At 37.5% G+C, this 41,714-nt stretch carries 39 protein-coding genes; 6 read left to right on the forward strand and 33 right to left on the reverse strand.

Features of this window, described 5'->3' with window-relative positions; all coding sequences use genetic code 11:
• Positions 1-169: 169 nt before the first annotated feature.
• Genes budA through K6V48_RS07890 form a run of 3 tightly spaced genes read right to left on the reverse strand, consistent with a single transcriptional unit; the run spans position 170 to position 3,275 of the window.
• On the reverse strand, positions 170-886 hold the full coding sequence (gene budA, locus K6V48_RS07880) for an acetolactate decarboxylase (RefSeq protein WP_172039588.1): 717 nt from the start codon (positions 884-886) through the stop codon (positions 170-172).
• 3 nt (positions 887-889) lie between these two features.
• The gene (locus tag K6V48_RS07885) at positions 890-2,119 is read right to left on the reverse strand and encodes a tetratricopeptide repeat protein (RefSeq protein ID WP_222368918.1); all 1,230 of its coding nucleotides are present in this window, start codon (positions 2,117-2,119) and stop codon (positions 890-892) included.
• The gene (locus K6V48_RS07890; RefSeq protein ID WP_222368919.1) at positions 2,112-3,275 is read right to left on the reverse strand and encodes an AI-2E family transporter; all 1,164 of its coding nucleotides are present in this window, start codon (positions 3,273-3,275) and stop codon (positions 2,112-2,114) included. The genes K6V48_RS07885 and K6V48_RS07890 overlap by 8 nt, the downstream gene beginning before the upstream one ends.
• 134 nt (positions 3,276-3,409) lie before the next feature.
• Between K6V48_RS07890 and K6V48_RS07895 the strand changes: the two genes are divergently transcribed.
• Together K6V48_RS07895 and K6V48_RS07900 are read left to right on the forward strand one after the other, a co-directional pair.
• Positions 3,410-4,411 carry a lactonase family protein gene (locus K6V48_RS07895; protein WP_222368920.1) on the forward strand — a complete coding sequence of 334 codons (1,002 nt, stop codon included), beginning with the start codon at positions 3,410-3,412 and terminating at the stop codon, positions 4,409-4,411.
• Between the two features lie 66 nt (positions 4,412-4,477).
• Complete coding sequence (locus tag K6V48_RS07900) at positions 4,478-4,663, forward strand: hypothetical protein (protein ID WP_024399779.1); 186 nt, start codon at positions 4,478-4,480, stop codon at positions 4,661-4,663.
• Positions 4,664-4,690: 27 nt separating this feature from the next.
• On the opposite strand, the gene K6V48_RS07905 is transcribed toward K6V48_RS07900, so the two are convergent.
• The 4 genes from K6V48_RS07905 to eno all read right to left on the reverse strand — a co-directional run bounded on the left by K6V48_RS07905 (position 4,691) and on the right by eno (position 7,816).
• Positions 4,691-5,200 (reverse strand): HAD family hydrolase, encoded by a 510-nt coding sequence (locus tag K6V48_RS07905; RefSeq protein ID WP_261311081.1) that lies wholly within the window; start codon positions 5,198-5,200, stop codon positions 4,691-4,693.
• A 304-nt stretch (positions 5,201-5,504) separates the two neighbouring features.
• Positions 5,505-5,765 (reverse strand): type II toxin-antitoxin system RelE family toxin, encoded by a 261-nt coding sequence (locus K6V48_RS07910; RefSeq protein ID WP_024404859.1) that lies wholly within the window; start codon positions 5,763-5,765, stop codon positions 5,505-5,507.
• A gap of 1 nt (position 5,766) precedes the next feature.
• The gene (relB, locus tag K6V48_RS07915) at positions 5,767-5,988 is read right to left on the reverse strand and encodes a type II toxin-antitoxin system RelB family antitoxin (RefSeq protein WP_024404858.1); all 222 of its coding nucleotides are present in this window, start codon (positions 5,986-5,988) and stop codon (positions 5,767-5,769) included.
• Between the two features lie 520 nt (positions 5,989-6,508).
• On the reverse strand, positions 6,509-7,816 hold the full coding sequence (gene eno / locus K6V48_RS07920) for a surface-displayed alpha-enolase (protein WP_024391935.1): 1,308 nt from the start codon (positions 7,814-7,816) through the stop codon (positions 6,509-6,511).
• A 149-nt stretch (positions 7,817-7,965) separates the two neighbouring features.
• Between eno and K6V48_RS07925 the strand changes: the two genes are divergently transcribed.
• Positions 7,966-8,418, forward strand: a complete 453-nt coding sequence (locus tag K6V48_RS07925; protein WP_222368921.1) for a DUF1694 domain-containing protein — start codon at positions 7,966-7,968, stop codon at positions 8,416-8,418.
• Between the two features lie 9 nt (positions 8,419-8,427).
• On the opposite strand, the gene K6V48_RS07930 is transcribed toward K6V48_RS07925, so the two are convergent.
• Together K6V48_RS07930 and K6V48_RS07935 are read right to left on the reverse strand one after the other, a co-directional pair.
• On the reverse strand, positions 8,428-8,655 hold the full coding sequence (locus K6V48_RS07930) for a hypothetical protein (RefSeq protein WP_024404856.1): 228 nt from the start codon (positions 8,653-8,655) through the stop codon (positions 8,428-8,430).
• The gene (locus K6V48_RS07935) at positions 8,643-9,773 is read right to left on the reverse strand and encodes a glycerate kinase family protein (protein ID WP_172016283.1); all 1,131 of its coding nucleotides are present in this window, start codon (positions 9,771-9,773) and stop codon (positions 8,643-8,645) included. The genes K6V48_RS07930 and K6V48_RS07935 overlap by 13 nt, the downstream gene beginning before the upstream one ends.
• A 109-nt stretch (positions 9,774-9,882) precedes the next feature.
• On the opposite strand from K6V48_RS07935, the gene K6V48_RS07940 reads away from it, so the two are divergent.
• Positions 9,883-10,527, forward strand: a complete 645-nt coding sequence (locus tag K6V48_RS07940; protein ID WP_222368922.1) for an HAD family hydrolase — start codon at positions 9,883-9,885, stop codon at positions 10,525-10,527.
• Positions 10,528-11,218: 691 nt separating this feature from the next.
• Here K6V48_RS07940 and K6V48_RS07945 read toward each other — a convergent pair.
• The 22 genes from K6V48_RS07945 to K6V48_RS08045 all read right to left on the reverse strand — a co-directional run bounded on the left by K6V48_RS07945 (position 11,219) and on the right by K6V48_RS08045 (position 37,861).
• Positions 11,219-12,076, reverse strand: coding sequence for a sugar ABC transporter permease (locus K6V48_RS07945; protein ID WP_105126599.1), 858 nt, complete (start codon positions 12,074-12,076; stop codon positions 11,219-11,221).
• A complete protein-coding gene (locus K6V48_RS07950; RefSeq protein WP_222368923.1) occupies positions 12,077-13,378 on the reverse strand; it encodes a carbohydrate ABC transporter permease in 1,302 nt (433 codons plus the stop codon).
• Between the two features lie 66 nt (positions 13,379-13,444).
• Positions 13,445-14,701, reverse strand: a complete 1,257-nt coding sequence (locus tag K6V48_RS07955; protein WP_222368933.1) for an extracellular solute-binding protein — start codon at positions 14,699-14,701, stop codon at positions 13,445-13,447.
• Between the two features lie 16 nt (positions 14,702-14,717).
• Positions 14,718-16,205, reverse strand: a complete 1,488-nt coding sequence (locus tag K6V48_RS07960) for a carbohydrate-binding module family 20 domain-containing protein (protein WP_261311082.1) — start codon at positions 16,203-16,205, stop codon at positions 14,718-14,720.
• A gap of 3 nt (positions 16,206-16,208) precedes the next feature.
• On the reverse strand, positions 16,209-16,976 hold the full coding sequence (locus K6V48_RS11860) for an alpha-amylase family glycosyl hydrolase (RefSeq protein ID WP_261311083.1): 768 nt from the start codon (positions 16,974-16,976) through the stop codon (positions 16,209-16,211).
• An 89-nt stretch (positions 16,977-17,065) separates the two neighbouring features.
• Positions 17,066-18,379, reverse strand: coding sequence for an alpha-amylase family glycosyl hydrolase (locus tag K6V48_RS07965; RefSeq protein ID WP_222368935.1), 1,314 nt, complete (start codon positions 18,377-18,379; stop codon positions 17,066-17,068).
• Positions 18,363-20,135 (reverse strand): glycoside hydrolase family 13 protein, encoded by a 1,773-nt coding sequence (locus K6V48_RS07970; protein WP_222368937.1) that lies wholly within the window; start codon positions 20,133-20,135, stop codon positions 18,363-18,365. Before K6V48_RS07970 ends, K6V48_RS07965 begins: the two co-directional genes overlap by 17 nt.
• Positions 20,136-21,001: 866 nt before the next feature.
• Positions 21,002-21,712 (reverse strand): ABC transporter ATP-binding protein, encoded by a 711-nt coding sequence (locus K6V48_RS07975; RefSeq protein ID WP_024391940.1) that lies wholly within the window; start codon positions 21,710-21,712, stop codon positions 21,002-21,004.
• Positions 21,712-22,476 (reverse strand): ABC transporter ATP-binding protein, encoded by a 765-nt coding sequence (locus K6V48_RS07980; protein ID WP_024391941.1) that lies wholly within the window; start codon positions 22,474-22,476, stop codon positions 21,712-21,714. The genes K6V48_RS07975 and K6V48_RS07980 overlap by 1 nt, the downstream gene beginning before the upstream one ends.
• Positions 22,476-23,423: a branched-chain amino acid ABC transporter permease gene (locus K6V48_RS07985; RefSeq protein WP_024391942.1), complete on the reverse strand. Its 948-nt coding sequence runs from the start codon at positions 23,421-23,423 to the stop codon at positions 22,476-22,478. Before K6V48_RS07985 ends, K6V48_RS07980 begins: the two co-directional genes overlap by 1 nt.
• Positions 23,424-23,425: 2 nt before the next feature.
• Entirely contained in the window at positions 23,426-24,313 is an 888-nt protein-coding gene (locus K6V48_RS07990; protein WP_024391943.1) for a branched-chain amino acid ABC transporter permease, read from the reverse strand.
• Between the two features lie 279 nt (positions 24,314-24,592).
• The gene (locus K6V48_RS07995; RefSeq protein WP_222368939.1) at positions 24,593-25,762 is read right to left on the reverse strand and encodes an ABC transporter substrate-binding protein; all 1,170 of its coding nucleotides are present in this window, start codon (positions 25,760-25,762) and stop codon (positions 24,593-24,595) included.
• A 165-nt stretch (positions 25,763-25,927) separates the two neighbouring features.
• Positions 25,928-26,215, reverse strand: coding sequence for a DUF2129 domain-containing protein (locus K6V48_RS08000; protein WP_172071507.1), 288 nt, complete (start codon positions 26,213-26,215; stop codon positions 25,928-25,930).
• A gap of 116 nt (positions 26,216-26,331) precedes the next feature.
• Positions 26,332-26,943, reverse strand: coding sequence for an ATP-dependent Clp protease proteolytic subunit (locus K6V48_RS08005; protein WP_228380341.1), 612 nt, complete (start codon positions 26,941-26,943; stop codon positions 26,332-26,334).
• A 245-nt stretch (positions 26,944-27,188) separates the two neighbouring features.
• Positions 27,189-27,818: a uracil phosphoribosyltransferase gene (gene upp / locus K6V48_RS08010; RefSeq protein ID WP_024391947.1), complete on the reverse strand. Its 630-nt coding sequence runs from the start codon at positions 27,816-27,818 to the stop codon at positions 27,189-27,191.
• A gap of 183 nt (positions 27,819-28,001) precedes the next feature.
• On the reverse strand, positions 28,002-29,618 hold the full coding sequence (locus tag K6V48_RS08015) for a glycoside hydrolase family 13 protein (protein ID WP_222368941.1): 1,617 nt from the start codon (positions 29,616-29,618) through the stop codon (positions 28,002-28,004).
• Positions 29,619-29,690: 72 nt separating this feature from the next.
• Positions 29,691-31,139, reverse strand: coding sequence for a sucrose phosphorylase (gene gtfA / locus K6V48_RS08020; protein WP_172017778.1), 1,449 nt, complete (start codon positions 31,137-31,139; stop codon positions 29,691-29,693).
• A gap of 68 nt (positions 31,140-31,207) precedes the next feature.
• Positions 31,208-32,038, reverse strand: a complete 831-nt coding sequence (locus K6V48_RS08025; protein ID WP_174853251.1) for a carbohydrate ABC transporter permease — start codon at positions 32,036-32,038, stop codon at positions 31,208-31,210.
• Between the two features lie 10 nt (positions 32,039-32,048).
• On the reverse strand, positions 32,049-32,921 hold the full coding sequence (locus K6V48_RS08030) for a carbohydrate ABC transporter permease (RefSeq protein ID WP_222368942.1): 873 nt from the start codon (positions 32,919-32,921) through the stop codon (positions 32,049-32,051).
• A gap of 147 nt (positions 32,922-33,068) precedes the next feature.
• Positions 33,069-34,307: an extracellular solute-binding protein gene (locus K6V48_RS08035; RefSeq protein WP_222368944.1), complete on the reverse strand. Its 1,239-nt coding sequence runs from the start codon at positions 34,305-34,307 to the stop codon at positions 33,069-33,071.
• Positions 34,308-34,441: 134 nt separating this feature from the next.
• Positions 34,442-35,674 (reverse strand): extracellular solute-binding protein, encoded by a 1,233-nt coding sequence (locus tag K6V48_RS08040; protein WP_222368946.1) that lies wholly within the window; start codon positions 35,672-35,674, stop codon positions 34,442-34,444.
• A 12-nt stretch (positions 35,675-35,686) separates the two neighbouring features.
• On the reverse strand, positions 35,687-37,861 hold the full coding sequence (locus tag K6V48_RS08045) for an alpha-galactosidase (RefSeq protein ID WP_222368958.1): 2,175 nt from the start codon (positions 37,859-37,861) through the stop codon (positions 35,687-35,689).
• Positions 37,862-37,966: 105 nt separating this feature from the next.
• Between K6V48_RS08045 and K6V48_RS08050 the strand changes: the two genes are divergently transcribed.
• Positions 37,967-38,806, forward strand: coding sequence for an AraC family transcriptional regulator (locus tag K6V48_RS08050; RefSeq protein WP_222368949.1), 840 nt, complete (start codon positions 37,967-37,969; stop codon positions 38,804-38,806).
• Positions 38,807-38,837: 31 nt separating this feature from the next.
• On the opposite strand, the gene K6V48_RS08055 is transcribed toward K6V48_RS08050, so the two are convergent.
• On the reverse strand, positions 38,838-39,998 hold the full coding sequence (locus K6V48_RS08055; RefSeq protein WP_222368952.1) for a MalY/PatB family protein: 1,161 nt from the start codon (positions 39,996-39,998) through the stop codon (positions 38,838-38,840).
• A 1-nt stretch (position 39,999) separates the two neighbouring features.
• Entirely contained in the window at positions 40,000-41,091 is a 1,092-nt protein-coding gene (locus K6V48_RS08060) for a cystathionine gamma-synthase (protein WP_222368955.1), read from the reverse strand.
• A gap of 198 nt (positions 41,092-41,289) precedes the next feature.
• Here K6V48_RS08060 and K6V48_RS08065 point away from each other — a divergent pair, with 198 nt between their 5' ends.
• The gene (locus K6V48_RS08065; RefSeq protein ID WP_172017758.1) at positions 41,290-41,532 is read left to right on the forward strand and encodes a hypothetical protein; all 243 of its coding nucleotides are present in this window, start codon (positions 41,290-41,292) and stop codon (positions 41,530-41,532) included.
• Positions 41,533-41,714 lie beyond the last annotated feature (182 nt).

Below are 41,714 nucleotides of genomic sequence, written 5' to 3' on the forward strand. Positions count from 1 at the left end.
TCTCCCCGCTACCTCACGATAGTCAGGCTTGGGAGTCGCTTTGGGGTTCACCGGTAGCGGGTGTCCACAGAGGACTTTCACCTCAGATGTACGACATGCCCGTCGTACATATAAAAAAGAGAGTAGTTCCAATAAGAAACTTCTCTCTTTTTAGGCTCAATTGCTAGATCTATTCTGCCTTATCAATATCTTCTCTAACTTCCTTAGCATTGAACTTAGCGAAAAGATACTGGCGGTCTTGAATTGGAAAACGCTGGTCTAGTTGATCTACTGGTCCCACTTCAACCATTCCTTCTGAAATAATATAATCCATAACATGACCACCGAAGGTCAAATCATCCGAAATAAAATGCAAATGATAGCCAGCCACACTGACACCATGGAAAATCTCTGGCGTCCAAATTCCAACAATGGTACCTGAAATATTCTCAGCGGTATACTCAGGCTGTCGACTTGCCACCTCCGCAAATCGGACATCAGAGGCCGACTTTGGAATCATACGCACATGCATATGCGAAAATGTTCCTTCTATTTTAATGGAACGAAAGAGATTTTCACCATCATAATATGACTCAATCCGCTGATGCAATTCATCGCTAGTCATTTCAAAGCGTTGTTTGAAAATGACTTCTGCTTCATGAAAAATAACCGCTGCATAGGGAACTTTCATATCAGCTGGAACTTCAACCACTTCTGGTTTTTCTCCTGCTCCCTTGGCCTGATAGGCCTTTCCATCTAAAACAATCAGCTCTCCATCAATGGAATCCAGGGTTCCCAACCCCAAATCACCATGTTCCAACAATTCACCAACCGTTAAAGAACCGCCATACAGCCCCGCCATCAAGGCACCTAAGGTATTGTATTGAAATAATCGATTTACTTGCATAATCTACTCTTCATTCAAAAATTCTTGCATGGCCAAATCATCCGGCACCAATTGGATATACCGACTAGCTTGCTCTTTTGCCTCATCCAAACGACCAAGTTGGCGCAACACTTCTATATAATCAGCCAAAAATTCTGGGTTCTCAACTAGATCAAGGGCCAATTCATCATACAATTGAATAGCCGCATCTTCCTGCTCCAATGCCTGGTAGGCTTTTGCAATATTCCATCGAGCCAAGACATTCTCAACCTCTTCATCGAATAAAGCCACAACCTCTTCAAATCGTTCCTGCTCAAGATACAAATTAGACAAGCGCAAAGCGAGCTCATTCCCATCGTCTGCTACCTCTTTTGCTCGGAGCAGATAGTCTTCTGCTCTCGCCTCATCATGTAATTCATAGGCATACTGTGAAGCTTGAAGTAAGAGATTGGCATCAAAATCATTTTTCGCCAGGCCTTTTTCCGTCATAGCCAAGGCTTCATCAATCTTATGCTCGGCATGAAGCGACCGTGCATAGGCATACTCGTAGCCATCAAAATCAGGATTAATCGTATCCAGTTGCTTAAAGTAAAGATTTGCCTTCTGGTATTCTTCACTTTCAAATAGCAGAGCAGCCAATTCAAAAACAGTCTGGTCATCGTATTCCAACTCAACAGCTTTTTCCAAAAATTCAATGGCCGCTTCAAATTTCCCTAAACTGGCATAGGCAATACCGATTCTCTGATAGGTAGAAACTCCAGTTAGTTCATAGATGTCACGATTGTCTAGCTGTGCATAATAAGAAATGGCCTCGTCAAACAATTCCAATTCCATATCCAATTCAGCCAATCCAAAAAGAATAACCGGCTCATCGGACAAGTAACTTGCTTCCAACATTTTTTCACGCGCAACATCAGATAATCCCTCAGCCTGATAGAGGTCAGCCTTGACCAACAAAGCCTCCACATAAACAGGACTATCCTCTGGAATTTCCTCCAAATAGGCAAAGGCTTCTTCAACCAAACCATCTTCAAAGGCAATTTGAGCCATATTCAGGCCTACTTCAGGAAAATCGTCTTTCACTTGAGCATAGATTTGACTAGCCTGTGGGAAAAAACCAATTCCCTCCAAATATTCCGCTAGAGACAATAAAGTCTCAACATCATCTTCAGCCAATGCTCGTTTAAAATACTTATTGGCTTTCTCTAAATCCTGCTGACTGATACAAGCCACCATTTTTTCACTATTATTCATTCTTTACCTCAATAGATTCCTCATTATATAAAGCACTATGTTCTTTGTACCATTCAAAGATTGCTTTCACCAAAACCTTGATAGAAGCATAAATTGGAATCCCTAATAGCACCCCAAGCACACCATACATTTGGCCTGCAGTCAGGAGTACAAACAAAATCGTAATTGGATGAATGCTGAGCGAGCTACCTATTATCAAAGGCGTTACAAAACGACCTTCAATGGTTTGTTCTATCATAAAAACAATCAATACTTTTAGCAACATAAATGGACCAGCAATTAACCCCAAAATTACTGCTGGAATCATTGCCAAAAATGAACCTAGGTAGGGAATCAAATTTAAAAATCCGGCCATCACTCCTAGAGTCACAGAATAGTTTAGACCAATAATTGAAAATAAAATAGAGAACATAACTGCTACAATGATTGCAACAGTTACCTGACCACGAACATAATTTGATAACTGACTGTTCACATCTGACAAAACAGCTCCAATAGGCACCCTCCACTTAGTCGGTAAATATTGGGTAATATGTTTATTCAAGTATTGTCCATCCCGTAAAAGGTAAAAGAGTATAAAAGGCATGATAAGAACAGCAACAACAATCTGAGATGCAGTCGAAATCAAATTACTTGCCCAGTTAACAGCACTGGAAGAAAATTTCTGCGCAAAAGTGATTATCTGGTCATTAACTTTGTCAAGCATTTCCAAAGCGGTTGGTCTAAATTGTTCAAATCGCTGATCTTGTAATAAGCCCGTTACACTCCCCTCAATTTTTTGGATATTTGAAGGAAGATTTTGTGCAAATGAAGTAACTTGTACTTGAATGCTTGGAATAGCTACAGCAAGTCCCCAAACAATCAAAAGAGCAATCAATACAAACAGTATCGAAATGCCAATTGTTCGAGAAATATTATGTTTCTCCATCCAATCAACCATTGGATTTAATAAATAGTACAAGAGACCTGTCAAGATCATCGGTAACAATAAAATTTCCAGAAAACTTCCAATCGGTCTAAACAAAAAGCTAATCTTACTAAACACTAAAATAGTCAAAAAAGTCAATAGGATTACTAGCAAAATGGTAACGGCCTGATTATTCAAAAACCAACGGAAGAACCAGCTAAAACTAAATTTTTGATCTTTGTCGTCCACGATACTTACTCCTTTTCTTTTTATCTATTGTATCATGTAGAAAGGAATTTTGTCAGAATCAACTACAGAATTTATGCGACTTTATCAGAAAAAAGTGGTATAATTTTATCAATCATTTCCTAAAGGAGAAACCCATGACGATCTATTTCGGTACGTATACCAAACGCGAATCAAAAGGTATCTATAAAGCACAATTTGACGCAACATCAGGACAACTTAGCAATTTAGAATTGGTTGCGGAAGAACCAAATCCTACCTATCTAGCTTTTGACCAAGCTGGTCATCTTTACTCAGTAGGGTCTGAAAATGGCCAAGGTGGTATAGTTGCCTTTTCTGCTGACTTTACTCCACTAAATCACGTGGTAGCTGAAGGTGCACCACTTTGCTATGTTTCCGTTGATGAAGAAAAAGACCTGGTCTATGGTTCAAATTACCACAAAGGGCAATTGCTAGTCTATAAGCGTTTGACAGATGGTTCTCTTGAACTTGCAGATGTTGCTCAGCACGAGGGCTCTGGTCCACATGAAAACCAAGCTTCTGCTCACGTTCATTTCTCTGATTTAACACCAGATAAATTTCTAGTAGCCTGTGATTTGGGATGTGACCAAGTGGTTACATATAAAGTGAACAATCAAGGAAAATTAGAAAAAGTAGCAACTTATCAAGCTACACCGGGTAGCGGACCACGCCATATCGTTTTCCATCCAACTGCAAAAATTGCCTATCTCATCTGTGAACTGAACTCTACTATTGAAGTACTCATCTATGATGGCCATGGGCAATTCGAACTGATGCAAACCATCTCAACCCTTCCAGAGGAGCACACTGGTTTCAATGGTACTGCTGCTATTCGTATCACGAAAGATGGTCAATTTGTCTATGGCTCAAACCGTGGGAACGACTCTATCGCAGTATACAAAACCCTTGGCGACACTAGCTTAGAGTTGGTTGAAATCGTTCCAACTAATGGTAAAACTCCTCGTGACTTCACTCTTAGTCCTGATGAAAATCACTTAATTGTCGTTCATCAAGATTCTGACAATGCGACTGTCTTTGCGAGAAATACAGAGAGCGGTCGTTTAACAGAACTTTATCATGATTTTTTTGTTCCTGAAGCTGTTTGCGTTACATTTTAATAAGACATATTAATTGTGAAATTGAGACCATTTTGGTTTAATAGTTCCATAGGAGGTGTATTCAACATGAATCCAGTAGATCTTTTCAATGAAGTAAAAGACTTAATCGCAAACAAAGACTTTGATGGTGCAAAACAATTTATCGAAGAAAACAAGGACCAATTCGGTGAATACTTGGAACAAGCAAAAGGCTTGTTATCAGGTTCTGAAGGTGTTAACGGTCTTTTAGATAAAGTTAAAGGCTTGTTCTAATACATGTAAAAACTAGGCTGAGAATGTTCAGTCTAGTTTTCTTTTTTCTTTGAAAATAGTCGTAAGTTCTTGGATTGAATGCAGTTGCCAGTCACTCTTCCACTCCATATCCTCAACAGCAAATCTTCCAATTCCTGTCAATAAGCGAACAGCCCTCATACCTAGCGATTTAGCTGGTACAATGTCATTATCGTACCTATCCCCAACATAGACAACTCTATTTGCTGTGGTGTTTGATTTTTGCAAGGCAAGTTTGAAAATAGTCGAATCTGGCTTAGATAGTCCAACTTCCTCAGAGAGGATAATAAGTTGAAAGTAAGACTCAATTCCCCATTCCTCCAACAAAGCCCTTACCGTAGCAGATTGATTTGCAATTATCCCTAATTGATAGTGTTTTGATAAAGTTTCAAGAACTAGCTTTGCTCCCGGATAAAGTTTTACCCCTTTATTTGTCCATAAAGGACGTGACTCGGTCGGTGAAAAATATTGCCAGGTCGCACGAATTGGGTCCAGCGACTTATGAGCATACTCCACCATTTTCTTTTTATAAGAATCTTATGAAACCTCTATATCCAGAGACTCTAACTTCTTCACACACTTGTCTATATAATAACCATAGGCAGCCTCTTCATCTAAAAGCGTCGAACCCAAATCAAAAAATATCCACTCTATCATCCCATTCTCCATCACTTTTCAACATGAGAATACTTAAGTTGATTAGTCTTTTTAGAATATCATTTTATCAATTTCAAGGCAAAGAAAACTCCCTAGGAATTTCAGTCTAGTATTCTATTCATTCTTAAAAATAGTTAGGACCTGTCTTGTCATAGATTTTCACAAATCAATAGATATCTTTACGATGTCCAAACTCAAGTGCTAAAATAACCAACTTATCATCTTGAATATCGCAAATCAGTCGGTAATCTCCGATACGATAACGCCACTCGTGAGCATGATTACCTGTCAAACCTTTACCATTGGCGCGTGGATTTTCAGTCCCTTCTAAGTGCTTATCAATCCAAGCAAATAGCAACCTCTGAATTTGCCTATCTAATTTCTTAATTTGCTTTTGAGCCTTTTTAGAATACTCTAAATGATACATGCTATAATCCTAGCTCTTTCTTAAAATCAGCATGACTAATTGTTTCTGGATTTGCTTTGTACTCATCATAAGCTTGATGATAGATTTTTAAATCATACTCATCTTCAATATCACGCTCCAAAGCTTTCTTAAAAAGGCTAGAAAGACTTTGACCTGTTAATTGTGCATAGCTTTTAAAGAACACCTCTTCTTCTTGATTTAATCTGATAGTTACTGTACTCATGGTGTTTACCTCGTTTCTTTGTGTTACATTGTAACACATTTTGGAGTATTTGTCAATCTATCAAAAAGCACCTAGTTTCCTAGACGCTAGTACAATAGTCACGATTTGAACGTGAGCTTCCTATATCAAGTCTACTCCATCTATACTACTCCTTGCGCTTGAGAATATTATACCCCACACTCCGATAGACACCTACCATATTATGATAAACCTCCATTTTAGGTAAAGGAACTACAATAAAATACACATCTGAATAGGTTTCAAACCATTTGTTCAACTTGTCATAAGGCGGTGACTGATACTCAATGAAAATGCAAAAAAAGCTGTCTCAAATTATGAAACAGCCATCAATAGTTTATAAAGGGGGTCACACTTTGTGACTGCCCTCTTACTATACCAAAAATATAGTATTTCAATCATGGGGTAGTACAAAGGGTAGTAAATTCTAAAAAAGCACCTTGGGATAACGCCCTAAAGTGCTTAATATCAAGGCTTTTAAGCCTTTAACCTCATAAAGAGATTATTTTCTAAGGTTGTAGAATGAGTTCAAGCCTTTGTAGACTGCAACTTCACCCAATTGATCTTCGATACGAAGCAATTGGTTGTATTTAGCAATACGGTCTGTACGTGACAATGAACCTGTTTTGATTTGGCCAGCGTTAGTTGCAACTGCGATGTCAGCGATTGTTGAATCTTCAGTTTCACCTGAACGGTGTGATACAACGGCAGTGTAACCAGCTTCTTTAGCCATTTCGATAGCTTCAAATGTTTCAGTAAGAGTACCGATTTGGTTAACTTTGATAAGGATTGAGTTAGCAGCACCTTCTTTGATACCACGTGCAAGGTAGTCAGTGTTTGTTACGAAGAAGTCGTCACCAACCAATTGAACGCGTTTACCAAGACGCTCAGTAAGAGCTTTCCAGCCATCCCAGTCGTTTTCATCCATACCATCTTCGATAGTGATGATTGGGTATTTGTTAACCAATTCTTCAAGGTAGTCGATTTGTTCTGCAGATGTACGAACAGCAGCGCCTTCACCTTCGAATTTAGTGTAATCGTAAACTTTACGTTCTTTGTCGAAGAATTCAGATGATGCACAGTCGAAACCGATCATGATGCCGTTTTCGCCAGCTTCGTATCCAGCAGCTTCGATAGCTTCGATGATTGTTTCAACGCCATCTTCAGTACCTTCAAATTTAGGAGCGAAACCACCTTCGTCACCAACAGCTGTTACCAAACCACGAGCTTTCAAGATTTTTTTCAAAGCGTGGAATACTTCAGCACCCCAACGAAGACCTTCTTTGAATGATGGAGCACCAACTGGTACGATCATGAATTCTTGGAAAGCGATTGGAGCGTCAGAGTGAGAACCACCGTTGATGATGTTCATCATTGGAGTTGGCAATACTTTAGTATTGAATCCGCCAAGGTAAGTGTAAAGTGGCACTTCAAGGTAGTCAGCAGCAGCACGCGCAACAGCGATAGAAACACCAAGAATTGCGTTTGCACCCAATTTACCTTTGTTAGGAGTACCGTCAAGAGCGATCATAGCGCGGTCGATAGCTTGTTGATCACGAACGTCGAAACCGATGATAGCGTCAGCAATCACGTTGTTCACGTTGTCAACAGCTTTTTGAGTACCAAGACCAAGGTAACGAGATTTGTCACCGTCGCGAAGCTCAACTGCTTCGTGCTCACCAGTAGAAGCTCCTGAAGGAACCATACCACGTCCGAAAGCACCTGATTCAGTATAAACTTCAACTTCAAGTGTAGGGTTACCGCGTGAGTCAAGGACTTCGCGAGCGTAAACATCAGTAATAATTGACATTATATTACTCTCCTTTGAGTTTAAAATTGTTACATAGCTATCATACCCTAAAATACGTTATTTTTCAAGAAAAAGTCGGTATTTTTACAGAAAGAAGTAATGTAAACGTCTTCCTTTTTTCTTACATAGTTTTATGTTATACTAATACTATGAATAACGATATAAATACAAGCATTTTAAGAAAGGCTTCCGGGGAAACTCGTCTAAATCCGGATGAACAACGTCTGTACATGGGAACCTACCGGGAGCGGGTTGTTCTCCTACTTACTTTTGACGAATTGGCAAAGGAACAGGTCTCTCAAGACTTTAATCAGATTTGCCAAAAATTAGTTAGTAACTACCAACCGCTCTTTCTTAAACTATCCCCCTCTCTATCGGATAAGCAACAGATTTCGCTGATGAAAATGGCACAAACTCACAGCATTACTTCAGCTATTATTGACGAGAAAGTTGGTCAATCACCATATGCTGTGATTTTTCATACTGACCATGCTATAGATAAAGAAGATGTTACCTTAGAATCGGTATTTCCAAATATATTCTTAATAGAAGAAAAAAAGGAAGATACAAAACCTTCCTTCTGGAAAAAATTATTTGGATAGACTGATTTATCAATGAACTAAAATAAGTACAAGACAAATAATTATACTTAATAAACACAGAATTCCTAGCAATCTGCCTATATCATTTTTTTCATTGAAAAAGAAAATAGTTCCATTTCCTTTCAATACATTCGATTCCGTCCCTCTTTCATTCTTAGAAAGTCTTACAAGGGTTTGCAGCTTTGCAAGACAAATTAGAATAAATAAGATAATTGCTATTGATTTCATCCATTCCATCTTACTGTTCCTCCTAATTGAATGACTCTTGCCACCTGTTCTGCTGTACGGATCAGGTTTTTTTCTGCATTTTGGAGCGTGTGTTCTAAACTGTCAACACTTGCAATGATAGGAAACGCGGCGCAGATATTTTCAAAAGGAAAATCAGGTAGGTCATCTTTGAGACTGCCACATATCGCAATGATAGGAACTCCATCTGGTGTTCGTCGAGCCACTCCTATCGGAGTTTTCCCTGCTAGACTCTGGACATCCATCCGACCCTCACCTACAATGACAAGATCAGCCTTAGCAACTCGGTGATCAAAATTCAATTGTTCCATGACAAAATCTACACCCTTTTGGATATGTGCACCAGCAAATTGGACCAATCCTGCAGCCATACCTCCACCAGCACCTGCTCCACTTACAGCAAGTATTTCGGGATTCACATTACTATAAAACCCAGCCATTTCCTCATCAATCCGTTCAAACTCTTCAGCCGCTAGACCTTTCTGACCCGCAAAAACATAAGTTGCACCCAAAGGCCCACAAAGTGGATTATTCACATCCGTAACCAAGTCAATCCTAACTTGGGATAAGTCCACCAACATTTCGTCTGTTGAATAGCGTACTATCCTTCCCAAATGAGCCCCAATAGCCTCGACCTCATCTCCATCACGGTCATAAAATCTAACACCAAGACCTGATGCCATACCAATGCCACCATCATGACTCGCAGATCCGCCAACACCAATTAAAATTCTCTGAGCTCCATTTTGCACCAGTTCAACGATTAGCTCTCCAATTCCTTCTGTTTTGAGCAAAAGCGGATTTCTTTTTTCGTGTGGAATACTGCCAAGTCCAACTATTGCAGCCATTTCAAATGCTGCAAGGTCATCTTTCATCGCATAGGTAACCTTGACTTTATCTCCAAATGGACCAGTAACATAGGTGTGTTTCACATCCAGCGATAAGGCATCTGTCAAACTCTCAACAGTACCTTCCCCACCGTCACCCAAGGGAAGTAAGTCATAGCTTGCATGAGGATAAACCTTTGAAAATCCAAGTTTAATCGCTTCAGCGACCTGTGCTGCTGAAAGAGATTCTTTAAACGAATCTGGCGCTATGAGAATATGCATAGTGGACCAACCTCCTTTATATTATTAGTATACCATTCCCAAAAGAAGCTTTCAATAAGTCTTATCAGATTTTAAAAGAGTATGATATACTGAAAGAAAGGAGGCAGCTATGTATCAAACTATATTATTTGATTTAGATGGAACATTAACAGATTCTGGTCAAGGCATTTTAAATTCCGTTGCCTTTGCACTCGAAAAAATGGGGATTGAAGAAACAAAGCCAGATCATTTGAGACGGTTCATCGGACCGCCACTCTATGAATCTTTTTTACAGTTCTATCAACTGAACCCCGAAGAAACACAGGCTGCAGTCGATGCTTTTCGCATTTATTTTAAAGAAAAGGGAATGTTTGAAAACCAACTTTATCCAGGAATTGTTCCACTTCTTGAAAAGTTAAAGACTGCCGGCAAAACCCTTGTGATTGCTACTTCGAAACCCGAATTATTCGCAAAACAAATCCTTAAACATTTTGAAATTGATCATTTTTTTGATGTGATTGCGGGAGCAAGTCTGGACAATAGTCGTATCAGTAAGGCAGATGTGATTGCATATGCGCTGAAACAATTAGGCAATTTTCCTCAACCTGCAGTCATGGTCGGTGACAGAGAGCATGATATAGAAGGTGCTCACATGAACCAACTTCCTGCCATCGGAGTTCTCTACGGCTATGGAAGTACCGAAGAGTTTGAAAAAGCAGGTGCGACTTGTATTGTAAAGAATGTAGCTGAACTGAGTGATTTTCTTCTAAGTTAATACACTTACCAAAATTTTTATATTTTTCCATACACAGTTGTCATAAAAATTCAGTAGTAATTTTTTGTCAATAGATATTGTTTAAGGGAATTGGTATCAAATGAATAAATCATAACATTAAATATTCTTACAAAGGAGAATTTCCAACACTCTCAAAAACAACGATGGGAGTGGGAAAGAACTCAACCAGTCTAAAAGAGTTCGTCAACAATTTTTCGTTTCGAGATGTTGGCACAAACTCTGAGAAGCGAGGCTGGACTTTCTGCCCAGCCTCAAGCAATACTTATCCAAAAAGAATTCTACTACATAATGTTAAACAACCACTCAAAAACAATTTTAAAAATGTTTTCGAGTGGTTGTTTCTTTATGATAAAAGAAGAATACTGAAACCTTTATTAAATTTGATGTCCATCTTATCATAGATTCATTCATAAAAGGTACATTTAATGGAATTGTCATGCTTCCACACATTTACAGTAATTAATATTAAAAGTGGATTATTAATTTTTTTATGCAGTGGCCAGCTACATTTGTACTCTTAGTATATTATTTAGCCAGTGAATCGCCTCTCAATTCAATTTCATTCTAGTGATTCGTATTATCCTTATATATCGATCTACCCTTAAACTTAGAAGCCAAAATGAGTTTAATGAACAAAAAAATATTGACATAAAATAAATAAAAACAAAAATTAACCTTTTGTTCCTCCTGCAGTTAAGCCAGATACAAAGTTTTTTTGCAAAAAGAAGAATAATATCGAGATTGGAATCGCCACTAGAATAGCACCTGAAGCAAAAAGTGTAACTTCTTGTTTTTTTGAATCAGAGATAAATGTTTGTAAGCCAATTGCAACTGTATAATACTCTGGCTTCCTTAGTAAAAATTTTGCTAACATAAAGTCACCAAATGGCCCCATAAAAGCCCATAATGCTTGTACGGCAATCATTGGTTTAACAAGTGGTAATACAACCCTATAAAAGATTTTTAAATGTCCAGCTCCATCTAGTTTAGCTGATTCATCTAAATCATACGGAACTGTATCGAAATATCCCTTCATCAGCCATGCATTCATCGGAATTCCCGCACCAACATAAATCATAATTAAAAACCAATATTGATTTAATGCATTAAATAACCATGCAACAACGAAAAAGGCTGTTAATGATGCAGTTGTAGGCACCATTTGGATGATTAAAAAGAATAGTAAACTATTTTTTTTACCAACAAATTGATATCTACTATATGAATAGCCTGTAAGAGTCACAATTGAGACTTGCACAACCATAGTCCAAAAAGCAACTATTAAAGTATTTTTGTACCAATTTAGATAGTCTGTCTCATGAAAAAGTCTATTGAAGTTACTAAATGTCCAGTTTGAATTTAAATTTAATGTGAAAGCAATATTATTTCCGAATTTAAAAGCTGAACTAATTGTAACTAAAATTGGAAATAAAATTATTATGGAAACTAGTATTAAAAATAAATATGTTGCTGTTGTCGATAATGCTTTCCTGCGTTTCATACCTAATCTAAAAGTTGATTTATTCATTTAATTTTCCTCCATATTGAAAGCATTAAACTTCTTAAAAGTGATTAGTGATACAGAAATAACAATGAAAGATATTACCAAAGTTACAGCTGCAGCAATCGAGAATTGAGGAGCATTTTGAGTCGTTAGTTTATAAATCCAAGAAATCAAAATATCCGTAGAGCCTGCCCCTCCACCTACACTGCTCGGTCCTCCATTATTAAATAAATAAATGATTGAAAAATTATTAAAATTAAAAGTATACTGAGAAATAAACGTTGGAGCAGCTACTGTTAATATCATTGGTAATGTTATATTATTAAACTTTTGCAAAGCTGTTGCTCCATCAACCGTAGCCGCCTCATATAAATCCTGCGGGATGGATTGTAATATACCAGAGGTCAGAACATATATATACGGAAACCCTAGCCATCCTTGAATCATGATGATTGCTACTTTTGTCCAAAATGGATCAGTCTTCCAAGGGATTAATCCAAAATCAATGAATGGTAGTATTTTTTCTATAAAAGGTAATACTTGCATATTCATCGCACCAATTGAATCATTAAAAAAATTACTAAAACTCATTATTGAAACAAATCCCGGTACTGCCCAAGGCAACAAGAAAATAACTCCAAAAATCCTTTTAAATTTGATATTTGGTTGATTGTAAACTATCGCAATTAATACCCCAATGATTATTTGTAAGCTAGACGCTACAATAGTCCAAATAAATGTCCATGACAAAACAGAAGTGAACGCACTTTTAAACGTGCTCAATTGGACAATATTTAAAAAATTTTTAAATCCGATCCAGTCTAGTAACTTATTTGGTGGTATGTGTCTGAAATCGTAATTTGTAAATGCAATCAAAAGAGTGACTATTACAGGAAAAACAATTGCAAATATCATAGCTAAATAAGAAGGTACAATCAATAAATATGCGAACCCCTTATCATAAAGATTTTGTAAAGTATCTTTTAAAGAAGTTGGTACTTTGATGCCCAAATTTATTTGACCGGCAGTATGTTTTGCATCAAGCATACTTAAAAAATGAAATGCTATCATTAAAAAAATTACAATTATTTGAATAGCTCCTTCAATCAATAAAAATAATGAATGGTCTTCCATTGGAGTTGAACCTAATGTTACTAACCCAATGAGTGCCGGAATGCCAAATGTTATTATTTCAAATAGTTCAAGACCAAATAATAAAAGCAATGCTATCCCTTTTACATACTGTCTATTATAAAATTGACCAAGACCGGGTATTATTGACAATAACATTGCAAATTTTTCGTTCTGTTTTTTTCTAGTCTCCATAATTACCCCCTTACACTTATAAATAAAACTGGGCACTTTTATATCAAATGCCCAGGATTACGATTATTATTCACCGTATTTTTGCTCAATTGCATCCTTGATTGTTTTTAATGCATCAGCGGATGCTTCTTCAGGAGTTTTAGAACCAGATACTACATCAAAGTACATAGATGCTGATGGTTCCCAAACTTCTGCCATTTGAGGAATATTTGGCATTGGTTTTGAACTAGTAAATTGATTGATTACAGCTTTTGATAAGTCATTTCCTTTTTCAGAAGCATATTCTCGCGCAACAGTATTTGCAGGAATTTCTTGAGTTTCCTCAAAGAATTGTTTTTGATTATCGCTATTTGTTACATAATCAAGAAAATCTTGAGCCACTTCTTTATTTTTTGAATAATTTGAAATTACCCAAGCTTTACCCCCTGCAAACGGACTATATTCATTGCCATTCGGTAGTGTAGGTATTTTTGCAACACCGTAATTAATTCCAGCTTCTTTAAAAGAAGCTGCAACCCATGGACCATCGATTAGTGCACCAACTTTCCCTTGGATAAATTGATCCGATGCAAAACTACCTGCTTTGGTCATGTCCTGCATCCCTTTAGGCCACATTGCATACCATGACTTAGCATATTCAAGGGCCTTAAGGGCATCTCCTGCTGCAATACCAACATCACTTGGATCAGTTCCATTATTTCCAAATGCATAACCACCATAGCCTGCTGTCAAACCATATGCATAATAAAAATTAGTCCAGTTCGCCAAGAAACCAGTTGCGGTTCCTTCTTCTGTTGGAAAATCAAACTCAGGGTTGTCTTGTAACTTCTCTAAATCTGCAAACGTTTTCGGTTCTTCATTTACCTTATCCTTGTTATAGTACAAAACAAGTGTTTCAATAACAGATGGCTCACCGTAAGCTACACCGTCAAGTTCCACTAAACTTTTTACAGTCTCATCAAATTCATCTTCATTCCCCAAACTAACTTCTGCAATATGACCTTCCGAACCTAAACCTCCTACTCTATCATATGGTGCCATCATTACATCTGGTGAAGTACCAGTAGGTCCATCAATAGGTAGGTTAGTTAGAACATCACTCTGGTCAACTTCTTTTACTTCTAAAGTAACATTATGTTCTTTTTCAAAATCTCCTTTAATTCCATTAATATAGTCTACATAAAGTTTATCGACAGCAACAGTTAATACACTATTCTCTGTTGATTCCTCTACTTTTTTTTCTTCTGATTTACAAGCGACAAGTGATAAAACAGTTGCTGCCATTAATGTAACAGTAGCAGTTTTTTTAATATTTCTTCTCATTTTTTTACTCCTATTCTTATTGATTCCAAATATAATAGTCCGTATCAACTACACCAGTACTGTCCACTGATGATGTGACTTTTCTATTTTGTATGCTATCTTCCCATACAACATTTCCATTTGCATCTTTTTTAATAAATTTAAATTCTATTTCTTTTCCAACAGGAACACTGACTGGCAAATACCAATCTGGATAGTTTGGTGTCATAAAAGCCTCAGAAGCTTTATTAACATCCCAGTTTCCTAATTCAGGAATGTTACCGACTACATAAATATTTTCTCCAAGTTTAGTTTCAGCTTTTACATGGAAAATTATTTGATTTTGATCACCAGATAACACATTATATTCAAATGGATTACTTATCCCATTCTGACCTATAACTGTAATAGAATTATAACCAGGCTCTACACCTTCTGGAACCATTACTGTTATTTGATTATTTGTTTTATTAATAATTGGTGTTTCAATATCATCAAATTGAACAGATGTAGCAGAATCAAAGCCACTACCGTAGATATATACCATATTTCCGACTCTACCCATTGTAGAAGTCACATCACCAATTTGCACAGTATCGTAATTGTCAACTGTTTTACTCCAAACACTAACTTCTCCCCCACTTAATTCAATGTTTCCAATTACCCCACCTTCAACAAAAGTTTTTGAACCACCCAACAATCCGTTTAACTCATCTTGGTATTCTCCATTCGGAAGGTTTGTCGGAATATTTGAAATCGTAAAGGATTTGTCCGGCTGCCTATTTATTGCTACTAAGACAATATTATCAAAAAATTTCCTTTCAAATACAATAACGTCATTATCACTATACATAACGTTAGTTTCCCCGTATGCTAGAGCATCATTATGAATTCTCAAATCTGACGCTTTTTTAATTAATTGATAAGCCTCAGTATCTGTATTAAAACTGCTTTCAGTTTCCAAGAATACACGTCCGGATACATCACTTGCATCGCTAGGTATAATATATTGCTCTGTTCCATAGTATATATTTGGAATTCCTCTACTCATTAACAATGCTGCTAAACCTGCATTATAAGCTTTTTTATTTTGTTGGATATAGCCAAATCTCGTTACATCATGATTATCAATAAAAGTTACGGCTTGGTTTTCATATTCGTAATCTTTCTGAGTATAACTCAACATGTTTGCAAAATCAGACATTGGCTTTGAGAAATCACCGAAAGTTGAAGTCAACGATCTATACATTTCAAAATCCAAATTGTTTACACCAGTTTGCTTAGGAAAATTAATGTAATCACCATATTTTGAATCAGGACGTCCAATAAAGTATTCACCAAAATGTGTAATTGTATTAATCGTAGAAACACTATCTTTTAAGCCTTTAACAAAAGCTGGATTCATATGGAGCGTAGCATCATGTCGTAAGCCATCTATTCCTAAATTTACCCAAAAATTCGTGGCATTTTCTAAATAGGAAACAACTTCTTGATTTTCTTGTGAGAAATCTGCTAAGGAACCCAAATCTTAATTCCGATATGCCCACCTGCTTTCATCCCCAGCTCGATCTCCAAAATTATGAAACCATCCATTTATGTCATTGTTAGGATCAGCTATTAAATTCTCAATTATTCCATCGTTGTTGAAATCATATGGTTCACCATTGCCATCAAATGCATATTCTCCATTTAACATTTTATCTGGCTCATAAAGTTTTCCATCTTCAGATTGAAAATTTGCAGTTGGGTTTTGAGATCTACTTGTATGATTCGTTACAAAGTCAATTATCAATTTAATATCATTTTTGTGTAATTCGTCCCTTAATTCCTTAAACTCATTTAAAGTACCAAAATGTTTGTTCGTTGCAAAATAATTTCTAACATGATATCCATGAAAACTAGTCCAACGATTAAGTGACCCATCAGCTTGATAATCAATTATCTCATCATCACGATTAGAATATGGAGCGGAGATCCATACAGCAGTAATCCCCATACCTTTCAAATACGGAATTTTATCAATTATTCCTTGCCAATCACCTCCTTGATATAATTTTAAATCGCTACCACTGCCATCAAATAATGACTGGTCAAACCCTGTAGGTATATTATTATCTTTATTACCATCAACAAATCTGTCCGTAATTATTTGGTATATCGTATCTTTCGAAGTTACAGGACCAATTGAAGTTAACTCAGATGCACTGACTATTCCAGTATATCCTGGTAAAAAAGTGGATGACAGTAATAATGATGCTGCAGTCAGTTTAACAAGTTTACAAAACTTAGTATTCATACATTCTCCTATTTAATAAACACAATACTCACAACTATACAATTTACTACTCTATCTAAAATAACCTACATAATTGCAATTAAGTCATATTATTTTCCACCTTTCTTCAAAAATTTGTTTGTTGTTAAAATTATTGGGTCTCTTCGACAATTAATCTTATTATCGTGTACTGCAATGACACTACCATCAATTTTGTTAATATAATTACCATCTTGGAGCTCTACATCAATAACACCCGTTTTTCCTTTTAATGATGCAAACAACATCGTAACAAAATCATTGTGATAATATTTTATTATTAGAATATCAAGTGTATCAATTGGAACCAACTCACATACTGATTCTTCTGGAATTTCATCACGTAAATGTTTTAACTGCCTAAGAAAAAACCACAGATTAGTACCCGACTCGGTAAAATCGATAACATCTTTTTCGAACAAATTTGGTAAATGTTCAGAACCTACTTCTTGTCCATTATAAATCAGGGTGCACCCTTTTAAAAATAACGAAACTGCTGTCCAGCCTAGTAAACCTTTTTTACTGGTTACTAAACTTGCTATGCGAGGCTGGTCATGGTTTTCCAAAAATCTCATTTTAATGTAATCACTTGGATAGATTGCTTCTTGCATCTGAATAGCCTCAACATACCTACTTAGTGCTATATCGTTATTTAAATAGCTATTAAATATATGCCTGATATCATAATCATATGTGATATCAAATACCTCATATAATTCTCCATCACTATGTGCTATCAAGTTTTTACTTCTCATGTATCGAATAAAATTATGATCGATACTTTCGGCCAACCAAATACAATCGGGTTTTATTTCATTTATTGCTTTACTAGCTTGCTTCCAAAAGTCCAATGGTATTAAGGATGCAACATCACATCTAAAGCCATCAACTCCATTCGCAATCCAGTATTTCAAAATATCGATTTGATAACTCCATAATTCCCGATTCGAATAATCCAAATCTATGATATCTGTCCAATCACCAACTTTATTACCAAATTCACCATTTGGTTTTTTATAAAACCATTCTGGATGCTGTTTGACCAAATCTGAGTCAAGAGCGGTATGATTGAAGACAATATCAATTATTATTTTCATACCATTTTCATGCACAGCATCACAAAGTTTTTTAAAATCTTCAATAGTTCCATATTCATTTGCTATTTCTTTATGGTTTCGAATTGAATATGGCGAGCCAAAACTACCTTTTTTCTTTTTAATCCCGATTGGATAAAATGGCATAAGCCAAATAATATCAACTCCCATTTCTCTAAGATTATCAAGCTTATCCTCAACTGCTTTAAAAGTTCCTTCCTCAGAAAAATTTCTAACAAAAACTGAATATATGATTGAATTATTTATTGATTTACTATTTTTCAATAGCATTAGAGTTTCCTCCTATTACTTGAACTAATAGACCATCTCTACTAAGTAGTAACTCTCTTCCAAATTTTATTAAACGATCTGATAAAACTATGCTTCCATTTGGTTGTATGGAGATATCATAATTTGATGAGTTAAAATATGCAATTAATTTCGTATCGTTATCGTAATAAGTAACTCTTATCACATCCTGATCTACAATTTCTATTTTTTGATGACCAAAAGTTATCAAATTTGAATATTTTTTTCTAAGTGTAATAATTTTTTTTACGAACTTGTAAAACTCGTTTTCATTTGAATACTTTTCCCATGGCATAACTCTACGACAGTCCGGATCCGGTCCTCCAATCATCGCCAATTCTGTTCCGTAATAGATGCATGGAGTCCCAACCTGCAAAAAAAGGAAGAGAAGAGCTGCTTTAACTCGTGATAATTCTCCTTGTGCAGTTGTTAAAATTCTCTCTGTGTCATGAGAATCTAGTAAGTTAAACATTACTTCAGTAACTTGACGTTTATAATAAAATGACTGAGTAGCAAGATCAGAAACAAAATTTTCTACACTTTTTTTTCGTTTTAAAAAATATTCTTTAATGCTTTCAGATAGTGGGTAATTCATCACAGCATGAAACTCGTCTCCATTTAACCATGGTTGTGATGAATGCCATATCTCACCCAATATATATAAATTTGGTTTAATTGCTAAAACAGCCTTTCTAAAATCTTTCCAAAATTCATGATCAATTTCATTAGCGACATCTAATCTCCATGCATCTATATCAAAATTTTTTACCCAATATGTCGCAATATCAAGAAGATACTTCTTCACTTCGTGGTTAGATGTATTTAATTTCGGCATTCCTCCTTGGAAGGCAAAAGCATGATAAGTCAACTTTCTATTATTAATTAGATTATTAGTAGTTACTGGAAATTTTTGGATATGAAACCAATCTTTATACTTAGAATTTTCTCCATTCTCTATAACATCTTGCCATTGTTTCGAGGAATATCCAATATGATTAAATACAGCATCTAACATAATCTTGATTCCTCTATTATGTGCTTCTTCGATTAATTTTTTAAAAAGTGATTTATCGCCGAAATGCTTATCAATTTCAAAATAATCTAATGTATCATATTTATGGTTACTTGGAGATTCAAAAATTGGACAGAAATAAATTCCGGTAATTCCTAAATCAACCAAATAATCTAATTTATCTAGTACACCTTGTAAATCCCCACCAAAAAAATCAAAATTTCCTGGCTTAATTGAATAGTCCCAAGGTTTAACATCCTGAGGTGAAATATCTTCATTACCATTACAAAATCGTTCTGGAAAAATTTGATACCAAATTGTATTGCTCACCCATTCAGGAACCTTACAACGGTCAATTTCATGAAAATAAGGCAATCTAAACCCATTCATAAAAAAATTCAGATTATCTAAACTATAGGGAACCGGCCCCCTATCACCATATAAAATTCTCTCTGGACCGTTTTTAACTTCAAAAATATACTGAATTCTGGCATGATCTACCTGTACAAATATTTCCCAATAATCGAATAAAGAGTCACTTAGCACTTTGAACATTTTTTCCGAATATTGATAAGAATCTTCAAAGAAAATTACAGAATCTCCATAATGTAAAATTATCGAAGATACATCATCTCTTTTAGTTTTAATTCTAATATGCATAACATCACGTTTGTACAGATATGCATATTCAGAGTCAGGTCTATGAGTGATTGAAGATAAGTCCATGTACTAACCTCCTCGGAAATCGATAATGTTAATATGTTAAACCGGAATGGATACGCTTACATTATAACACTTTTTATTTTTTTTGCAATCGTTTTCGTGTAAAAATTTATAATTTTTTACAAAAATAATAACGAATTTATAGGTAAATTTAGCAAATAATGGAAATATATTGCCATTTCAACAAAAATTATTATTTAATTTATAAATATTTCTAGATTTAATAATTCAATTCAATCCAATACTAGAGAATATGATGAAATCGATTGCATTTTCAAATTTTACTTCATTTCAATTAAGAATATTGTTAATGGGCTGCTAAGTGAAGTCAAAAAGAAAAAATTTTGAGAAAGAGACCACACAAAAAAATAAATAAACGGCTTACTGCGTAAACCGTTTTGGAAGGAAGAATAACTTATTAATTGTTAATTTATAAAAATAAAATATTTATCTAAATACAAAATTTATATTTTTATTATATTCTCTTTTTAATTACTTTGCAAGAGTTTTGACATAAAAATAAGCATTTATCAAATAGTGAAGAATCATCCATAAAGTAATCCGTAAATATATTGGATTTTGATATCTCAAATTCATATTAATTTTTTTTGGGGGAAAAAATCATCCCTAAACAGAGTTCTCATTTCCAACCTAAAAAGGTCCCCCGGACCTTGATATAAAGAAAAACGCCTGCCGGCGTTTCTTATTTCCAACTTAAAACATGGGGTAACCCACTTACAAAGAAAACCGCTTACCAGCGGTTCTCATTTCCAACCTAAAATGAGGCGTCAGCCTCGGGGGAGGGACAAACCAGCAACGTACATTGCTGGTTTTCCTATCTCCAACCTAAAAAGGTCCCCCGGACCTTTTTAGCCACCCAGATATGCTTTTTTGACTTCTTCTGAGGCGAGGAGTTCTTTTCCTGTTCCTGTGAGGACGACTTTGCCTGTTTCGAGGACGTAGCCGCGGTCTGCGATGGCGAGGGCTTTGTTGGCATTTTGTTCAATCAAGAGGACGGTTGTGCCTTGTTTTTGAATATCTTGGATAATATCAAAAATTTCTTGAATAAAGATTGGTGCTAGTCCCATTGAAGGTTCATCAAGGAGCAAGAGTTTTGGTTGGCTCATGAGAGCACGTCCCATGGCCAACATCTGTTGCTCACCACCTGAAAGAGTTGCCGCATCTTGGTTCTTACGTTCTTCCAAGCGTGGGAAACGAGCAAATATTTTTTTCAAGTTTGCTTGGTTCTCTTCACGATTATTGCGTAGGAAGGCACCCATCTCCAAGTTTTCCATAACGGTCAAACCTGCAAAAACATGACGGCCTTCTGGAACTTGTGATAAACCATCTGCTACAATTTTACGGGCTGGAACTTTTTGAATCTCATTTCCAAGGAAAGAAATCGTTCCTGAAGATGGACGAACAAGTCCAGAAATCGTACGAAGGATAGAGGTTTTACCTGCACCATTGGCACCAATCAAGGTAACGACCTCTCCTTCGTTTACTTCAAATGATACATTTTTTACCGCCTCAATGACGCCATAATGTACCGATAAATTTTCAACTTTTAACATTGACATTAGGCTTCACCTCCGAGGTATGCTTCAATAACACGTTTGTTGCTACGGATTTCTGCAGGAGTTCCATGCGCAATTAAACGGCCATATTCCAATACATAAATGCGCTCTGTAACTTCCATAACCAGACTCATATCATGTTCAATCAACATAATCGTGATGTTAAATTCTTCCTTGATTTTACGGATGAGTTGGGTCAATTCTGCTGTTTCTTGTGGGTTCATACCAGCTGCAGGTTCATCCAAGAAAAGAATTTTTGGTTCAGTCGCAAGAGCACGAACGATTTCCAAACGACGTTGTTGACCATATGGAAGGTTTTTAGCTAGAGTATCTGCATCGCCGTCCAAATCAAAAATTTTCAAAAGTTCAATCGCTTTTGTTTTCAGGGATTCTTCATTCTTATAGAAAGCTGGAAGACGGAAAAAACTTGCAAAAACTTCAGCTTTCCCATGGTTGCCAAGACCAATCAAAACATTTTCTAAAACGGTCATGTTTTTGAAGAGTCGGATATTTTGGAATGTCCGACCAAGACCAAGTGAGGCGATTTTTGATGGCGCTTTACCATTTAAAAGTGTACCAGCAAGGGTGATTGTACCTTCGCTCGGTTCATAAACTCCAGTTAAAAGGTTAAAAAGCGTTGTTTTACCAGCACCATTAGGTCCGATAAGCCCAACCAATTCTCCTTCATGGAGCTCCATGGTTACATCACCAACAGCAGTTAGTCCACCGAAGTTCTTGGTTAAATCTTTTACTTCAAGTAATACCATTACTTAACCTCCTTCTTCTTGAGCAGAGCTGCTACGCTAAATTCTTTGGTTCCTAAAAGACCACCAGGACGGAAAATCATCAAGAGAATCAGCGCCAATGAGTAAATGATCATAGAAATATCTGAATAACTTTTCAAGAAGACATTCAAGATTCCCAGTACAATAGCTGCTACAAAGGTACCAGTGATTGAACCCAAACCACCTAAAACAATGACAATCAAAATATTTACTGAAGTCATAAAGGCAAAGTCTTTAGGAACAATTGTACCAACATAACCTGCATGGAGACCACCTGCAATGGCTGCAGTCATGGCACCGAATACAAAGGCTGAAACTTTAACAAATGTCGGATTAACACCAACAGACTCAGCCGCAATTTCGTCTTCACGAACTGATATCGTTGCTCTTCCCATTGGGCTACGTAAGAAGTTTACTGTTACCAAGGTTGTGATAATAACAAAAATATAAACTAATGGCCAGCTTGTAAAGAGTGGAATAGACATGATACCAGCTGCACCGTTGGTAAGACTTCCACCGTTGATAATCAAAATACGGATGATTTCAGCAACACCAAGAGTCGCAATTGCAAGATAGTCACCCTTTAAGCGCAAGGTTGGGATACCGACCAACAAAGCAACTGCACCTGAAATCAACATTCCAACAATCAATGCGACAGCAAATCCACCGTAGGATGGCATCATTTTACCAATAATCCCGACAGAATAAGCCCCAATAGCCATAAAGCCAGCATGACCGAGAGAAAATTGACCAGAGAAACCAACAATCAAGTTCAAACCGACTGCTAATATTATTTGAATACCGATTTGTTGAACAATTTGGATATAGTAGAAGTTTAAAAACCCTGCTGCAACAAGACCTTGAATCAGACCAAAACCAGCTAATAAGATAGCCAACCAAATCGCATTAACTTTTAAATTTTGCTTCATGGTTATACCTTCTCTTTCACATTCTTACCAAGAATACCACTCGGACGTACCAAGAGGATGATAATGAGCACAGCGTACACGATTGCATCACGGAATGTATCTAAACTAATCACATAGGTGAAGGTTTCAATAATACCGATGACAAATCCACCAAGAGCCGCACCTGGAATGATACCAATACCACCCAATACTGCAGCAACAAAGGCTTTCAAACCTGGTGTCATCCCCATCAAAGGCTCGATTTGGTTGTAATAAAGACCTAAAAGAACACCGGCTGCACCAGCAAGGGCTGATCCAAGAGCAAAAGTAAAGCTGATCGTCCGGTTTACGTTAATCCCCATCAACTGCGCTGCATCACTATCAACTGAAACCGCACGCATGGCTTTCCCCATTTTTGTACGCTTCACGATTAATTGCAGAGCGATCATCAAGAACAATGAGACTCCAAGAATAATCAACTGAATATTGGTTACAGAAACTGGACCCAAGTGGAAAGTTACTGCCTCAATTGCTTGTGGGAATGCTTTTACATCAGCCGAAAAGAACTTAATCATAGTGTATTCCAAGAAGAAAGAAACTCCAATAGCTGTAATCAAGGCTGCAATACGTGTTGAATTTCGCAAAGGACGATAGGCCAAAAACTCTATTACAACACCGAGAATAGCTGTTCCTACCATTGCCAGAATAAGTGCAATAAAGAAACGAGTTCCTCCATCCCCAATAAACGTTAAATTATTTAATAGAAAATACCCCATAAACGCACCCATCATGTATAGGTCACCGTGGGCAAAGTTAATGAGTTTGATGATTCCGTACACCATGGTATACCCAAGGGCTAATAGTGCGTAAACAGAACCAAGAATCAAACCATTGACAAGTTGTTGAAGCATAGGTTCACCAATCTTTCTAAATATTTTTCAAGCTCAGTAAGCATTATTACATTATACAAAATTTTCTGAAAATAAGCAAGTTCGATTGCCATTCATCAGCCACATAAAGGGTAAAATCAATCTGAGCTAATCAAACAGTTATGTCCACTCAAAAGTCTGCATTGATTCCTTAAAATTCGTATGATCAATTTGTACAAATAGAAAATAAACACTTTTTAAGTGATGTAGCAAAGATAACATAATTTGAAAAAAGAGGGAAATCCCTCTTCTATCTTTTTATTAGTCAACTGAAATTGTATCCACTGAAGATTGCTCACCATTTGTCAATCCAACAACATAAACTGATTTCACAACGTTATGGTTTTCATCAATAGACATGGTACCAGTAACACCTTCGAAGTCTTTCAAAGCTGCAAGGTTATCTTTCACAGCTGCTGAATCTTTTGCACCTTTCGCTGCTTCTGCTGCCATATAAACTGAGTCATATGCAAGAGCTGAGAACATTGATGGCTCTTCGTTGTATTCTTTCACATATGCATCGTAGAATGCTTGTGCTTTTTCACTTGCTGATGTTACAAATGCTGAAAGGTAGTAAACGTTTGAAGCTGCTGAAGCAGTTGCCAATTCAGTAAATTGTGGAGAGTCGAAACCGTCTGAACCAAGGATTGGCTGTTCGATACCAAGACCACGCGCTTGTTTCACAATTGTACCAGTTTCATTGTAATAACCAGGCATGATGATAGCATCGAATTCTTTATCTTTCAATTTTGTCAATGCCGCTTGGAAGTCCTTATCACCAGAAGCAAATGTAATTTCTGAAACAATTTCTCCTGTGAAAGCTTTCTTGAAGGCCTCAGCTACACCTTTACCGTAATCAGATGAGTTATCAAAGTAAAGAACAACTTTCTTAGCTGACAAATTTTCAGTAGCGTACTTAGCCATGATTTCACCTTGGTATCCATCTGTAAAGGTTGTACGGAAGAAGTATTCTTGTACCTCACCTTTATCATTTTCAACCAAGTTTGTTTGTGTACCTGAAGGAGAAATCATTGGAACACCTGCTGAAGTTAAAGCTGGAATAGATGCTGCTGAAGCTCCTGATGTAGCAGGGCCGATCACGACGTTTGCACCCTCACTTGCCAAGCTTGTTGCAACCGTTGCAGCTTCAGCGGTTTCAGATTTATTGTCTTTTGTGATAACTTCAATCTTTTTGCTATCAATACCACCAGCAGCATTGATTTCTTTTACTGCAAGATTGGCACCATTTTCTTCTGTCTGACCATAAGACGAAACAGCACCAGACAACTCCAAGTTATAACCGATTTTAAAAGTTTCCCCAACAGTTGAACCAGCTGCGGATGTATTGGTTGTTGAAACATTTCCACAGGCAGCAAGGAGAGCTGCTGAAGCAAATGTAGCGATTGCTACTGCAAATTTTCTTGTTTTCATGAAAATACCTTAAAACTTTCTTAAATTTAACATGTATCCAATATACAGAATTATCTGAAAATTGTCAATACAAATGACCAAAATTTTTTAAAAAATTAAAATTTTAATAATTACCCAAATAATTCACAAAAAAAAGCCATCATTACTGATGACTCCATATTACCATTATGACGATATGCGGGCTGAATCTGGCTTTTCAATCGATTCACGCCATAGACTCCCTACAAAGTTTTGATCCAACTCTTTTATATATGAAGGAACTAATTTTTTAACAAACTTCTCTTTCTTTAGTTTTGTAATAGCCACATCTATTTTATCTTGATCCATATAGACAAGAACATACCGTAAGCGTTTGGAGTGATAGACGATATCTCCGTATTGGTTTAATTTACGGGCATCACGGTTATAATGTAAATATACTGTTAAACTAATCCGATCTTTCTTCTCAAACATGTCAACTCCTCTAAAATTGATTCTTCCTATATTATACCGCTTTCATTTAAAAATGAAAAGCTCCAACAATCAAGTCGATCGTCGGAGCATGTAAGAATAATCTTATAGAAACAACATTACTTAGTCTTTGTATTATCCATAATTTGGTCGATAAAGCCGTATGCCAAGGTTTCTTCAGCAGACATCCAATAGTCACGTTCTGCATCCTTATGGATTTGTTTGACTGTCTTACCTGAATTGTCCGCCAAGATTTTTTCTAACTTGTTACGAGTTTTTAAGAGGTGTTCTGCTGCAATTGCCATGTCAGTTTGCTGCGTACCACCACCAGTGCCTCCCATTGGTTGATGAATCATGTATTCTGCATTAGGAAGCATGAAACGTTTGCCTTTTGTACCACTTGAAGCAATGATTGTTCCCATACTTGCTGCAGTACCCATTACAATTGTCTGTACGTCTGCTTTAATGAAGTTCATTGTATCCACGATGGCAAGACCTGCAGAAACAGAACCCCCTGGTGTATTTACATAGAGATAAATATCTTTTGTTGGATCTTGTGCATCTAGGAAGAGCAATTGGGCAATAATCGAATTGGCCATATTGTCCTCAACCTGACCTGTCAACATAATGATACGGTCTTTCAGCAAACGTGAATAAATATCATACGAGCGCTCACCGCGACTAGTTTGTTCAATAACTACTGGAATCATAAATTTACTCCTTTTCGAGATTTTCTTTTCCCATTATATAAGAATAGTCAAAATTGGTCAAATAAAAAACACGATTTAAAACCAGAAAAGGGAGTGGGAAAGAACTCGACCAAATTAAAAAGAGTTCGTCTTCCCACCCCCGCACAGTTGATTAGGTCAGATTTGGAGTGCAAAACACGAACAAATCTGCCAATCAACCACTGCGCTGAGATGTTGACACGAACTTTGAGTAGTGGTCCTGGGCATTTTGCCCAGCCATACGGAGATTATTTAGTACCGAACAAACGGTCCCCAGCATCACCAAGACCTGGAACGATATAGCCTTTATCATTGAGTTTTTCATCCAAGGCTGCTGTAAAGATATCGATATCTGGATGTGCATCTTGAAGTGCTTTCACACCTTCTGGAGCGGATACCAAGGCAACAAATTTAATATTTGAAGCTCCACGTTTTTTCAATGAATCAACAGCAAGAATTGCTGAACCACCAGTTGCTAACATTGGGTCTACTACCAAGATATGGCGTTGATCAATATCTTCTGGCAATTTCACAAGGTATTCAACTGGTTGTAAGGTTTCTTCATCGCGGTACATACCAATATGACCAACTTTAGCTGCCGGAACCAAGCTAAGCAAACCATCGACCATACCAATACCAGCACGAAGAATTGGCACAATAGCTAATTTCTTACCTGCAATTTGTTTTTGAACTGTTTTTGTAATCGGTGTTTCAATTTCCACATCTTCAAGTGGCAAGTCACGCAACACTTCGTAGCCCATTAACATGGCAATTTCATTGACCAACTCACGGAAATCTTTTGTAGAAGTTGTAGTTCTACGAAGGATAGATAATTTATGCTGAATGAGTGGGTGTGAAATGACTTGGAATTTACCCATGATGATAAAACCTCTCTTTTTTGTTTTCTCTATTTTACCAAAAATTCATGAAAAAAGCTCGTGAATATTGAAAATTGTTGTCGATTGAATTAGCTTTCAGACAAGGAACTGAGGCGTAGGCTGTACTAGAGTACGGCAAGCCGAAAGTGACGATGTATCAAAGTTAATTCAAATGACTATATCTTATTTTTTGAGAACGATTGCCTCATACGGTCTCAATAATTGTCCAGCCAAAAATGCAGCCTCTTCGTAATTATGCATAAACAGGGAATATCCCTCGCTCGATACTTCGAAGGCTTGCTCATCACTTGTGAAATTCACCAGAATGATGAAATCATCCTGTTCATCATGTTTACGGTAGGCCATTACCGAGCTATTTCCAGTCTCCATCACTTCATATTTTCCTTCAGACATACATGGATACTCTTTCCGAAGAGCAATTAATTTTTGATAGGTATAGAAAAGCGATTGTTTGTCTGCAAGTGCTTTTTCAACGTTGATGTCTTTGACAGTATCTCCCAAAGCCAGCCAGGCTTGACCTGTACTGAAGCCCGCTCCTTCTGCTCCTGTCCATTGCATTGGACGACGAGCATTATCTCGGCCTTTGGCATTTATAGAAGTAATCAATTCCTCCTTGGTGAAGCCATTTTCAATCCGTTCCGCATACATGCGACGTGTTTCAATATCGTCCGCTTGGCTAATATCCGTAATTGGTGTATTAATCATACCAATTTCCTCACCTTGGTAGATATAAGGTGTCCCTGACATAAAATGAAGATAAATAGCCAACATTTTACCACTTAGTTCACGAAATGCAGGTCGATCATCACCGAAGCGAGAAATGGCACGAGGTAAATCGTGGTTATTCCAGAAAAGCGAGTTCCAGCCTTTACCAACCAGTTCAGTCTGCCATTTGGATAGAACCTTATGCAAACGAGCTGGATCAAGTGGTGCCAAATCCCACTTTTCTTTCCCTTCCTGCTGATCAAGTCCGACATGTTCAAATTGGAAAATCATCGAAAATTCTTTTCGGTCAGGATGTGAATATAACTGAGCATTTTCTGGATTGGCACTCCATGTCTCCCCAACAGTCACTAAGTCATAAGCACCAAAGGTTTTCTCATTTAATTCCTGAATCAGAGGATGGAGAGTCGGTCCATCGGCTGTAATTAATTTTTCCGGTTCTTTTCCAATCAAATCAATCACATCTAGCCTGAAACCGCCAACACCTTTTTCAATCCAAAAATTGATCATGTCCCAGATTTCTTGTTTCAGAGCAGGATTTTTCCAATTCAAATCCGGTTGCTTAACAGAGAATTGGTGGAGATAGTATTTATTCAGATGTGGAACGTATTCCCAAGCAGAGCCTGAGAAGGTCGAGCGTAATTCATTCGGTTCATCAGCCCAAACATAATAGTCATAATAGGGATTATCTGGTCCTTTGAGGGCTTCTTGAAACCAGAAATGTTCATCCGAGGTATGATTGAGCACCAAATCCATGATTATTTTGATATTGCGCTTATGGCCTTCTGCAATCAGCTCTTCCATATCTTCCATGGTCCCAAATTCTGGAGCAATTCCTTGGTAGTCACTGATGTCGTAACCATTGTCATCCATGGGGGACTGATAAACAGGACTAAGCCAAATAGCATCAATTCCAAGCTCGTGAAGATAATCTAATCGGCTGATAATCCCTCGAATATCCCCTACTCCATCTCCATTTGAATCTTGAAAACTACGAGGATAAATTTGGTAAATGACGGACTTCTTCCACCAATCTGTTTTTTGTATTTCTGGCATTTGATTGATCCTTTCTGTACAATCTTATTTACGCAAGAAAAAGGGGAATCCCCCTCTTTCTATATAGTCATATTATAACTCAATTGTAGTAATTTTGCCCTCTTCTATTTCAACAATTTCAAAGGATTTTTCTTTTAGATTTGCTGTTAGGCGGGCAGATACCCCTGCATCTTGATTATTCCAGAAAATTTCCATACTTGTTTCATCCAACATCTTAACAGAGAACTCTCCGTCGAAAGCTGGACTTGTATTGCGGAATTTAAGGAGTTTGAACAAGGATTGTACCACAGGACGTTGCACTTCCTGCTCAATTTCTTCCAAATCATAGTAATGGCGATTGATATTGCGACCTTCCTTACTTGATTCTAAAAGTTCAATATCATTTTCACCTGCAAGTAAACCAACATAGTAAATCTGTGGAATACCTGGTGCAAAGCATTGAAGAACACGAGCTAGTAGGTAAGCTTGATCGTTATTGCCAAGAGCAGAATAATAAGTACAGTTAATCTGATAAATATCCAAATTATTATAGGCTTCTGTACTATAAATTTTCTTCACATTGGCACCTTGTGCATACAAGGCTTCACGCGTTTCCTCTGTCTCCTCATCCGTCAGCAAATCCTTAACATCCACAACACCAATTCCATCATGTGTATCAAGAGTTGTAAATTGCTTGCGAGGGCAAATCTCCATCCAGTGAACCAGGCGATTGACATGACCAGAATACAATGCGTGGAGAACCAGCATTGGCAAGGCAAAATCATAAACATAATAATCTTGCTCGGCAATTTTCTGCTGAATGGTATAGTGTTCATGAATTTCAGGCAAGATTTCCACATCTTTTGGTGCCAATAACTGACGTGGAAAATGGAGCATTTCCCAAATATCAGGCTCCACAAAGAAACAGTTGGTTCCAATTTTTTTATTGGCATAAGCAAAGGCGTCCAAACGAATGATCGAAGCACCATGTTCTGCCAATTGTTCCAGATTTTCTTGGATAAAACGGCGTGTTGTCTCTGTAGTCACATCCAAGTCAATCTGTTGCTCATCAAAGGTACACCATACCTTCTCCTCGCTACCATCAGCAAATGTTGCAATTCGATATGGAGCACGAGGTTTACGCTTATAGATCAAATCAACATCTTCTTGCGTTGGCTCACCATTTGGCCAAAAGTTTTTATAACGAATAAACAAATCCGCATAAGCTGATTCATCTTTCTTTTCAAGAAAATCAAGGAAATAAGGGGATTTTGCAGAAATATGATTGATCATAAAATCGAACATCAGATAATAGTCTTTGCTTAGTGCTTCAATATCTGACCAATCTCCAAATGCAGGGTCCACCTTTGTGTAATCCATTGGCGCAAAACCACGGTCACCTGATGATGGGAAGAATGGTAAAATATGTATCCCGCCAACAACATCTTTCAAGGGACCTTCTAAAACGGTTTTTAAATCTTTCAAATTCTTTCCTAAACTATCCGAATAGGTAATCAACATTGCTTGGTTTTTAATTTTCATACAAGAACTCCTTTTGTAAGCCTTTTCTTTTTATTTTCATGAAAAGGTTGAGAATTGCTCAACCTTTTCTATTTCACTGAACCGGACGTCATACCTGAAATAATATGTTTTTGGAATACTAGGTAGACAAGGAGGATAGGAATAATCCCCACAACATAGGATGCAAATGATGGGCCGTAGTCACTAAAGTACATTCCTTGGTAATTATACTGGAACAAGGGTAGGGTCCACATAGCTTGATCTCTGTTTAATACTAGGAGTGGCAAAAGGAAGTCATTCCACACCCACAATGCATTGATGATCAATACCGTCGCATGCATCGGTTTCATCAGAGGGAAAATAATTTTCCAATACATGGTAAACTTATCACAGCCGTCAATAGCTGCTGCTTCATCCATTTCCTCTGGGACGATTGTTTTAATATACCCCACGTACAAGAAGAGAGCTTGTGGCACAGCATAAGTTAGGTAAAGAATAATCAAACCAAGAGTGTTATTGAGACCAATACTAGACATCAGTTTAGTCATAGGCAACATGATAACTTGGAAGGGGACAAAAATCCCGATAATCAAGAAGAAATAAATAATATTGAAAACAGTTTGACGTTTCATCTGACGGGCAACGGCAAAGGCAGCCATTGGAATGACCAATAAAATGAGGGCAATTGATACAATTGTAATAATAGCTGAGTTGCTAAAATATTGAACAATTCCATCATTAAACAGGCGTTCATAGTTGCTCAATGTAAACTCTTGTGGCAAACCAAAGAAATTTCCTGTAATTTCCTTTGTTGGTTTGAACGAACTTATAATCGTCACCAATAGTGGAATAAACATGAACAATATCCCACTAAAGAGAACTAAGTAAACCCACCAATTTTTCTGTTTGTGCTTGTTCATATTCACTCTCCTATACTTCAAATTTCTTAGAAATCTTCATCTGAATCAATGAAATCACAATGATACAGATAAAGAGGACCACCGCTAAAGCATTCGCATACGAAAACTTATTATCAACAAAGGCATAGTTATAGACTAATAAACCAAGTGATTCTGTTTTGCCATCTGGGCCACCACTTGTCAGTGCAAAGATAAGGTCAAATGCTGTCAAACCTGACTTCATTGCCAAGATGAACACCATACTAATAGATGGTAATAAGAATGGAAGCTCAATGTTGAAGAACTGTTGAGAACGACTTGCACCATCAATAGCTGCTGCTTCCTTCACATCTTCTGGAATACTTTGTAAGCCAGACAGGAAGATGATGACTGGCATAGCCAATCCTTGCCACAAAGCAACAAATAAGACAGAAGGAATTACAGTTTTCTCATTTACTAACAAGTTTTCCTTCAACCAATCAATATTTAAGACCTCACCAATTTGGGTAAAACCATAGTTAAAGAGCTGAACAAAAATCAAACCCAAAGTAACAGTTGACAAGACAGCTGGGAAGAAATACCATGTCCTAAAGAAACCGACAGCCTTGATTTTACGGTTAAGAAGGGTTGCCAACCAAATCCCGATAACAATTTCACCGATAACCAGACCAATGGTAAAGATAATCGTGAAGGTCATGGAAGTATAAAAATCAGGATTTTTTAAAATATCCAGATAATTTTGAAAACCAATGAGGTTAAAATCAGAGGTTAATCCATTCCAGTCTGTTAGACTATAGTAAATCCCTGTAAACAGCGGATAGAAGAAAAAGATTAACTGTAATCCAATCGGTACCGCCACAAATAGATAGGGCCAGTATTTTGCAACAAATCCTTTTTGATTCATCATGGTACTCCTTTTAGCGTTTGTTATAGTTGTTGCAACTCAGCTCCATCTGAATTTAGGGGGGTTCGAGATAAAGCTGAATTGGAACAACTATAAGGGTAAGAAGCGAAATCCCCTCTTACATCGTTTATAGTTGTTATGTATTACTTACTTCATTGGGTCAAAGAAAGCATTCAATTCGTCCGCAAGCTTATCTGCCTTCGGATCTTTGATTGTTTCTACAGCAATGGTCCAGAAATCATTTTGCGATGTCCATTCTTTATGCAACCATGCAATTTGCTTATCAGTAAAGGCATATTGGGCAACTCCTTCAATTTCTGGGAACTTCCCTTCTGTTTCAACTCCCTCGACAGAAGTTGGCGAACCGTCTACATCATAATATTTTTGCATGACTTCTTTGCTGGACATATAAGCGAGGAACTTTTTAGCCTCTTCTGGGTGTTCCGTCTTGGCACTGATTGACAAAGCTAAGTCGGCACCACCGATAGTCACATCATTCCCTTCTTTTTCTCCTGGGAAAGCAAAGATACCGTAATCCAAATCAGCATTCTGTTGATTGATGACTGCAGCAGCCCAGCTACCTTGTGGCATCATGAGAGCTTTGCCCTCTGCAAATGCTGCGACAGCATCGGCATACTTAGCTCCAGAAAATCCTGATTGACCATTGTCATGTAATAATTCGAAGGATTTAACAACTGCTTGCGTTGCTGGATTGTCAGCTGTAATACTACCTTTGCCACTCCGAACTAGGATATCTTGAGCTTGGTCATAACCACCTGCCGCGCTCACCCATGCCAACTGATGGAATCCATTTAATGACCAAGAATCAGCCAAAGACAGCGCAAATGGTGTTTCACCCTTGTCTTTAATTGTCGCTACTATTTTTTCGAATTCAGCAGTCGTTTTTGGCACTTCTAGGCCTAATTCTTTAAATTTAGCCTTGTTATAATAGATGCCATAGACATTGGTGTTCAATGGGAGAGAATAAATTTTATTGTCAACAGCATAGAATTCTGCTGCTCCCTCTTTCAAATTGCCAACTCCAGCATCCTCTCCGAGTTCTAGGAAACGACCATCTTTTGCCCAAGCATCAAAATCCGCCGCAACCGGATAGACATTGATAATATCTGGATCTTCATTGTTGGCCATACGAGTTTTTAAGATGGTTTCTGCATCTGGCACACTGGAAAATTTAATACTAATGTTTGGATTGGCCTTTTCAAAATCAGTAATAATTTCTTGCAAGGTCGCTTGCATCTCTGGTTTTTGCGAGAAATATTCTAGTTCGACTTTATCGCTAGACCCCGCCGAGCCATTCCCACATGCTGCTAGTAAACTAGCAAAAGCAATTACAGATGCACTTTTAACGAATGTTGTAAATTTCATTTTCTTTCTCCAAGAATAAATATGTTTTTTGCGCTAATGTAGTGCGCTCTACTATTTTAAACGCACCGCAACTTTCTAAGAAGATTAGGCTATCCAGCGGCTAAAACTCCGTCACTAGATAGCTTTTTTCTTCATTACTTCATTGGATCGAAGAATGCATTCAATTTCTTCACAAGTTCGCCTGAATTTGGATTTTTCACTGCTTCTACTGTGATATTCCAGAACTCTTCTTCTGATTCCCATTCAGATTGCAACCAAACTACATGTTTGTCAGTGAAGGCATATTGTGTCACTCCAGCAGTTTCTTCAAACTTACCTTCTGTATCTACACCTTCAACTGAAGTTGGTGAGCCATCTACATCATAGTATTTTTGCATCACTTCTGGACGAGAGAGGTATTCTAGGAATTTTTTAGACTCTTCTGGGTGCTCTGTATCAGCAGAAATTGAGAGAGCTAGGTCTGCTGCACCGATGGTATAGTCGCCACCTTCTTTATCACCAGGGAAAGTAAACATCCCATATTCAAATTCTGGTTCCTGTTGGTTTACTGCTGTAGCCGCCCATGTACCTTGTGGCAGCATGAGAGCATCACCTGCTGCAAAGGCTGCCACCGCATCTGCATAGAGCGCACCTGTTGCACCTTTTTGACCATTATCTGTCAACAGTTGCAAGCGTTCTAAAACTGCTTTTGTTGTCGCATCATCTTGAATCGCTCCCTTTGCACTGCGGATCAGAATATCTTCTGCACCATCAAATCCACCCGCAACAGTTACCCAAGCTAACTGATGGTAGCCGTTCAATGACCAAGCATCGTTCAATGAAAGAGCAAACGGTGCTGCACTGCCATCAGACTTGATTTTGTCTACCAAAGCCACAAATTCTGCATAGGTAGTTGGAACTTCAAGACCCAATTCTTTGAACTTATCCTTATTATAGTAAATACCATAAGCATTAGCTGTCAAAGGAAGGGTGTAATTTTTTTCGTTAACAAGATAAGGCGTTACAGCACCATCTTTTAGATGACTGAGACCTGCATCATCACCAATTTCTAAGAAACGACCATCCGCTGCATATGCTTTGAAGTCCGCATTTTGTGGATAAATGTTGATGACATCTGGCGCTTCGTTATTGGCCATACGAGTTTTCAGAACAGTTCCTGCATCTGGTACATTTGAAAATTTAACATCAATCGTAGGATTTTCTTTTTCAAAATCATCAATAATTTCCTGCAGAGTCGCTTGCATTTCAGGTTTTTGTGAGAAATATTCAATTTCTACCTTATCGCTACTACTTGCATTCCCACAAGCAACCAAGAAGCTAGCAAAAGCACAAACCGATGCACATTTTAAAAATGTTTTCATTTTCATTATAAAATCCTCCTAGATTTTGTTAAAAATATATTGTACACTAAAATAATCTTTTTGAACATGGGGCATGGTAAGCCCAATGTTCATCAGTTCATCCCCGTAGAATGTTTCTCCTAATTGAGGGCATTCATACAAGGCATCTGGGTCTAGCCCCTTCAACCGAACATGAAGCAAAGGCGCTTCTGGCTTGGCAAGAATTTTTACAAATGTAAAGACCGCTTGATTCTTATCTTGACTAACATAATTGGCAGCCCAGGTATTGCTCGTCTTTTTCAGACGGTAGAGCTGACCGAATTGGATAGTTTCACGAATGGAGTGATAGGTTTCGATTTGCTGACTGATTTCATCCAATTCCTTTTCCGAAAGTTTCGTTAAATCCAGCTCGTAACCAAATGCTCCTCCCATCATAGCCACATTGCCTCGTGTAGCAAGAGGCGTGATACGACCAACCTGATGGTTTGGAACGGCAGAGACGTGTGCACCAATTGAGGAAGGGGGATAAATCAAACTAGTACCTTCTTGAATAGATAAGCGCTCAATCGCATCTGTATCATCACTTGCCCAAGCTTGCGGCATGTAATACATGATTCCCAAATCATTACGACCTCCACCGCCTGCGCAGGATTCAAAAAGAATATCTGGGAACCGCTTGGTAAGGTGGTCTAATACACGGTAGAGACCTAGCATGTAACGATGGTGGAACTCAAAGCGCTGGTCATTTGCTAAACCTTTAGGGATATTGGTGATATTACGGTTCATATCCCATTTTACATAAGAAATATTGGCTGATTCTAATATGGAAGAGACGCTATCAATGATGTAGTCACAGACTTCTTGCTTGGTCAAATCCAACACTAATTGTTCTCGGCTGTAAATTGGTAAGCGTCCTTCTGTGTGAATGGCCCAATCAGGATGTTCACGATAAAGATCGCTATCAATAGAAATCATCTCTGGTTCAAACCATAGTCCGAATTTCATGCCAAGCTCATTTATTCTCTCTGCTAAGCCATTCAAACCATTTGGCAACTTATCCAAATTGACTTTCCAATCGCCCAATGAACTTTCATCGTTGTTTCGTTTACCAAACCAACCATCATCCAGAACAAATAATTCAATACCAGCTCGACTTGCGACCTGAGCTAACTGTAAAATCTTTTCTTCTGTAAATTCAAAATAGGTCGCTTCCCAGTTGTTGATTAAAATGGGCCTTGGTTTGTTTACAAACGATGATTGAATGAGGTGTTTTGTGATAAAGTGATGACTATTTTGTGTCATGCCAGTAAATCCTTTATCAGTATATGATAAGAGAACTTCTGGAGTTTGAAACCGGTCATCCTTATCCAATTGCCATGAGAAATAGTGACTTTCCAATCCTAGTCCCAATCGACTGGTTTCCATGGCTGTCGTTTCGACAAATGCTGTAAAGTTGCCACTATAGACAAGGTGGGCCGCATAAACATCGCCCTTGTCCTCACTTGCATCGGGTGAGGCTAGTGCTAAGAAGGGTGTTCTTGAGTGACTTGAAGCACCTCGAATGCTACCAATCGAATACTGACCTTTTGTCAATGGGGTCTGTGTCCACTCTTTTTCATAAGCATAGCGTCCTGTCAAGCTGTGAACAATGAAATCTTGATGTGGAAAATCAAGAGTTGCAGACAAGACCTTCTCTAGTTTGCATGGATATTTGCCAGTTTGAATTGTAGCTGACCGTGCGAGATAAGAAGCTTCTTCAAAAACAGAATAATGAAGTGTTACGGTAACATCTGTCAACTGATCATAAAGATCAATTTCAAGACTCTCTACCTCTTCTTGATTTCCAAAACTTGCTGGTAATCCCCTCAGTTCTTTTTTCCCCTTGTATAATCGATACTCTTTGTATTTTAGGTCAAGAGTAACTCCAAATTCGTTCCGAACATCTATTGCTGAGGTTCTAAAATCTCCCAGACCATTGCTAGAATATTCGAGTGGGAGGACATCCAATGAGTATGTCCTGTCCCCAGTAATTGGACTCGGAGAAAATGATCGATCTAAATATGTTATTTTGTTTCCATCGCTAAATTTTTCGATTTTTTTCCCAAAATAACGATGAACCAGATCTCCTATTTCCAACACTTGGATGATATAAGAGAATTCTCTTGTTTTCAGGTGAAAAATCTGTTTTTCATTATAAATCTCAATCACATTCATCTCTCCCATCTCTTCTTTATGGTCTTATTGTACAAAATGAAAACGCTTTATTTAATAGCCTTTTGTATTTAAAACATGTTATAATGTTTCCTAAGGAGGATTGAAATGAATATTCTAAATATCTATAATGAATTGGATAGTCATAATTTTGACCTAAATGTAGACCATTACGGTGCCGAACAATGTGACAAGGGCTATTCCTTCGGTCCTACTATCCGTGATAATTTTGTCCTGCATTTTATTACAAAAGGAAAAGGGAAAATTCTTGTTGACGGAAAAACAAGTTATCTATCAGCAGGTGATTTGTTTATTCTTCCAAAGGATGTTTCCATTTTCTATCAAGCTGATGATATAGATCCTTGGACCTATATATGGGTTGGTTTTAGTGGATCACGAGCAAAAGATCTACTTAATCAAAGTCAACTGCTAGAAAACTACTACCTCCACTCCAATCTAGAGTCACCAATTCTAGGCTACATGCATCAGATTAACCATGTTCAGATGCATCCCATCCCCTCTATCACAGAATTGGTCTTAATTGGCTATCTCAATCAACTCTTAGCAGCACTCATCGAGGAATTTCCAAGTGAAACATTAATTAAGCCCGAAACACAAACCAAATATTATGTTCAGCAGGCCATCAAAATGATACATAGCCACTATGCTCATCCGATTAAGGTCTCTGAAATAGCCGATTATTTGGCCTTGAGCCGAAGCTATCTCTATAAGATTTTTAAGCAGGAAACAGGCTATTCTATCAAAGATTATATTTTACAAGTAAAAATGAATCGTTCTTGTCAACTATTAGAAGATGCTTCTCGGAGTATCACTGAAATCGCCTATTCTGTCGGCTACCAAGATCCTCTCACCTTCAGCGCAGCCTTCAAAAACTATTTTCATATGAGCCCGACAGAATTTCGAAAAACACAAAAAAATAAGGATTAGGTGATTTTACTCACACCTAGTCCTTATTTCTTTATCCAAAAACGTTTCTAAGTCTTTGACAGGCATTTTCAATGACATCAAATGGAGCTGCCGCATTTAGACGCGCATGATGTTTGCCCTCTTTACCAAAGGTTAAACCATCGTTCAAAATCAATTTTGCCTGATCTTGCAACAATTCGAACAATTGGTCATGTTCCAGCTGATAGTCAGAAAAATCAAGCCAGATAAGGTAGGTTCCCTGGGGCTTCATGACCTTGATCCGAGTATGGGAAGTCAAATACTCTTCAACATAGTCAATATTTTTTTCTAAAACATTTTTTAACTCTGTCAACCACTCATCTCCATAAGTGAAGGCAGCTTCTGTGGTTAACAAACCAATTGTTGGAACTTCATGCTGATTGTTTGCCAATTGGCGCTTAGCAAAAGTCTTGCGAATGCTTGGATTTTCAATAATAGCAAAGCTATTTTTCGTTCCAGCAATGTTAAATGTTTTAGTTGCAGATGATAAGATAATTGAAAAATCTTTGAAATTTTCATCGACCGTATTAAAGGTATCATGTTTGTGACCATATAAGGCCAAATCTTGATGAATTTCATCTGATACTAGAACGACGCCATGTTTCTGACAGAGACGACCAGTAGCTAAGAGTTCTTCCTTGCTCCAAACCCTACCACCTGGATTGTGTGGATTACAGAAAATATAGAGTTTCACTTGATTCTCTACAATGTCCTTTTCAAGCTGGTCAAAATCAATCCTAAAAACACCATCCACTTCAACAAGTGAATTGGTAACAAGCTGGCGATTGTTTAATTTGACAGTCCGTGCAAAGGGTGGGTAGACTGGCGTATTAATGAGGACTGCATCCCCTTCTTCTGTCAAAGATTGAATAGCCACAGTTAAGGCAGGAACAACACCTTCGATGAGCAGGATGGACTCTCTATTAATCTTGTAGCCATGCTGTCTATCTTCCCAGTCAATAATAGACTGATAAAGACTGTCGCTAGCGTAGGGATAACCAAAAATGTGATGATCTGCATAGTCACGGATTACTTGGCGAATTTCTGGAAGTGGCTCAAAGTCCATATCCGCAATCCATAAAGGTAGGAGTTCCGGATCAGCTTCCACTTTTTTCCATTTTTCAGCGTGGTGCGTTAAGCGATTTGGTTTACTAGTAAAATCATATCTGGTCATCTTATCCCTCCAAGGCCACTTCCAAGTCGGCAATCAAATCGTCCGCATCCTCAATACCGATAGACAAGCGAAGCAGGTCATCTGTCAAACCGTATGAATGTCGGGTCTCAGCTGGAATGTCTGCGTGAGTCTGGGTAGCTGGATAAGTAATCAAACTTTCCACCCCACCCAAGCTTTCCGCAAAGGTAAAGATTTTCAAGGTATTTAGAATGTGTGGGATCTTGCTCTCATCAGCCACCTTCAATGAAATCATCCCACCTTTACCTGTGTAATAAACTTGCTTAACTACAGGACTCTTCTCCAAATAGGCAACAATTTTCTGAGCATTTTGTGTCGCCCGCTCCATTCGAAGCGAAAGAGTTTTCAAGCCACGCATGAGTAAATAAGCATCCAGTGGCGATAGGGTTGGGCCTGTTGTATTTTGATCATAGAATAGCTTATCGTACAGGACTTTATCATTGGTCATCAAAGCACCAGCCAAGACATCATTATGACCTGACAAATATTTTGTCGCCGAATGTAGAACAACATCCGCACCCAATTCAAGAGGATTTTGATAAATAGGGCTATAAAAAGTGTTATCGACAATAACCTTGGCACCTTTGGCATGGGCGATAGCCGAAACCTTAGCGATGTCAAACTCCACCATCAAGGGATTAGTTGGAGTTTCCAAATAAACATAGTCCGTCTGGTCTGTGATTGCTGCAATTAACTCCTCTTCACTATTCGCATAGGTAAACTGAAATCTGCCTAGACTTTCCTGCTCGTTGAACCAGCGGAATGAGCCACCGTACAAATCACGCGCTGCAACTACTTGGCTTCCAACAGGGAAACCATTAAAAAGCAAGACAAGCGCAGCCATTCCTGAACTCGTCGCAAGGGCATAATCTGCTTTTTCAATCGCTGCCAAAGTCGCTTCCAAAATGGCGCGTGTCGGGTTCTTAGTTCTCGTATAGTCAAAACCGGTCGAGTGACCAAACTCAGGGTGCTGATAGGTGGTCGAAAGGTGAATAGGAGAAATCAAGGCTCCTGTTTTCTCATCATTGTTAATACCTGCATGGGCTAAAATCGTATCTATCTTATAATCTGTCATAACGAAATCTCCAATCTAACTTATTAAATAGTCTAGCATGAATAGACCACTTTTGTTAAAAAAATATCCAAAATGACTTATATAAATTTCTTAACAAATGGTATAAATAAAAACTATAACAACCTATTTATTATTGCTTTCTGGTTGAAAATAATTTACAATAATAGTAAATTTAGGCTATCAGAAGGAGGTTTTACAATGTTTAAGTCATTCAATCAACAGTTTTATAGAAACTTTTATTTTTATCATGCACTTGTTTGGTCAATATTGACAGTAAAGCAATTTGACCGCAGTCCAGTCGGTGCGCTATTCCTCCTATTACTACCAATTCAATATTATTATGCTTTTTTCCGCCCCAACTACAATATCGTTAAAAATTGGCAATTAGCTATCTGGATCGTTTTTTCGACCATTATGGGCTGTGTCTTTATTTTTATTTAGGAAACGAATGAATCCGCAATCACTAGCAAAAGCATTTTCCTAATTGTTAGATGAGTTGTCTTCCGTTAGTGTAAAATAATTCTCGGAAAAACGTTTACAGGTTTTCAAAACAAAAAAAGTCCTATATCCTAGGAAATGCGTAAATAACCTAGAAGGATATAGAACCTATGACTATTGTAACA

Origin of the sequence: Streptococcus suis (assembly GCF_019794555.1) — a bacterium.
In the GTDB taxonomy this organism is placed as follows: domain Bacteria; phylum Bacillota; class Bacilli; order Lactobacillales; family Streptococcaceae; genus Streptococcus; species Streptococcus suis_AB.

Coding starts and splice junctions, on each gene's coding strand:
- relB (WP_024404858.1), bottom strand. CDS start 5,988: ATGAGTACAGTAACTATCAGATTAAATCAAGAAGAAGAGGTGTTCTTT.
- K6V48_RS07905 (WP_261311081.1), bottom strand. CDS start 5,200: ATGGTGGAGTATGCTCATAAGTCGCTGGACCCAATTCGTGCGACCTGG.
- K6V48_RS07965 (WP_222368935.1), bottom strand. CDS start 18,379: ATGCTATTGAAAAATAGTAAATCAATAAATAATTCAATCATATATTCA.
- gtfA (WP_172017778.1), bottom strand. CDS start 31,139: ATGAAAATTAAAAACCAAGCAATGTTGATTACCTATTCGGATAGTTTA.
- K6V48_RS08065 (WP_172017758.1), top strand. CDS start 41,290: ATGTTTAAGTCATTCAATCAACAGTTTTATAGAAACTTTTATTTTTAT.
- K6V48_RS08050 (WP_222368949.1), top strand. CDS start 37,967: ATGAATATTCTAAATATCTATAATGAATTGGATAGTCATAATTTTGAC.
- K6V48_RS07930 (WP_024404856.1), bottom strand. CDS start 8,655: ATGGAATGGATGAAATCAATAGCAATTATCTTATTTATTCTAATTTGT.
- K6V48_RS07900 (WP_024399779.1), top strand. CDS start 4,478: ATGAATCCAGTAGATCTTTTCAATGAAGTAAAAGACTTAATCGCAAAC.
- eno (WP_024391935.1), bottom strand. CDS start 7,816: ATGTCAATTATTACTGATGTTTACGCTCGCGAAGTCCTTGACTCACGC.
- K6V48_RS07940 (WP_222368922.1), top strand. CDS start 9,883: ATGTATCAAACTATATTATTTGATTTAGATGGAACATTAACAGATTCT.
- K6V48_RS07950 (WP_222368923.1), bottom strand. CDS start 13,378: ATGGAGACTAGAAAAAAACAGAACGAAAAATTTGCAATGTTATTGTCA.
- K6V48_RS07980 (WP_024391941.1), bottom strand. CDS start 22,476: ATGGTATTACTTGAAGTAAAAGATTTAACCAAGAACTTCGGTGGACTA.
- K6V48_RS07945 (WP_105126599.1), bottom strand. CDS start 12,076: ATGAATAAATCAACTTTTAGATTAGGTATGAAACGCAGGAAAGCATTA.
- K6V48_RS07955 (WP_222368933.1), bottom strand. CDS start 14,701: ATGAGAAGAAATATTAAAAAAACTGCTACTGTTACATTAATGGCAGCA.
- K6V48_RS08030 (WP_222368942.1), bottom strand. CDS start 32,921: ATGAATCAAAAAGGATTTGTTGCAAAATACTGGCCCTATCTATTTGTG.
- K6V48_RS08015 (WP_222368941.1), bottom strand. CDS start 29,618: ATGCCAGAAATACAAAAAACAGATTGGTGGAAGAAGTCCGTCATTTAC.
- K6V48_RS07885 (WP_222368918.1), bottom strand. CDS start 2,119: ATGAATAATAGTGAAAAAATGGTGGCTTGTATCAGTCAGCAGGATTTA.
- K6V48_RS08060 (WP_222368955.1), bottom strand. CDS start 41,091: ATGACAGATTATAAGATAGATACGATTTTAGCCCATGCAGGTATTAAC.
- K6V48_RS07935 (WP_172016283.1), bottom strand. CDS start 9,773: ATGCATATTCTCATAGCGCCAGATTCGTTTAAAGAATCTCTTTCAGCA.
- K6V48_RS07985 (WP_024391942.1), bottom strand. CDS start 23,423: ATGAAGCAAAATTTAAAAGTTAATGCGATTTGGTTGGCTATCTTATTA.
- K6V48_RS08040 (WP_222368946.1), bottom strand. CDS start 35,674: ATGAAAATGAAAACATTTTTAAAATGTGCATCGGTTTGTGCTTTTGCT.
- K6V48_RS07895 (WP_222368920.1), top strand. CDS start 3,410: ATGACGATCTATTTCGGTACGTATACCAAACGCGAATCAAAAGGTATC.
- K6V48_RS08000 (WP_172071507.1), bottom strand. CDS start 26,215: ATGTTTGAGAAGAAAGATCGGATTAGTTTAACAGTATATTTACATTAT.
- K6V48_RS08025 (WP_174853251.1), bottom strand. CDS start 32,038: ATGAACAAGCACAAACAGAAAAATTGGTGGGTTTACTTAGTTCTCTTT.
- K6V48_RS11860 (WP_261311083.1), bottom strand. CDS start 16,976: ATGAATACTAAGTTTTGTAAACTTGTTAAACTGACTGCAGCATCATTA.
- K6V48_RS07925 (WP_222368921.1), top strand. CDS start 7,966: ATGAATAACGATATAAATACAAGCATTTTAAGAAAGGCTTCCGGGGAA.
- K6V48_RS08055 (WP_222368952.1), bottom strand. CDS start 39,998: ATGACCAGATATGATTTTACTAGTAAACCAAATCGCTTAACGCACCAC.
- K6V48_RS07970 (WP_222368937.1), bottom strand. CDS start 20,135: ATGGACTTATCTTCAATCACTCATAGACCTGACTCTGAATATGCATAT.
- K6V48_RS07975 (WP_024391940.1), bottom strand. CDS start 21,712: ATGTCAATGTTAAAAGTTGAAAATTTATCGGTACATTATGGCGTCATT.
- K6V48_RS07990 (WP_024391943.1), bottom strand. CDS start 24,313: ATGCTTCAACAACTTGTCAATGGTTTGATTCTTGGTTCTGTTTACGCA.
- K6V48_RS08035 (WP_222368944.1), bottom strand. CDS start 34,307: ATGAAATTTACAACATTCGTTAAAAGTGCATCTGTAATTGCTTTTGCT.
- upp (WP_024391947.1), bottom strand. CDS start 27,818: ATGGGTAAATTCCAAGTCATTTCACACCCACTCATTCAGCATAAATTA.
- budA (WP_172039588.1), bottom strand. CDS start 886: ATGCAAGTAAATCGATTATTTCAATACAATACCTTAGGTGCCTTGATG.
- K6V48_RS07995 (WP_222368939.1), bottom strand. CDS start 25,762: ATGAAAACAAGAAAATTTGCAGTAGCAATCGCTACATTTGCTTCAGCA.
- K6V48_RS08045 (WP_222368958.1), bottom strand. CDS start 37,861: ATGAATGTGATTGAGATTTATAATGAAAAACAGATTTTTCACCTGAAA.
- K6V48_RS07910 (WP_024404859.1), bottom strand. CDS start 5,765: ATGTATCATTTAGAGTATTCTAAAAAGGCTCAAAAGCAAATTAAGAAA.